The organism is Rugamonas sp. GW822-FHT03B10, from assembly GCF_058801745.1.
The window spans coordinates 172,131-229,801 of the sequence record NZ_JBXANP010000009.1 but is presented as its reverse complement, the minus strand read 5'-3'; the positions used below and the strand labels follow the sequence as shown (position 1 = coordinate 229,801).

Sequence of the window (57,671 nt, the reverse complement as noted above, 5' to 3'; positions counted from 1 at the left end):
GCAGCAGCGCGTGGCCATCGCCCGCGCGCTGGTGTACAACCCGCCCGTGATCCTGCTGGACGAGCCGCTGTCCAACCTCGACGCCAAGCTGCGCGAGGAGGCGCGCGCCTTCCTGCGCGAGCTGATCGTGCGCCTGGGCTTGTCCGCGCTGATGGTCACGCACGACCAGGCCGAGGCCATGGCCATTTCCGACCGCATCCTGCTGCTCAACAACGGCAGGATAGAACAGCAGGGCACCCCGCAGAGCATGTACGAGACGCCCGACACCTTGTTCACGGCCGAATTCATGGGCAGCAACAACCGCCTGCCGGGCCGCATCGTGCAGCGCAACGGCAGCCGGGTGCAGCTGGACGTGAACGGCACGGCGCTGCAGGCCACGGCGCGCGGCGCGTCCACCGGCGCCGAAGGCAGCACCATCATCCGCGTGGAGGAAGTGCGCGTGAGCGCCACGCCGGTGGAGAACGCGATCGAACTGCCGCTGCTGACCTGCATGTACCTGGGCGACCGCTTCGAGTGCCTGTTCAAGAGCGAGTCCGGCCCCGAGATCAGCCTGCGCGCCCATTCGCGCTACAAGCTGGAGCCGGGCCGCTACTGGCTGCAACTGCCGGCCGACAAGCTCTGGGTGTTCTGACGATGGCCGGGAGTCCCGCGGCATGAGGTGGTTCGACAGGTCCGACCTGTTCGACAGGTTCGACGGCGGCGGGACGGCGGTGCGGGCGTGGCTGGCGGCGCTGGTCGCGTCGCTGGCCGGCGCCGCGCTATGCCTGTGGCTCGATACGCCGCTGCCGTGGATGATAGGACCGCTGTTCTTCACGGCCGCGCTGCGCCTGGCCGGGCGCGACCTGCGCGCGCCGGTGCGCGCGCGCGAGGCGGGACAGTGGGCCATCGGCACGGCGCTGGGCCTGTATTTCACGGCGCCCGTGCTGCTGGCGCTATCGGACTACGCGCCGCTGATCGGGTTGGCCGTGGCCTTCGCGCTGGCGCTGGGCTGGGGCAGCGGCTATCTGCTGCATAAACTGGCGCGCACCGACCGCACCACGGCCTTCTTCGCGATGGCGACCGGTGGCGCGTCCGAGATGGCGGTGCAGGGCGAGCGCCACGGCGCCAGCGTGGAGCGGGTGGCGGCCGCGCACAGCCTGCGCGTGATGCTGGTGGTGGCCGTGATCCCGTTCACGGTGCGCTGGTGGGGCAGTCATGGCCTGACGCTGGGCGACGATGTGTATCTGCCCGGCGCGGCCGAGGTGCGGGTGGGCGGCTTGCTGGTGCTGATTACGCTGACCAGCATGGCGGCGCTGCTGTGCAAGCGGACCGGCATGCCCAATGCCTGGGTCATCGGCCCGCTGCTGGCGGCGCTGGCGCTGACGGCGGGCGGCATCCACCTGAGCCGTCTGCCCGAGTGGATGATACGGGGCGGCCAGTTGTTCATCGGCGCCTCGCTCGGCTGCCGGTTCTCGCCCGCGTTCCTGCGCGCGGCGCCGCGCTTCCTGGCCAGCGTGGCCGCCTGCAACGCGCTGGCGATGGCGCTGGCGGCCGGTTTCGGGCTGCTGCTGGCGCGGGGCGCCGGCATCCATCCCGGCACGGCCATCCTGGCCACGTCGCCGGGTGGCATCGCGGAGATGGCCCTGACGGCCAAGACCCTGCGGCTGGGCGTGCCCATCGTCACCGCCTTCCACGTGGCGCGCATGGTGGTGCTGGTGCTGACCATCGGCCCGCTGTTCCGGCTGATCCGGCGGGTGGCGCGGCGATGACGTAAAAAAGCCGGCGCGATGGCCGGCTGGTGCGACGCAGGCCGCAGCCTGCTTCATTCGTGTTCGCGTCGGCTTAGAACTTGAAGCGCACGCCGACGGACAGCATGTCGGCCTTGATGTTGTCGCCGCCTTCTTCGGCGATCTTGCCGAAGTATTCATATTCCGCCACGAAGCTGATCTTCTTGTCCAGCGCGTACGCGGCGCCGATGCCGATCATCGCGTTGGTCTTGTTATTGGTGGTGCTGTCGGAGAAGTTTGGCTCCCAAGCGGTGATTTTGGTGTGGTTGAACGCCACGCCCAGTTTGCCGAACAGCGAGAACTGGTCGTTCAATGGCAGCGTGCCGGTGGCCGCGACGTAGATGGATTCCGGCTTGGACGACACGCCATAGCCGATGGCCGATTTTTCCACTTTGCGGAAATCGGTGTAACCTACTTCAACGCCGTAGTTCTTGGTGTAGTCGTAGCCGCCATACAGCTTGAAGCTGGTGGCGCTTTCCTTGTCCGAGCCGATGCCCTGGACGCTCATTTTTTGCTCGGAGCGGCCGATGTTGGCGCCGACGTAGGCGTTGTCCGCCTGGGCTGCCAGTGGCGCGGCCAGCGCGGCGATAACGGCGATGATGATGCTGTGTTTCATTTCTTGGTCCTTATGGATAAACCGCACTATTGCTGTACGGAAATTGAAATTTTACTAGTTGATTGCTATTGGGGCAATAGTTATTTTTGCCTAACGGAACATTTCCTTTCAGGCCAGCAAATCGTCGCCGGTGGTCGCACGGGCCGCGCCGGCTTGATGCCCACCAATGGCCACCCGTCCCGCCATTGCGGCGCGCAGGCGACTGCTGTATGTTCTCTACCCATCGTCATCCACCCCGACCGGACATGAGCCAAGCCAACCAGTTTTCCCTGTTGTCGCAACGCCGTTTCGCCCCGTTTTTCTGGACCCAGTTCCTGGGCGCGTTCAACGACAACCTGTTCAAGACGGCGCTGATGGTGATCATCACCTACGACGCGCTGAGCTGGACCACGCTCGCGCCTTCGCTGCTGACCAACCTGATCCCCGGCCTGTTCATCCTGCCGTATGTGCTGTTGTCGGCCACGGCCGGGCAGCTGGCCGACAAGTTCGAGAAGTCGGGCCTGACCCGCTTCGTCAAATGGCTGGAGCTGGCCATCATGGGCGTGGCCGCCATCGGCTGGACCCAGCACATGCTATGGCTGCTGATCGCGGCCGTGGTGGGCATGGGCATCCACTCCACGCTGTTCGGCCCCGTCAAATACGCCTACCTGCCGCAGCACCTGAAAACGGAAGAACTCATCGGCGGCAACGGCGTGACGGAGATGGGCACCTTCGTCGGCATCCTGCTGGGCGAGGTGCTGGGCGCGATCCTGGTGATGCACAAGCCGACCGGCCTGCTGCTGACGGCCGGCGGCACGCTGCTCACGGCCGTGCTGGGCCTGATCGCCAGCTACCGCATCCCGCACACGCCGGCCGCCGATCCCACGCTGCGCATCAGCCGCAACCCGCTGGCAGAGTCGGTGCGCAACATCGGCTTCTCGCGCAAGAACAGGGTGGTGTTCCTGTCCTTGCTCGGCAACTCGTGGTTCTGGTTCTACGGCGCCCTGGTGCTGGCCCAGTTCCCCGTGTACGCCAAGGATTACCTGCACGGCGACCATGGCGTGTTCGTGCTGCTGCTGACCATCTTCTCGCTGGGCGTGGGCGCCGGCTCGCTGCTGTGCGAACGGCTGTCGGGGCGCAAGGTGGAACTGGGGCTGGTGCCGTTCGGCGCCATCGGCATGACCGTGTTCGGCATCGACCTGTACCTGGCCAGCGTGGGCTTCACCGCCAGCGGCGGCCAGGTGGCGGCCGCGCTGGTGCAGCAGGGCGGGGCGCGGCTGGGCGCGTTCGACTGGCTGGCGCTGCACGGCACGCTGCGCATCCTGGCCGACGTGATGATGATCGGCATGTTCGGCGGCTTCTTCGTCGTGCCGCTGTTCGCGCTGATCCAGGTGCGCTGCGAGCCGGGCCACCTGTCGCGCACCATCGCCGGCATGAATATCCTGAACGCGCTGTTCATGGTGGCGGCGGCCGGTGTGGCCATCGGGCTGCTGAAGCTGGGCTTGACGATACCGGAACTGTTCCTGGCCACGGCGCTGATGAACGCGCTGGTGGCGCTCTACATCTTCTCGCTGGTGCCGGAATTCCTGATGCGCTTCCTGGCCTGGATGCTGATCCACACCGTCCACCGCGTCAAATGCATCAACGCCGACCGGATTCCGGCCGAAGGAGCGGCGGTGCTCGTGTGCAACCACGTGAGCTATGTGGACGCGATCGTGATCGGCGCGGCCAGCCCGCGTCCGATCCGGTTCGTGATGGACCACCGCATCTTCAAGCTGCCGCTGCTGGGCTGGATCTTCCGCACGGCGCGCGCGATCCCCATCGCGCCGGCCAAGGAAGACCCGTGGCTGATGGAGAAGGCCTATGTCGACATCGCCCAGGCGCTGCACGAGGGCGACCTGGTGTGCATCTTCCCGGAAGGCAAGCTGACCACGACCGGCGACATGAACGAATTCAAGGGCGGCATCGCCAAGATCGTGGCCCGTTCCCAGGTGCCGGTGATCCCGATGGCGCTGCGCGGCCTGTGGGGGCATTTGCTGAGCCGGGGCGCCCAGCCGGTGCTGGAGCGCACCTTCCGCAAGGGCTTGCGTTCGCGCCTGGCGCTGGCCGTGGGACAGCCGGTCGCGCCGTTGGACGCCACGCCCGAATACCTGTACCAGCAAGTGCGCGAACTGCGCGGCGGCTGGAAATAGCCCCACCCGCAGCAAGTCCAAAACCGGGGTCAGGTCATGCCATCACGCATCTTGCGTGACGGCATGACCTGACCCCGGTTTTTTTGTCGTTACAATTTGTTTCTTGACGACATTAGAATGATCGTTCATTCTATCAACTGGATTAATTGCTGAATTGGAAAAAGAACAATGAAAGCCTTGCTTACCCAGCATATGCGCCGCAGCGCCGGCGTTGTCTTTCTGCTTAGCGCGAGTGGCCTGCTGGCCGCTTGCTCCCCATCCACGGCCGTAGCACCTCATGCGCAGGTGGCGGAAGTGGGCGTCTTCACCGTCACGCCGCAGGCGCTGCCGATCACCACCGAACTGCCGGGCCGCACGGCCGCGTTCCAGGTGGCCGAGGTGCGCCCCCAGGTGAGCGGTATCGTCCAGCAGCGCCGCTTCGTCGAGGGCGCCGACGTGGCGGCCGGCGCCGCGCTGTACCAGATCGACGCGGCCAGCTACCAGGCGGCCTACAATTCGGCCAAGGCGGCGCTGGCCAAGGCCCGCGCCAATCTGCTGACCAGCGGCCCGAAGGCGGCGCGCTACAAGGAGCTGGTGCAGATCGAAGGCGTGAGCCGCCAGGAACTCGATGACGCCATCGCCGCCAACGAGCAGGCCAAGGCGGAAGTGGAATCGGCCACCGCCGCCGTGGAGGCGGCCGCCATCAACCTCAAATACACGCGGGTGGAAGCGCCCATCAGCGGCCGCATCGGCCGCTCCACGGTCACGCCGGGCGCGCTGGTGACGGCCGGCCAGGCGGCCGCGCTCACCACCGTGCAGCAGCTCGATCCGATCTACGTGGACGTGACCCAGACCAGCACCGAGATGCTGCGCCTGAAGCGCGCGCTGGAATCGGGCAGCCTGAAACAGTCGGGCGGACAGGCCAAAGTGAGCCTGATCCTGGCCGACGGCAGCAAGTATGCGCAACCGGGCAAGCTGCAGTTCGCCGACGCCAGCGTCGATCCGGGCACCGGCAACGTGACGTTGCGCGCGCTGTTCCCCAATCCCAAGCACGATCTGCTGCCCGGCATGTTCGTGCGCGCCGTGCTGGAGAACGGCGTGGACGAGCAGGCCATCGCCGTGCCGCAGCAGGGCGTGTCGCGCAATCCCAAGGGCGAGGCGACGGCGCTGGTGCTGAACAAGGATGGCAAGGTGGAGCAACGCATCATCGCCACCGGCGCCACGCTGGGCGACAAGTGGCTGGTGACGGCCGGCCTCAATGCCGGCGACCGTGTGATCGTGGAAGGTGTGCAGAAGGTCAAGCCGGGCGCCAGCGCCACCGTGGCCGCCACGCCGGCAGCGCCTCCGGCCACCGTGGCCGCCACGCCGGCAGCGCCTCCGGCCGCCGTGGCCGCAGGCGGCGCCATGCCCGCCAACGCCAAGAGCGCCCATTGATCGCGGAGCACAACCATGGCTAAATTTTTCATCGACCGTCCCATCTTCGCTTGGGTGGTGGCGATCGTCATCATGCTGGCCGGCGCGCTGGCGATCCACGGGCTGCCCGTGTCGCAGTATCCGAGCATCGCGCCGCCGTCCATTTCCATCACCGGCGTCTATCCCGGCGCCTCGGCCCGCACGGTGGAGGATGCCGTCACCCAGGTGATCGAACAGAAGATGAAGGGCATCGACGGCTTGCGCTACATGTCCTCGTCCAGCGATTCGGCCGGCGGCATCAATATCACGCTGACGTTCCAGAACGGCACCAATCCCGACATCGCGCAGGTGCAGGTGCAGAACAAGCTGCAACTGGCCACGCCGCTATTGCCGGCCGCCGTCACGCAGCAGGGGCTGGTGGTGTCCAAGGCCACCAAGAATTTCCTGATGGTGCTGGGCTTCGTCTCCGAGGACGGCAGCATGAAGCAGGCCGACCTGGGCGACTACGTGGCCGCCAACGTGATCGACCCGCTCAGCCGCGTGCAGGGCGTGGGCGACGTGACGCTGTTCGGTTCCCAGTATGCGATGCGCATCTGGCTCGATCCGGCCAAGCTGCAAAGCTACCAGCTCACGCCGGCCGATGTGAGCGCGGCCATCACGGCGCAGAACACGGAAGTGTCGGCCGGTGAGCTGGGCGGCGCGCCCGCCATGCCGGGCCAGCAATTGAACGCCACCGTGACGGCGCAAAGCCGCCTGCAGACGGCCGAACAGTTCGGCGCCATCCTGCTCAAGACCTCCGCCAACGGCGCCACCGTGCGCCTGCGCGACGTGGCCCGCATGGAGCTGGGTAGCGAGAGTTACAACACCGTGGCCCGCTACAACGGCCACGCCGCCACCGGCGTGGCGATCAAGCTGGCCACCGGCGCCAACGCGCTCGACACGGCCGCCGCCGTCAAACACAAGGTCGATTTGCTGGGCAAGCAGTTCCCGGCCGGGATGAAGGCCGTGGTGGCGTATGACACCACGCCGTTCGTCACGCTGTCGATCGAGGAAGTGGTCAAGACGCTGGCCGAGGCCATCGTGCTGGTGTTCCTCGTCATGTACCTGTTCCTGCAAAACGTGCGCGCCACCCTGATCCCGACCATGGCCGTGCCGGTCGTGTTGCTGGGCACCTTCGGCGTGCTGGCCGCACTCGGTTATTCGATCAACACGTTGACCATGTTCGCCATGGTGCTGGCCATCGGCCTGCTGGTGGACGACGCCATCGTGGTGGTGGAGAACGTGGAGCGGGTGATGACGGAGGAGGGCTTGTCGCCGAAGGAGGCGACCCGCAAATCGATGGGCCAGATCACTGGCGCGCTGGTGGGCATTGCCCTGGTGCTGTCGGCCGTGTTCGTGCCCATGGCCTTCTTTGGCGGCTCCACCGGCGTGATCTACCGCCAGTTCGCCGTCACCATCGTGTCGGCCATGGTGTTGTCGGTGCTGGTGGCGATGGTGTTCACGCCGGCCCTGTGCGCCACCTTCCTCAAGCCGGTGGCCAAGGGCCATCATGCCGCAAGCACGGGCTTCTTCGGCTGGTTCAACCGCAGCTTCGAGCGCGGCAGCAGCCGTTATCAGGGCTGGGTGGGCGCCATTCTGCGCCGTGGCGGCCGTTCGATGGCGTTGTACGCGATCCTGCTGGTGGTGCTGGCGCTGGCCTTCATGCGCCTGCCCACCTCGTTCCTGCCGGCGGAAGACCAGGGCGTGCTGTTCGCCCAGGTGCAGCTGCCCACCGGCGCCACCCAGCAACGTACGCTGAAGGTGATCGAACAGGTCGAGCATCACTTCATGGTCGACGAAAAGGATGCCGTGCAGTCGATCTTCACGGTGGCCGGTTTCAGCTTCGGCGGCAATGGCCAGAACACGGGTCTCGCCTTCGTGCGCCTGAAGGACTGGGAAGAGCGCAAGGGCGCCGCGCTGCGCGCGCCGGCCGTGGTGGGCCGCGCGATGGGCGCGTTCTCGCGCATCAAGGACGCGATGGTGTTCGCGTTCGCGCCGCCGGCCGTGCTGGAACTGGGTAACGCCAGCGGCTTCGACTTGCAGTTGCAGGATCAGGGCGGCGTCGGTCACGATGCGCTGATGGCGGCCCGCAACCAGTTGCTGGGCATGGCGGCCAAGAATCCGCTGCTGGTGGGCGTGCGCCCCAACGGCCAGGAAGACACGCCGCAGTACAAGATCACGGTGGACCAGCAACAGGCCGCCGCGCTGGGCCTGGCCATCGGCGACGTCAACAAGGTGCTCAGCACCGCCTGGGGCGGCGCCTACGTGAACGACTTCGTCGACCGTGGCCGCGTGAAGAAGGTCTACATGCAGGGCCAGGCCGACGCGCGGATGGTGCCGGAGGACCTGGGCAAATGGTTCGTGCGCAATGCGGCCGGCGAGATGGTGCCGTTCTCCGCGTTCGCCAGCGGCCAGTGGATCTACGCCTCGCCGCGCCTGGAACGCTACAACGGCATGCCGTCCGTGGAAATCCTGGGCATGGCCGCGCCGGGCCAGAGTTCGGGCGTTGCCATGGCCGAGATGGAGAAGATGGCGGCCCAGCTGCCACCTGGCATCGGCTACGAGTGGACCGGCCTGTCGACCGAGGAACGCGATTCGGGCGCGCAGACGCCGGCTTTGTACTCGATCTCGATTCTGATCGTGTTCCTGTGCCTGGCCGCGCTGTATGAAAGCTGGTCGGTGCCGTTCTCGGTGCTGCTGGTGGTGCCGCTGGGCGTGATCGGCGCCGTGCTGGGCACCTGGGCTTTCCGCCTGTCGAACGACGTGTACTTCCAGGTCGGTCTGCTGACCGTTGTCGGTCTGGCGGCCAAGAACGCGATCCTGATCGTGGAATTCGCCAAGGAGCTGCAGGAGCAGGGCGTGCCGCTGCACCAGGCTACGTTGCAGGCCGTGCGCTTGCGGCTGCGGCCTATCCTGATGACGTCGATCGCGTTCGGCCTGGGCGTGCTGCCGCTGGCTGTGGCCAGCGGCGCCGGGTCGGGCAGCCAGAACGCCATTGGCGTGGGGGTGTTGGGCGGCATGCTGTCGGCCACCTTCCTCGGCATCTTCTTCGTGCCACTGTTCTTCGTGCTGGTGCGCGGCCTGTTCGCCGCCAAGCGCGGCGCGGTGGCCCCAACCGCTGTTGCGGAGTAAAGCACATGAACAAGACTTTGATTTCCATCGCCGCTGCGGTCCTGCTGTCCGGTTGCAGCCTGGCGCCTGTGTACAAGCAGCCGGCCGCGCCGGTGGCGCCAGCGTGGCCGTCCGGCGACGCCTACAAGCCCGCGCCCACCGCACCCGGCACGCAAGCGGCCGCCGACATCGCCTGGCGCGACTATTTCACCGATGCTCAGCTGCGCCAGGTGATCGCGCTGGCGCTGGCCAACAACCGCGACTTGCGGGTGGCCGCGCTCAATATCGAGAAGGCGCGCGCCCAGTACGGCGTGACCAGCGCGGCGCAGCTGCCGTCCGTGTCGGCATCAGTGAGCCAGAACGCGGCGCGTACGCCGGCCAATATGCGGCCCGACGGCGAAGCGGCCATCAGCCGCCAGTACAGCGGCGGGCTGGGTGTGGCCTCGTATGAACTGGACTTCTTCGGCAAGGTGCGCAACCTGTCCGAGGCGGGTTTGCAAACCTATCTGGGCACGGAGGAAGCGCGCCGCGCCGCGCAAATCAGCCTGGTGGCGGAAGTGGCCAACAGCTACCTGATACTGGCTGCGGACCAGCAGCGCCTGGCGCTGGCGGCCGATACGCTCAAGAGCCAGCAGATCACCTATGAGCTGAGCCAGCGTCGCTTCGCGGCCGGCGCCACCTCCGGCGTCGACATGTACGAAGCGCAGAGCAGCGTGGAGGCGGCCCGCAACGAGATGGCCGTCTACACGGCGCAGGTGGCGCAGGACCGCAACGCGCTCATGCTGCTGGTGGGCGGCGCCGTGCCGGACGCCTTGCTGCCGCAGGGCGAACTGGAGGCGGTGACGGAAACGGCTGGCCTGCCGGAGGGCATGCCGTCCGACGTGCTGCTGCGCCGCCCCGATGTGCTGCAGGCGGAACGGACGCTGCGCGCGGCCAACGCCAACATCGGCGCCGCGCGGGCCGCCTTCTTCCCCAGCATTTCGCTGACGGCGACGGCGGGCAGCGCCAGCGGCGATCTGGCTGGCCTGTTCAAGGGCGGCTCGTCGGCGTGGACCTTCTTGCCGCAGATCCGGCTGCCGATTTTCGACGGCGGCGCCAACCGCGCCAACCTCACTATCGCCAAGGTGGACCGTGACATCGCTGTCGCCAGGTACGACAAGGCGATCCAGAGCGCCTTCCGCGACGTGGCCGACGCGCTGGCCCAGCGCGGCACGCTGGACGAGCGGCTGGCGTCGCAGCAGGCGCTGGCCGAGGCGTCGGACAAGAGCTTCCGCATTCACGAGGCGCGCTACCAGAAGGGGGCTGAGTCCTACCTGAACGCCTTGGTGTCGCAGCGCGCACTGTACGCGGCCAGGCAAAGCCTGATCACGGCGCGTCTGGCCAAGGCCGGCAATGCCGTCACGCTGTACAAGGTGCTGGGCGGCGGCTGGCAGGAGGAGGGCAGCCGCCAGGTGGCTGCGGCGGGCGCAGGAGCCGGCGCTGGTGCCGGTGCAGAAGTCGGCGCAGGTGTCGGGGCAGATGCGGGCACGCGCGCAAATTGACAAACGCCGCCGGCTTGTCCACAGTATCGCCTGAACCAGATATCACGAAAGCAGCCATGAGCATCACGGAAAAACGCCATACGGACCCGGAACGGGCGCAGAGCCGCCGCAGGCAGGTGCTCGACGCTGCGGCCACCTGTTTCAGCCGCAGCGGTTTTCACGGCGCCAGCATGGCCGAGATATCGAAGGCGGCCGGTATGAGCGCCGGCCATATCTACAACTACTTCGACGGCAAGGACGCCATCATCGCGGCCTTCGTGGAAGAGGAAGTGGAGCGTGTGGCGCTGCTGCTGCGCGACCTGGAGCAGAAGGGCGATCCGCTGCAAGCGATCGTCGACGAGAGCGACAACTCCGTCGACGAGCACATGGCGCCGGACTTCTGGCGGCTCAAGCTGGAAATCTTCGCCGAAGCGTCGCGCAATCCCAAGGTGGCGGCCGTATTGGTGCATGCGGACAGCCGTATGCGCGGCCAGTTCCGCGCCATCGTCAAGGCTGGCCGCGTACGCCATGGCCTGGCGGCGGACGACGCCACCATCGATGGCCGGCTGGAAGCGACCATCGCGCTGTTCCAGGGACTGGCGCTGCGGGCGCTGCACAATCCGGAACTGGACAAGGCCGCTCTCAAGCGCGCCTACCGCGTCGGGCTCGGCGCCTTGCTGCTGTCGTAGTGCGCCACGCTTGCCGAACGTTTCACCCGTTGCCCAATCACCTGTAAGGAACCCGCATGACTTCCTACGTTTTCCCCGCCCATGACATCGTCGGCCTGCCGGTGGCCGGCACCGAACAGCGCTTCCCCGTGCGGCGCGTCTACTGCGTTGGCCGCAACTACGCCGCGCACGCGCGCGAGATGGGCTACGATCCCGAGCGCGAACCGCCGTTCTTCTTCTGCAAACCGAACGATGCGCAGGCTGTGGTGCCGGTTGCGCCGGGGCAGGTGCTGGCGCTGCCGTATCCACCGGCCACGGCCAACCTGCACTACGAGTGCGAGCTGGTGGTGGCGCTGGGCGTCGGCGGGCGCAATATCCCCGTGGAGGACGCGGCGCGCCACATCTACGGCTACGCCGTGGGCCTGGACATGACGCGGCGCGACCTGCAGTTCAAGATGCGCGACGCCGGCCGGCCGTGGGAGGTGGGCAAGGCCTTCGACTTCTCCGCACCCGTGGGCACGCTGGTGCGCGCGGCCGAAGCGGGCGACATCAACCACGCTGCCATCACGCTGGACGTGGACGGCGTGCGCAAGCAGGACAGCACGATCGCGCACCTGATCTGGTCGGTGAGCGAAACGATCGCCAATCTTTCCACCTTGTTCGCACTGGAGCCGGGCGATCTGATCTTCACCGGTACCCCCGAAGGCGTGGGCGCTGTGGTGCGCGACCAGTCGCTGGTCGGGCGCGTGGATGGCTTGCCGGAACTGGCCGTCAAGCTGGTGTGAGCGTTTAGGTTGGGAGAATATCCGAGCTAAATGTATGGTTTATTGCGGAAAGGTCTTGCGCAAGTATGGCAAAAGCATAAGCGGGCTGCTATAATGCTTGCCTAGTCGGGGCGTAGCGCAGCCTGGTAGCGTACTTGCATGGGGTGCAAGGGGTCGGAAGTTCGAATCTTCTCGCCCCGACCAATAGAATCAACGAGTTAGGCCAACCTTCGGGTTGGCCTTTTTCGTTTATGGGACTGGTATCCCTGCTGCGCGCCTGCCGCCCCGGGTGAGGGGCGGGCGCACAACGCGTCCACCGTTATGGCAGGGTCAGGATGACCTTGACGGTATCGTCCACTGCCGACTTGTCGATGTAGCCGATGGCCTTGGGATCGGCAGCAACGGCTTTCTTGACCTCGGCGTTGGAGCTGTACTCCTTGGGCGGCGTGCCCTTGCCGGTAAATACGATCTTGGACCAGATCGCCTTCACCTGGGCCGGGTCCTTGTCGGCCGCCTTGTGGTAGAAGTCGGCGCGGATGGCCGAGCCCTCGGCCTGGTCGACCGGCGTGAACATGGTCGATTTGCCCAGGAAGAACTGGGACGCCTGTTCCGAGAACATGCGCGTGGCGGGGTTGGCCTTGTTGACGATGACCACCGTTTCGGCGCTGGCCGGGAAGGCGGTGGCGGACAGGGCGCACAGCAGGGAGGCCTGGATCAGCAGTTTCATGGCATCCTCCTTATCAGAATACGAAATCAAGCGAAGCGGCCACCACGTTGACCGTGTCCTTCAATCCCGTCGCCGGGCCGTTGATCAGGGTGCCGGTCTTGGTCTTCGGTTTGACGCGGTCGATCTGGAGTTTCACGGCCACGTTCCTGGCGAAGTCCCAGCGCACGCCGACCAGGTCGGTGGTCTGCTTGGACGCCGTCAGCAGGCCGTTGACGATATTGGACAGGGCGCCGGTGGTCGGGAAGCCGGCCGGCAGCGTCACCGAGCGGCCATGCTGGGTGATGGCCGAGTGCGCGTAGTAGGGCAGCACCTTGCCCATGCGGTAGCCCACCATCGCGTACCAAGCGTTGTTGTCGGGGACGTAGATCGGGTCCTTGGCGCGGCGCATGCCGTATTCGGCCTGGCCCACCACGTTGTTCCAGTCCAGCGTCATGCCGACTTCCGTAAAGGTCACCTTCTTGCTGTTGTTGACGCCGATGTCACGGGCCAGCGAGGGGAAGCCCAGCGCGCTCAACGTCGATTGCAGTTGCATGAGCGGGGTCACGTCGTTGCTGTTCATCTTCGCTTCCAGGTGGGCCACGCGCACCGTGACGGGACCGTGCTCGAGGGCCAGGCTCAGGCCCACGACCGGGGCGCGGTAGGTGCCCACGGTGCTGGTGCCGGCCGCCACCAGCTTGCCGCGGCTGACGCCGGCGACGCCCTGGGCCGTGAAGTTGGTGTCGCCGAACGCGTGCTGGTAGTTGAAGTCGGCGCCGTCGGCGCTCTCGATCGGGTCCTGGTCGTACAGCTCGACCGGCGGGCGCATCATCGTGTTGGCGTAGCCCACGTTCTGGTAGTCCGAGATCAGGAAGGTCGGGAGCACGACCCGGCCCACGCGCACATTCAGCTCATCGTTGATCTTGTACTTGAGGAAGGCCCAGGTCAGGTCCGTGGTGAAGGTGGGGCTGGTGTTCTTGCGGGTCAGCACCTGCACCGTGCCCGACAGTTCATCGTTGAGCTTGTAGCTCGCTTGCAGGCCCAGGTTGGTGTCGAGGCCGATGCGGGCCTTGTCGGCCACGCCTTCGTACTGGTTGTAGCGGGAAAATTCGGCCTTGTCGGTATTGGTCTTGGCCACGCCCAGCGTGCCGAAGCCGCCGATGGTGAGATTGCCGTCGTCCATGGCGCCCGCGTGGGCGCTGCCGAACGCGGCGCAGACTGCGCTTGCTAGTATGATCTTTTTCATAATGCTTCTTGTTGCTCCTCACGTTGAAAGATGGGTGATCCATGCGGGCAGGCAGCGGCGAGGATCGCTGCCACGGCCATGCCTGCCTACTTCATCAGCGGGTATGCCGATGTCAGAACGCTCGCCACGCGCTTGCGCCGGCCGCGGCCAGTTTGAGCGTGGGCTTGGCGTCGGTCGTGGTCCGCGCAATTGGCGCAGCCCTGGCCGTGCGGACGCTGTGATTGGCGACGCGCTCGAACTTGAAGACCGCGACGGCCTGGACCAGTTCCCTGGCCTGGCCGTTCAGCGCGGCGGCGGCGGCGGCCATTTCCTCGACCAACGCCGCATTCTGTTGTGTGTCCTCGTCCATCTGCGTCACCGCTTCGCCGACCTGGTTCACGCCGGCACTCTGTTCGATGCTGGCCGAGCTGATTTCCGCCATGATGTCCGTCACGTGCGCGATGGCTTGCACCACCTGCTCCATCGTGTCGCCCGCGTGATTCACCAGCACCGTGCCTTGCTCGACCCGTTCCACGCTGTCGCTGATTAGTTGCTTGATTTCCTTGGCCGCTTCCGCGCTGCGGCTGGCAAGGCTGCGCACCTCGGTCGCGACCACCGCGAACCCGCGGCCCTGTTCGCCGGCGCGCGCCGCTTCCACGGCCGCGTTCAGGGCCAGGATGTTGGTCTGGAAGGCGATGCTGTCGATCACACCGATGATGTCCGCGATCTTGCGGCTGGAATCGCTGATCCCCTTCATCGTATCGACCACCTGCGACACGACCTGGCCGCCCTCGACCGCCACTTGGGATGCGCTTTGCGCCAGCTGGTTGGCCTGGCGCGCATTGTCTGCGTTCTGTTTCACGGTGGAGCTCAGTTCCTCCATGCTGGCGGCGGTCTGCTCCAGTGCGCTGGCCTGGGACTCGGTGCGGCCGCTCAAGTCCATGTTCCCCTGCGCGATCTGGGTGCTGGCCGAGGCGACCGATTCGCTGCCCTCGCGCACACTGCCGACCACGTCGATCAGGCTGGCCTGCATCGCCGACAGCGAGCGCAGCAGCTGGCTCACCTCGTCCTTTCCGCCCGTGTCGATGCGGCTGGTCAGGTCGCCGCCCGCGATGGCGACGGTCGTGTCCACGGCGGCCTTCAGACCCTTGGCGATGCCGCGCACCATGATCCGTCCGAACAGCAGCGCGAAGACCAGGCCCAGCAGGGCGATCGCGGCGACAACCGTGCCGGTGGTCGTGAAGCGCGACTGGGCCGCCTCGTATTCCGTCTTCGCCACCCGCAGTTGCAGGTCGGTCAAGCCGACGATGGCCTGGCGCACCTTAACGTACAGCTTGGTTTCATCGGCGGAGAGCATGGCGCGCACCGCGTCGAGATTGTCTGCGCGCATGGCCGCCATCGCCGGCCGGATCACCTGTTGCACATAGTTGCCGTGTGCCGTCTTGAAGTCAGCGGCGATGGCCGCTTCCTCCGGCGTCAGGTAGGTCGCCATGTACTCGGCCCAGGTAGTGTCGACTTCCGCCAGGTTTTGTTCCAGGTCCTTCAGGTTGCCCTTGGTTGCTTCCGGATCGGCCAGCGCCACTGAATTGTTCATGTCGAGGCGGTTGCGCAGGACCAGCCGCTGCACCGCCAGCAGTTGCCCCATCGGGACGGTCCGGTCCTCGTACACCGTGCGCAGGCCGGCGTTGGTCTCGCGCATGCCGTTCAGGCCCATGGCGCCGACGACGGCGAGCAGTAGCATCATGGTGCCGAGCAGGATGGTGATGCGGGTAGAGATCTTGAGGTTATTCATAGGTCCGTTAGTCCAACTGTTGAAGTAAAAATCCGATAGCGGCGACGCCTGTTGGCGGGCCGGCATCAATGCGCAAGTAAAGCCCGTGACTGCAGCCAGGGCCGCAGCTGATCGACGGGAAGGGGGCGGGCGAACAGATAGCCCTGGAAGCTGCGGCAGCCCAGGCTCGACAGCAGTTCGTGTTGCTCCGCCGTCTCGACGCCTTCGGCGACCACGTCCAGCTTCATCGCGGCGGCCAGCGACACGATGGTGCGCACGATCGCCGCGTTGTTGGCGTTCTCCGTCATGTGCCGCACGAAGGCCTGGTCGATCTTCAGCTGCGCCAGCGGCAGGCGCTGCAGATAGCTGAGCGAGGAGTAGCCGGTGCCGAAATCGTCCAGCGAGAACCGCAAGCCCAGCTGGCGCAGGGTCTGCATGCGGTCGATGGTCTCGTGCACGTTATGCAGAAGCATGCTTTCCGTGATCTCCAGCTTGAGCAGGCTGGCGTTGGCGCCGCTGGCGCGCAGGGTGCGCCGCACCTGGTCGACGAAGCCGGCGTGGCTGAACTGGCTGGGGCTGACGTTGACGGCGATCGTCAGGGCCGCCGTCTCGTCGCTGGCGCGCCAGGCGACCAGCTGCCGGCACGCGGTCTCCAGCACCCAGAGCCCGATCTCGATGATCTGGCCACTCTTCTCGGCCAGCGGAATGAATTCGCCGGGGCTGATCATGCCGAACTCGGGATGGGACCAGCGTAGCAGGGCCTCGACGCCCACGGCGTTGCCTTGGCAATTCACCACCGGCTGGTAGTACAGCTGCAGCTGGACGTCGTCGGCCGCATGGCGCAAGCATGCCGTGAGCCGGGCTTCCCGCATCAGCGCCACCTGCAGCTGGGGATCGAAGAAGTGGCAGCGGCCCCGGTCGCTGTCCTTGGCCTTGTACAGGGCGATATCGGCCTGCCGCAGCAGCTCCTCGCCGGCGGTGGCCGTGCCACGGTACATCACCACGCCGGCGCTGACCGAACTGCGGACGGTCACGCCGTCGATGATGCGTTCCTGTCCCACGTCCTCCATGATGCGCGCGAGCATGGTCTGCAGCGCCTTGCCGGCGGCGTCCATGTCCAGACCGAGCCCTGTCAGCAGCATCACGAACTCGTCGCCGCCAAAGCGCGCGACGGTATCGCCGGCCCGTAGCGCGGCCTGCAGCCGTTGCGTGACGGACTTGAGCAACTGGTCGCCCATGCCGTGTCCGTGCAGGTCGTTGACCCACTTGAAATCGTTCAGGTCCAGGAACACGAGGCCGCAATACTGGCCGCTGCCCTGGCTCTCGATCTGGCTGCGTTCGAGCTGGTTGGCCAGCAGGCGCCGGTTCGGCAGGCCGGTCAGCGGGTCATAGAAGGCCAGCTTCTCGGTCTCCTGTTCGATCAGCTTGCGCGCCGTGATGTCGGCGCGGATCGCGATGTATTGCACCGGCACGCCGTCGCTGCCAACGAAGGGGACGATGGTGGTGTAGACCCAGTACAGCGCGCCGTTCCTGGCGCGGTTGCAGATCTCGCCGCTCCACACCTGGCCGCCGCCGATGGTGCGCCACAGGTCATGGAAGAAGCGCGGCGGGTGGAAGCCGGAATTGATGATCGCGTGGGTGCGGCCTATCAGGTCTTCGCGCCCGTACTGGGAGATGGCGCAGAACTTGTCGTTGACGCGCTGGATGACGCCGCGCGCGTCCGTCACCGCCACGATCGCGTGGGCGTCGAGCGCGGCCGACAGTTCGGACAGGTCGCGCAGCGACTTTTCGAGCTGGGACCGGGTCAAGCGGCTGGCCGTCACGTCCACGGCCAGCAGCACGCAGCCGATGACGGCGCCGTCGTCGGCCCGTTGCGGGGCCAGCGAAATGGCCAGGTGGCGCGGCGCGCCGCCGGCGTCCACGGCCATCTCCAGTTCCATCTCCTCGCCGGCCAGTGCGCGGTGAACGCAGGGGATGATTTCCGTGCAGTGCCGCGGCGACAGCGCTTGCGCCAGCGGCAGCGCCGGAGCGCGGGCGGCGACCTCCATGTAGCGGCGCAGCGTCTCATTGATGAACACGATGCACAGGTCGGGGCTGATGCGCATGATGCCGCCCTTGACGTGGCCCAGGATCGACTCGACTTCCTCCTGCTGCTGTTTGAGCGCGTTGCGCGACGTGCGCAGCATGTCGAACGGCACGATCACGCTGACGCGGAAGGTGGCGCGGAACACCAGCACGTACGCCAGCACCTTGACGCCATGTGCAAAGACGTTGCTGAAATCGGTTGGCCGCAGGTAGAAGGAGGTCATCAGCTCGGTCAGGGCCATCAGCATGCACGACAGGGCAATCAGGCTGGAGCGCGGCTGCGTCTCCGCGCGTGCCTGGCGGTGGAACCAGAACCCCAGCAGCAGGTACAGCGCGCACAGCGCGTATTCGACATGGGTCTTGAAGGCGGTGACGCCGGATGCTTCGTCATACACTTGTGGCAGCGCGCCGGTCCAGTCGCCGGCGCTGGCGGCCAGCAGCACAGTCAGCGCCAGCGCGGCCGCCTGCCAGTGCCACGGCCTGCCCGGCAGGCGCAGGCGCAGCGCCAGCAGGAAGAGGGTCAGCACTTCGAAGCCGCGGCCGGCGAGCCAGAAGAAGATGGCGGTCGTGGTGTTGCCCGGTTCCAGCAAGGCCGGCATGCCCTTGTAGGTCAAGGCATGCAGCAGGTCGCAGCCGGCCACCAGGGTGAATCCCGCGATCAGCAGGTTGGATACCCGGGCGTACAGCGGGTCCATGGTGTGCCATGCCATGATCACCACGAGCGCCGCCACCACCACGGCGAACAGCTCCATCAGGAAATGCACGTGCAGGAAGGCGCCGCTATCGGCTTCAAACAGCTGGAATGGCGGCAGGACCCTGGCGAAGGCGAATACCAGCAGGGCGGTCAGCAAGACCCCGCCGCGCCATGGCGCAGCGGTGGGGGGCTCTTGGGGAGGGGACATAGGCATGGCGCACCGATCTTGACGGCGGCCTGGGCTCGGGGCGCCAGGACGCTCTAGTATTCCAGCAGGTCGCGGCCGGCGATGACGGGGCCGGCGAAATGCTTGCGCACACCTTCGGTGTATTGGCCGAGGTCCTGTTCGCCGTCCAGTCCAGGCGAGTAATGGGTCAGCACCACCGATTTCACGTTGGCCTTTTGCGCCATCTGGCCGATCTGCTCGGGCGTGATGTGCTGCGCCTCCATGTGGTGACGCACGGCCATCATCGCCGGCGGCGGCAGGTGCATGCTCGACGCGAACTCCTTCATGGAGGCGTCCAGGTCGTTCACCTCGCACACCAGCACGTCGGCATCCTTGGCCAGCGCCGTCAATGCCTCGCTGGGGCCGGTGTCGCCGCAGAAGACAATCGAGCGGCCGGGTGTGTCGAAGCGGTAGGAGTAGGACTTGTCGACATCGGCCGCCGTTCCCGCGTAGTGCGTGTTCTCTATGGCCGACACCACGATGCGGTCGTCGCGGAACACCACGCCGGGCGCCTGCACGTCATTGCCCTCGAAGCGCCCGGCCACAGGGGCCATCGGCACGCCGGCGCGGAAGATGCGCTCGGAGACGGACAGGAACTGCTGCGCCGCCTGCACCAGGGCCGCCGTCGGCGCCGGGCCGTAGAAGCGCATCGGCGGCACGCCGGCGTCGCGGCGCTTGTTGTCCTCGATCCAGGCGAACGACATCAGCGCGCCCATGTCGGCGTTGTGGTCGATATGGTGGTGCGTGATGAAAACGGTGCGCACGTCCGACGGCACATAGCCGGCGCGCACCAGCTGGCGCGACACGCCGTTGCCGGCGTCGATCAGGTAGGGGCGGCCGCCCACCACCAGCAGATTAGCCGGCTGCGAACGGTCCTTGCGCGGTATGGGGCCGGCGCCCGTGCCCAGCAGGACCAGGCGGGTGTTGGCCGCGGCCGCATCGACCGGCGCGGCCGGCGTCTGCGCCGACGCGCTTGCCGGCCCGGCCAGCATGGCCAGCAGCGGCCAGAGTAGCGGCGACCTGGCGCCTTGCTTTACGACTCGCATATCCACCTCTCTTATCGAAAATGAAGGCGATTCTGGCGGCGGCCGGAACATCTGGCTATCGGAATTCCGCAATGCCCGGCCATGTGTTGTTTGCGTCGGCATGGCGTCGGAAATTTTTTTTGTTCGGACGATCTTTTGCGGAATTCTGATATCGCGGCACTCGCGCTGATCCGACACTACGCTTCCCATAAGAAGCAATAACGGACAGGAGATTTCCACATGACGCGCTTGATCGACTTGACTCAGACCCTGGACCCCGCCAACCGCGCCAGGCTGCCGCCGCCACTGGCCGCCGCCGCCGTGGTGGTGGCGCCGCGTATCGAATACCAGCATCCCAAGGAGCAGGGCGCGGACGAGTTCTGCAGATACCTGGGTTGCACCCATGACGACCTGCCGGACGGCGAAGGCTGGGGCTCGGAAATCCTGACGGACATGTCGTCGCACTGCGGCACCCACGTCGACGCGCCGCTGCACAGCGGATCGCGCATCGCCGGCGCGCCGGCCCGCACCATCACCGACATCGCGCTGAGCGAACTGTATCGGCCCGGCCTGGTGCTCGACGTCCGGCCGTGGGCCAAGCTAGGCGAGGAGATCACCGTCGAGATGCTGGACGCGGCGATGGCGGCGACCGGCACCGTCATCAAACCCGGCGACGCGGTGCTGATCCGCACCGGCCAGGAACGTTACTGCATGGACGACGTCGAGTACTACCAGCAGCCGGGCATGGGCCGGGCCGGCACGCTGCACCTGACGCAGCAGGGCGCCACCATCCTCGGCACCGACGCGGTGGGATGGGACCTGCCGTTCGGCCTGATGGCGCGCAAGTTCCAGCAGACCAGGGACAAGGCCGTGCTGTGGGATGGCCACAAGGCGATCGTCGAGCGCGAAGCGTTCATCGTGCAGCAGATGACCAACCTGGGCGCGCTGCCGCTGAGCGGTTTCATGGTCGGCTTCTTCCCCATCAAGCTGGCCCATTGCAGCGCCGCGCCGGCCCGCGTGGTGGCGTTCGTCGACTGAGCGCTGCAACAGCCCCTTAGTTATCACCCACCCCTAGAAAGTGAAGCCGGCCCGCGCCGGACTTCAACGAGAGAAACAGGAGACAGACCATGACTGACAAACACCGCTTCCAGCTGACCCCTCTGGCCTGGGCCGTGCTGGTGCTGGCCGGCGCCGGCGCCGCGCCGGCGCAGGCGATCGAGATCGAGACCGGCAATCCGAACGCCGTGCTGCGCTGGGATAACACGGTGCGCTACAACTACGGCGTGCGCATGAAGGAGCGCGATCCGGCCATCATCGGCAACCCCCAGGCCGACGACGGCGACCGCAACTTCGCCAAGAACCAGGCCGTGACCAACCGCCTCGATCTGCTGAGCGAACTCGATTTCGTGGTCGACAAGAAGTACGGCGTGCGCGTGAGCGGCGCGGCCTGGGCCGACGCGGCCTACCGCAGCCTGGCGACGGACGCCAACAGCCCCGCCACCTACAACGGCCTGGGCGGCCCCAACTCGCTGTCCCCGTACAGCAGCCGCTACGCCAAGGGCCCGTCGGGCGAACTGCTCGACGCGTTCGGCTTCGCCAGTTTCGACGCCGGCGACGTGCCGGTGTCGGTGCGCCTCGGCCGCCATACCGCGTTCTGGGGCGAGGGCTTGCTGCTGTACGGCGCCATCCATGGCGTGTCGTATGGCCAGTACGCGCTCGACATCTGGAAGTCGACGGCGACGCCGGGCACGGAAGCGAAGGAGCTGTATCGTCCGCGCAATGGCGTGACCGTGCAGGTCCAGCCCACCAGCGAGCTGTCGATCGCGGCCCAGACCTTCTTCGAATGGGAGGCGGCGCGGGTGGCCGAGTCGGGCACCTACCTGTCCTCGCAGGACGCGTCCCTGCTGGGCGGCCAGCGCTTCGGCCCGTTCGCGCAGGGCCGCATGATCACGCCAGGGAAGACGGGCGACTGGGGCCTGTCGGCGCACTGGAGTCCCGAGTGGCTCGACGGCACGCTGGGCCTGTACGCGCGCCGCACATCCGAGATCGCCAACCAGGCATGGCTGGCCCTCGAACCGGGCACGGCGACCGGCAAATACCACTTCAGCTTCGCCAGCGATATCTCGATCTTCGGCGCGTCGCTGGCCAAGACCGTGGAAGGCGTCAGCATCGGCGCCGAATTGAGCACGCGCCGCAACATGCCACTGGTGAGCCAGAACGCGCTCGCCACGGCGCTGCCGGGTGGTCCGCTGGCGGCCAGCAAGGCCCTGTGGGCGCTGGCCGACAGCGGCGAAGTGCCGGGCGCGCGCGGCAACACGGCGCACGCGGTGCTGAACCTGGTGGGCGTGCTGCCGCGCACCCCGCTGTTCGACATCGCCACGCTGACGGGCGAAGCCACGTGGATGCGCGTGTTGAAGGTGACGTCCGATCCGTTCAACCTGTACAAGGGCACGGCCGCCTACGCGGCGGGCAAGACCTCGGGCGCCGCCAACATCGACGCCGTGACCCGTTCCTCCAGCACGCTGGCCCTGTCGTTCACGCCGTCCTGGCTGGGCGCGCTGCCGGAGCTCGACCTCTCGCTGCCGCTCAGTTACCAGGTGGGCCTGAGCGGCCAGGCCGCCGTCGTCAGCGGCGGGGCGGCCCATTCGGGCACGCGCGCAATCGGTATCGTGGCCGACTACAAGAACAAATACAACCTGGCGCTGCGCTACATCGCCGCCTTCGGCCCCTATGCCACGACCCCGACCGGCATCGCGGCCGTGGCGCCCGGCTACGCGGCGCTGTCGGACCGCAACATGCTGGTGCTGACCTTTAAGACAACCTTCTAACACGACACGACGGAGACTGCATCATGTTGAAACACTCGAATCTGTGGACCTTGCCCACGTTGGCCATGGCCATGGCCACCGCCTCGGCCTTCGCGGCCATCTCGCCCGACGAGGCGAAGAAGCTGGGCACCACCCTGAGCCCCGTGGGCGCGGAACTGGCCGGCAACGCCGACAAGACCATTCCACCGTACACGGGCGGGCTGACGACGGCGCCGGCCGACTTCCAGAAGGGCTCGGGCGTGCGCCCCGACCCGTACGCGGGCGAGAAGCCGCTGTACGCCATCACCGGCGCCAACGCGGCGCAGTACGAGTCGCGCCTGACGGTCGGCACCCGCGAGCTGCTCAAGCGCTATCCGAGCATGCGGGTCGACGTGTACCCGTCGCACCGCAGCGCCGCCTACCCCAAGTATGTGCTCGATAACTCGGTCAAGAACGCCACGTCCGTGAAGGCCATCGATGGCGGCCTGGGCGTGCAGGGCACCTACGCCGGCATTCCGTTCCCGATCCCCAAGACCGGCAACGAGGCCATGTGGAACCACCTGCTGCGCTACGCCGGCCACGCCTACGTGGCCAAGTACGACTCCATCAACGTCAGCGCGACGGGCAGCGCCGTGCTGGCCACCACCGGCGAGATCACGGTGGAATACCCATACTACGATCCCAAGCGCGGCAGCGCCTCGGGCGGCAAGGACATCTATTTCCGCACCAAGGTCGCGTACTCGGCGCCGGCGCGCCGGGTCGGCGAAGCGCTGCTGATCCAGGACTACATCAACCCGCTGGAAAACGCCCGCAAGGGCTGGCAATACCTGCCGGGGCAGCGGCGCGTGAAGCTGTCGCCGGACCTGTCCTACGACACGCCCAATCCCGCCACGGCCGGCACCTCCACCTTCGACGACAGCTTCGTGTTCAGCGGCGCGCTGGACCGCTACGACTGGAAGCTGCTGGGCAAGCGCGAGATGATCGTGCCCTACAACGCCTACAAGCTGTCCTACGCCAAGGACCCTTACGCCGTCACCACCCCCAAGCACGTCAATCCCGACTACCTGCGCTGGGAACTGCATCGCGTGTGGGTGGTGGAGGGCACGCTCAAGGATGGCAAGCGCCACATCTATTCCAAGCGCACCTTCTACCTGGACGAGGACAGCTGGTATGCGCTGGCGTCGGACGAGTTCGACGGGCGCGGCCTGCTGTACCGCGCCGGCTTCACCGCCTTCACGCCGGCCTACGAGCAGCCGGCGCCGGGCGCCACTTCGCAGTTCTTCTATGACTTCGCGAGCGGCAGCTACAACATCATCGGCCTGCTGGGCGCCTATCCGTTCGGCCTGAAGTACATGGAAGGGCTGCCGGAGAAGCAGTGGACCCCGGACGCGCTGGGAGCGGCCGGTGTTCGCTAAGCCACGCCCCAACGGCCTTGCCGCCTTCGCCCTTGCCGCCAGCGTGCTGGGCGCGCTGGGCGTGGCCGGCGCCGGTCACGCCGATCCGCTGCAACGCCCGGCGCGCCCCAGCGCGTTGGTGACGCAGCGCCAGATCACGGCGCTGGCCGCGCTCGGCCCCACGGGGCTGATCGCGGTGGGCCAGCGCGGCCACGCCGTCGTCTCCAATGACAGCGGGGCCACCTGGACGCAGGTGGCGATGCCGGTCAGCGTGGACCTGACGGCGGTGCAGTTCGTCACGTCCCGGCAAGGCTACGCCGTCGGCCACGACGGCGTGGTGCTGGCCAGCGCCGACGGCGGCGCCACCTGGCGCAAGCTGCTCGACGGCGTGGCCGTCAACGCGCTGGTGCTGGCGCAGCTGGCGGCGCAGCCGGCCGGCGCCGAGCGCGACCGCTTGATGGCAGAGGCGCAGCGCAACGTGGCCGCCGGCCCCGACAAGCCTTTCCTGGACCTGTACTTCACCAGCGCCCGGGAAGGCTTCGTGGTGGGCGCCTACAACCTGATCCTGCAAACGCGCGATGGCGGCGCCAGCTGGACCAGCTGGTACGCGCGCAGCGACAACAGCGACAAGCTGCTCAATCTGTACGCCATCCGCGCGCACCGGGGCCAGCTGTTCGCGGCCGGCGAGGCGGGGCTGCTGATGCGGCTCGACACGGCACGCCAGCGCTGGGTGCGGGTCGACACGGGCTACCAGGGCAGCTTCTTCGGCCTGCTCGACTGCGGCGACGCCCTGATCGCCCATGGCATGCGCGGCCACGCCGTCATCAGCCGCGACGGCGGCGCCAGCTGGACCGCGCTGGCCACGGGCCTGCAGGGCAGCATCACGGCGTCGGCCCGCGGCGCGGACGGCAGCCTGTGGCTGGCCGACCAGATCGGCAAAGTCGTGGTGAGCCGCGACGGCGGCCAGACCTTCAACGGCATGGCGCTGCCGGCCAGCCAGTCGCTGGCGGCCCTGCAAGTAAGCTCCAACAAGCTGGTGATGGCCGGAATGCGCGGACTGCGCAGCGTGCCACTGCCGAGGAATTGATCTCATGGTACTGACTTCTGTTTCCACCGAAATACCGGTGGTCCGCGATCTGGCGGAATTCCCCTCCCAGTCGGGCAACTGGCTGGAACGGCTGATCTTCAACCACCGCCGCGCGTTCATGGCCGTCTGTCTGCTGCTGACGCTGGTGCTGGGCTGGATGACCACGCGGGTCCAGGTCAACGCCAGCTTCGAGAAGATGATCCCGACCGGCCACCCCTACATCCAGAACTTCCTGAAAAACAGCGGCGAGTTGCGCGGCATGGGCAACAGCCTGCGCGTCGTCGTGGAGAACACGCACGGCGACGTGCTCGATGGCCGCTTCCTGGAGGCGTTCAAGCACGTCAACGACGAGCTGTTCCTGATGCCGGGCGTGGACCGGGCTTGGATGAAATCGATCTGGACCCCGGCCGTGCGCTGGACCGAGGTGACGGAGGAGGGCTTCCAGGGCGGCCCCGTGATGCCGGACGGCTTCAACGGCGACCGCGCCAGCCTGGACCGGCTGCGCCTGAACCTGAACCGCGCCAACCTGGTGGGCAACCTGGTGGCCACCGACATGCGCTCGGCCGCCGTGCAGTTGCCGCTGCTCGAGCGCGGCGCCACGGGCGAGCGCATCGACTACTGGCGGTTCAGCCGCGACCTCGATGGCCTGCGCGAGCGCTACGAGCACGGCCTGGCGCCGGACGGCAAACCGTGGGGCGTGAAGATCCACGTGATCGGCTTCGCCAAGATCGTGGGCGACTTGCTGAGCGGCCTGGTGCAGGTGGCGCAATACTTCCTGATCGCGCTCGCGATCGCCGCCGTGCTGCTGTTCGGCTACACGCGCTGCATGCGCTCGACCTTCCTGGTGCTGGCCTGCTCCGTGGTGGCCGTGCTGTGGCAGATCGGCCTGCTGGCCGTGTTCCACCTGGAGCTCGATCCGTATTCGATGCTGGTGCCGTTCCTCGTGTTCGCCATCGGCGTCAGCCACGGCGCCCAGAAGATGAACGGCATCATGCAGGACATCGCCCGCGGCACGCACCGCCTGGTGGCGGCGCGCTACACCTTCCGCCGCCTGTTCCTGGCCGGGGTGAGCGCGCTGCTGGCCGACGCCGTGGGCTTCGCCGTGCTGGTGCTGATCCCCATCCCCGTGATCCGCGAGCTGGCCGTCACGGCCAGCATCGGGGTGGCGGTGCTGGTGCTGACCAACTTGCTGCTGCTGCCGGTGCTGCTCAGCTACGTGGGCGTGAGCCCGCACGCCGCGCGCCGCACGCTGGAGCAGGAGGAGCGCCAGCTGGCCGGCCATCGCGGGCTGTGGGTGGTGCTCGACCACTTCGCCGAACGGCGCAGCTGGGCCCTGGCCACGCTGGTGATCGCCACGCTGGGCGGCGCCGCCGCCTACGCCGTGTCGACCCGGCTGCAGGTCGGCGACCTGGACCCGGGCGCGCCCGAGCTGCGCGCCCAGTCGCGCTACAACCGCGACAACGCGTTCATCACCAGCCATTACGCGCTGTCGAGCGACGTGTTCGCCGTGATCGTGAAGACGCCGCCCGAGGGCTGCCTGCGCTACGCGACGCTGGACACGGTGGACCGCCTGGCGTGGGAGCTGCAGCAGCTGCCGCAGGTGCGCATGACGCAATCGCTGCCGGACGTGGTGCGCCAGATCACGGCCGGCACGTTCGAGGGCAATCCCAAGTGGCTCACCATCAGCCGCAACCAGGACGTGCTGAACTACGGCGCCCAGCAGGCCAGCGTCAACACGCCCGAGCTGTTCAACACCGAGTGCTCGGTGATGCCGCTGGTGGCGTTCCTGACCGACCACAAGGCGGCCACCCTGAGCGCCGTGCTGGCGGTGGTGGAGCGCTTCATCGCCGACAATCCGACCGACGCCAAGGTGCTGCAACTGCTGCCGGCGGCCGGCAACGCCGGCGTGGAGGCGGCCACCAACATCGTCGTCCACCAGGCCAATTCGACCATGCTGCTGTACGTGTACGGCGCCGTCATCGCCTTGTGCATGGTGACGTTCCGCTCGTGGCGCGCCACGCTGGTGGCGGTGCTGCCGCTGGTGCTCACCTCGATCCTGTGCGAGGCGCTGATGGTGGCGCTGGGCATAGGCGTGAAGGTGGCCACGCTGCCCGTGATCGCGCTGGGCGTGGGCATCGGCGTCGACTACGCGCTGTACCTGTTGTCGGTGCAGCTGGCCGGTCAGCGGCGCGGCCTGCCGTTGGCGGCGGCGTTCGGCGAGGCGGTGCTGTTCACCGGCAAGGTGGTGGCGCTGGTCGGGGTCACGCTGGCCGCCGGCGTGATCACGTGGGCCTTCTCGCCCATCAAGTTCCAGGCCGACATGGGCATCCTGCTGACCTTCATGTTCCTGCTGAACATGGTGGGGGCGCTGGTGCTGATCCCGGCGTTGTCGCATTTCCTGTTGAACGACCGGCACTTCGCCGCCAAGCGCTGACACGGCGCGGCGTGCCGACATTTTTACTCATCGAACCATTGGAAGGAGGCCGCAGATGGCCATGATCGATTTCTTTGACCGGGGCTGGAGCATCAACCCGCACGGTCCCGCCTACATCCAGGACGAGCGCAGCTACAGCTTCAATGAAGTGGGCGAGCTGTCGTGCCGCATCGCCAACGCACTGCTGGCCACCGGCCTGCCCAAGGAGACCAAGGGCGCCGTCTGGGCCATGAACGACACCACGGCCTGGGCCTGCGCGCTGGGCCTGTGGCGCGCCAATATGTGCTGGCTGCCGGTGGGGGCGCGCAACGCGGCCGAGGAGAACCGCTACGTGCTCGACCAGTTCGACTGCGAGGTGCTGTTCTACCAGGCCTATTTCGCCGACACCATCGCCGGCCTGCAGGCGCAGCTGCCCAAGGTCAGGCACTGGATCTGCATCGACGGCCCCACGCCGCAGGTGCGCCAGTCCGTCGCGCTGGACGAGTGGATCGCCGGCCAGTCGGCCAGCAAGCCGCACGTGCGGGTCGACATGGACGACGTGGTGGCAGTGATGCCGACGGGCGGCACCACCGGCGCGCCCAAGGGCGTGATGAACACGCACCGCGGCTACCAGGCCGCGTTCGCCCACTTCCTGATGGCCTGCCCCTACGGACCCGAGGAGAAGCCGGTGACGCTGGCGGCCGCGCCCATGACCCACACGGCCGGCCTGCTGTCGCTGCCCGTGACGTGCCGTGGCGGCGCCGTGATTATCCTGTCCAAGCCCGACCCGGCGCTGATGCTGGCCGCCATAGCGCGCCACCGCGTGACCGAGATCTTCCTGCCGCCCACCGTCATCTATCGCCTGCTCGACATCCCCGACATCAACATGAAGGTGGATTTCTCGTCGCTGCGCTACTTCATGTACGGCGCGGCGCCGATGTCGGTCGAAAAGCTCAAGCAGGCGATCGAGGTGTTCGGGCCCGTGATGACGGGCGGCTACGGCCAGACCGAGGCGCCCGGCTCGATTTCGACCCTGCTGCCGGGCGAGCATGTCCACGCCGGCCAGCCGGCCAGCGACGCGCGCCTGTCCTCGGTGGGCCGGCCCAACCCGCTGGTGCAGGTCGAGATCATGGACGACGACGGACGCATCCTGGAGCGCGGCCAGTCCGGCGAGATCTGCGTGCGCGGCGACCTGGTGATGAAGGGCTATTACAAGGAGCCGGCCAAGACGGCCGAGACCATCATCGACGGCTGGCTGCACACGGGCGACATCGGCTGCATCGACGAGGACGGCTACCTGCACATCACCGACCGCAAGAAGGACATGATCATCACGGGCGGCTTCAACGTCTACCCGAGCCAGGTGGAACAGGTGATCTGGTCCCATCCGGCGGTGCAGGACTGCGCCGTGATCGGCGTGCCGGACGCGCAGTGGGGCGAGGCCGTCAAGGCGGTGGTCGAGCTGAACGCGGGCCAGCAGGTGGCGGCCGACGAGCTGATCGCGCTGTGCAAGCAGCAACTGGGCAGCGTGATGGCGCCCAAGTCCGTGGACTTCGTGGCGCAGCTGCCGCGCAGCCCGTCGGGCAAGGTACTGAAGAAGGATTTGCGGGCCGGCTACTGGCAGGGGCAGGGCCGCAAGATTTAAGCGCAGCGTCAACATCAACTTCACATTGGAACAATCATGAGCACAATTTACATCGCTGGTATCTCCATGACCGTCTTCGGACGCCATCCCGACCGCAGCCTGGAAGACCTGGCCGGTGAGGCCCTGCGCGGCGCGCTGAAGGACGCCGGCTGCCTGCCGGAACAGGTGGGCGCCGCCTACTACGCGGGCATCACCAACGGCCCGCTGCAAGGCCAGTTCGCCATTCCGGGACAGGTGGTGCTGGGTAAGATCGGCATCGACAGCATCCCCATCTTCAACGTCGACAACGGCTGCGCCGCCGGCAGTTCGGCCGTGCACCTGGCGATCCAGGGCCTGCGCGCCGGCGCCACCGACATCGCGCTGGCCATCGGTTGCGAGAAGATGAACATCGCCGACAAGCTCAAGGCGCTCACCGTCATGGAGGCGGGCTGGGACGTCTCGCGCGCCGAGGAGAACTATGCGACGCTGATCAAGATGGGCGAGGGCGTGCCCGTGCCGGCCGGCAGCGAGTCGGAGCGCCCGTACAGCAAGTTCATGGCGATCTACGCGGCCATGTGCCGCTACCACATGAAGACCTTCGGCACCACGCAGCGCCAGATCGCCGCCGTGGCGGCCAAGAACCACGGCCATTCCGTGCTCAATCCGTATTCGCAGTTCCGCAAGCCGTTCAGCGTGGACGAGATCCTGGCCGCGCCGCCCATCACCTATCCGCTGACGCTGCCGATGTGCGCGCCGCTGTCGGACGGCGCCGCCGCCGTCATCCTGTGCACGGAGGAGGGCCTCAAGCGGCTGGGCGCGGACAAGTCGCGCTGCATCAAGGTCGCGGCCAGCGTGATCCGCAGCTTCAGTCACCGCCGCTACGACCAGCCGGAACTGAACCTGGCCCGCCTGGCCGCCAACCAGGCCTATGAAATCGCCGGCCTGGGCCCGCAGGACATGCACGTGGCCGAAGTCCACGACGCGGCCGCCATGGGCGAGATCATCCAGTCGGAGAACCTCGGCTTCGTGCCGCTGGGCGAAGGCGGACCGGCGGCCGAGCGCAACGAGTTCGCGCTGGGCGGACGCCTGCCCATCAACCCGTCCGGCGGCCTGGAATCGAAAGGCCATCCGCTGGGCGCCACCGGCATCGGCCAGTTGTTCGAACTGGTCACCCAGTTGCGCGGCGAGGCCGGCGCTCGCCAGGTGCAGGGCGCCCGCCATGCGATCCAGGAAAACGGCGGCGGCTTGATCGGCGTGGAGGAAGGTTCGGTGGCGATCCACATCCTCACCAGGTAACACGGTGGGCGGGACCGGAGAGGCGGGCCGGTCCCGGTCCCCGGGCGCGGCCCTGCCGGCGCGCCGCGGTTCAGGCGCCGGCCACTTCCACCGGCATCGTCTCGATGCGGGCGGACGGGGCGCGGGCGATCTGCGCCGGGTCGTGCGAGGCGGACGTGCAGATGAACAGCTGGCGGCCGTCCGCGCCGCCCAGCATCACGGCGAAGGCGTCGGTGCCCACTTTGATCCGGTGCGTGACGCGGCCCCCTTCGAGCACGCGCAGCACCTGGTCGCGGCCCTCGGGGTTGGCGACCCAGACGGCGCCCTCGGCGTCGAGGCAGATGCCGTCCGGGTGCACGCCGGCGTCGAACGCGGCCCACACGCGGCGGTTGTGCAGGGCGCCGGCGGCGTCGATGTCAAAGGCCGTCAGGCGGTGCGCCATGCATTCGGCCACGATCAGCGTCTTGCCGTCCGGCGTGATGACCATACCGTTGGGGAACGAGAGCCCGTCCGCGACCACCGCCGCGCTGCCGTCCGGCTCCACCTTGACGATGACGCAGGTGTCGACCGGCTGGTTGGCGGGGTCGAAAAAGTTGTAGCCGATGTCGCCCGCGTAGAAGCGGCCGTGGGCGTCCGTGATGCCATCGCTCAGGCAGAACGTGGTCAACTGCGACAGGTCGGCCAGTTGCGCCAGTTGCGCGCCATCCCAGCGGTATAGCTGGCGGCCCAGCGCGTCGCCGAACAGCCAGGCGCCGTCGGGCGTGCGGCCCAGGCCATTGGGCAGGAACGGCAACGCCAGCGCCGTCTCCAGCGTGCCGTCCGGCGCGACCGTCTTGATGCCCTTGTCGTGGATGTCGATGAACCACAGCTTGCCGTCGTGCCAGCGGGGGCTTTCCGTGAATTTCAGGCCGTGGTGATTGTCGATCAGTACATTGCTTGTCGGTGTCATGGGGATTCCCGGTCGGAGTGAGGTGTTCAAGAGTCTTCTTGAATTCACCCGACGGCGCTATCGGAAATCCGAATCCCCCGCTACGACTGGCCGGCGCTGCGCCGCAGCGTGTTGGAGGGCAGTTCGTCGAAGCAGTCCTTGTAGGCCCGCGAAAACTCGCCGAAGTGCCAAAATCCCCAGTTCAGCGCCTGTTCCGTCACGGTGGTCGAGCCCGGGCGCGCCTGCAACAGCGCGTGGTGCACCCGGTGCAGGCGGATGCGGGTCAGGTAGGCGGTGGGGCTGAGCGCCATGACGGCCCGGAACGCGTATTCCAGCGTGCGCTCGCTGACGCCGGCGGCGCGGCACAGGTCCGTCACGTACAGGCGCTCGTCGGCGTGCGCCAGCGCGTAGCGCTCGGCCGCCCGGACGATGTCGCTTTGCAGTTGGCGCGTGCGTTCGCGCCGCTCCGGTTCCAGCTTGCTGGTGGCGGACAGCGTGGTCAGCAGCGTGTCCACCAGGTCGGCCTGTGCGGCCGCCCGCTGTTCCTTGTTGTTGAACAGTTCGGGGTCTGCCGTCGCCAGCTCGACCAGCCGTTTGCCCAAGGCGAACAGGCTGCCGGCCGAATCGGCGCCCACGTGCAGCACTTGCACCTCCTGCGGCAGATGAAAGCTGTCCTCCAGATCGCGCACCTTCAGGTGGGCGCTCACGTCCTCCGGGCGCAGCAGGAAGGTGATGCTTTCGTAGCCGGGGTCGCTGACCAGGCTGAGGCCGGTGGAGGGCGGAACCGCCAGCATGATGTCGTGGCGCACCTGCAGGCCGTTGACGCTGCCGCTGGCGTCGGGGCCGAACGCCACGAAGGCGATGAACTGGTCGGGCAGGCTGGGGCGCGAGCGCAGCCGCAGGTTGGTGAACTGGTGGACCAGGATGCAACCATCGAGACGGATGATCACTTGCCGCGCCTTGAGCGGTTTCGATTGCAGGCGCACCAGGTCCTGGTCGATCACTTGAAAGCCGGCGTCGACCATCGACTGGTTGTCGATGTCCCGGATTTCCACCGCGGGCAGGGGCGGGCGTGTGTCGGTATTGTGCATGGCCTAACTATGCGCAAGTCTGGGGCGCATGTCCAGTCGAATGATGATTATCTGGCAGGGGTACCAGAACACCCGGTTCAGTTTTTGGTCGGTGCGGATAGTCGAACAAATTCACACATTGCGGAAAACTGATAGTTCTCCGTGGTGATTTATCTGAAACTACTACCCTTGTTTTCTAAAAGCATTCAACAAGGAAAGCCATGACACATCCAGCGACCACAGGATTGCAACTGCGTTCTTTAATCAAAGACAGTGGAGAGTTGGAATTATCCCTGCGGCAAATTCGCGTCGTCGAGCCCGCTGTGGATGAAGTGATCATCCGGGTTGAGGCGGCGCCACTCAACCCGTCTGATTTCAACCTGCTTTTTGGCGCAGCAGACTTGACGACTGCGAAAGCGTCCGGAACAGCGGAATTTCCGGTCGTCTCTGCCACCGTTCCGGCGACGGCAATGCCCGCCATGCAAGGCCGACTAAATCAATCGATGCCAGTAGGCAATGAAGGTGCCGGCGTGGTTGTACGAGCCGGAAAATCACCTCAAGCACAGGCCTTGCTCGGCAAAATGGTCGCCACATTCGGTGGCGAGATGTATGCGCAATATCGCTGTGCCAAGGCCGCGCAATGTGTCGAGCTGCCGGACGATTGCACGGCGGCGGATGGGGCGGCCATGTTTATTAACCCGCTCACCGCACTGTGCATGGTGGATGTCATGCGCAAGGAGGGACACAAGGCGATCGTCCATACTGTCGCGGCGAGCAATCTGGGGCAGATGCTGATCAAGCTGTGTCGGAAAGATAATATCAGCTTGGTAAATATTGTTCGTAGCCAGTCCCAGTACGATCTGCTCAAGGAAATGGGGGCCAGGTGGGTCTGCAATTCCGCGTCACCACACTTTCTTCAAGATCTGACGAGCGCGATTGAGGCCACAGGAGCGACGCTGGTATTCGACCCGATCGGCGGGGGGGAATTACTGACGCAGATCATGGCCGTGATGGAAAAATCGCTGGTTCAATCCGAGCCCTATAGCCGATATGGGTCGGCAACGCGTAAGCAGGCATACATCTACGGGGTGCTTGATCGTTCCCCGACCACCATCAGGCTTAACTTTGGTTTGGCCTTTGGCATCAGCGGTTGGTTGCTAACGCACTACATGCAAACACTTGGTACGAGCGAGCGGATGAAGATGCAGGCGTGCGTACTTGCTGACCTGAAAACGGTTTTCGCCTGCCACTATACGCGGGTGGTGTCACTGGCCGAAGCGCTCCATCTCGATGAAATTGCCATCTACAGCCAGCGTGCCACCGGGGGTAAATACCTGATCAATCCTTCAATTGGACTGTCAGCTTAATACCCAAAAAATACCAGGAAAAAATGATGCTTAAGCTTTACGGTTTCCCATCTAGCAATTACGTCAATATGGTGCAATTGGCGCTGCTCGAAAAAGGCGTACCCTTCGAATTTGTGTTGACCTATCCGGGCCAAAGTCCCGAATTCCTCGCCAAAAGCCCACGCGGAAAAGTGCCGTACTTGGAAACACCCAACGGCTATCTGAATGAAACCAGCGTCCTGCTCGACTACATCGAAGAGACGTCCGGCGGTGTTCCGCTGCTTCCTAAGGACCCAGGTGAGAAAGCCCGTGTACGCGCTTTGATGAAAGAGCTTGAGCTGTACATTGAGTTGCCGGCACGCAGTTGCTATCCAGAGGCCCTGTTCGGCGCGAAGTGTTCAGATGCAATCAAAGCCAAGGCGCGCGACGAGTTGACCTCCGGCTTTGCAGCGCTGAAGCGACACGCGAAGTTCTCACCCTACCTGGCGGGCGACTCGCTCACCTTGGCCGATATCGTGTTTCTTTACTCCGTTGAATTGGGAGTGTCAGTCGCCAAGAAACTCTTCGACATCGACCTTCTGGACGACTTCCCCGCAGCAAGTGAGTTGCTTCAGTGCTTGGGAGACAGGCCGCATGTGCAGTCGATAGCAGCGCAACGAGCCGTCGAGTGGCCAAAATTCATTGCTGCCGTCCAAGCAAAATATCGGGTCCGCTGAATTTTGATACGTTTGCCGTAGCCGCTACTTTTAGGAAAGGCAACCGAGCCATCGGCTGGTGGCATGGTGGAACCTGCGGACGAAGACGCCAAGCTGGGAGCCGTAGCTTGAGCGAGCCGGCCGCGGCGCCGCTCAACCTCCTTGTCGGGAACGCGAAGTGTCAGGCTGTCCATTCGATCGAGGGCTACGACTACCCGGTCTGGCGCGCCGCCAGGGCTTGGGTGGAAAGATAGTCAACACGCCTCCCCAGTTAAATTCGCTGAAAGCCGATAATGCCGATGGGTAACTGGACGGTTATGTTACTTTGCTGAGTTCGTCGCGATATTGTATATTGGATATCTAATTTTTTAGACCTTTGATTATAAAAGGTTTTTTACATGCAGAGTTCGCGCATGGGGTGCAAGGGGGCGGAAGTTCGAATCTTCTCGCCCCGACCAATAGATTCAACGAGATAGGCCAACCTTCGGGTTGGCCTTTTTCGTTTTCATACCAGCAATCATTGCGCAGCGGATTGAGCGGTTAAAGATCGGGCTAGGCGATATCGCGCCGGTAGGCGATCCAGTGGTAGCTGCGTGTTTCGCGCCAGACTGGGCACATTGGGTAAGTTAAATGGTTGTGGTAGCCGATTTCTTGGTATGTTTTGCTTTGGGCGCAGCTTCGCGCTGTGCGGCGAGGCGCTTGAGGAGTTCGCTGGCGGGTTCGTCGTTCGGGTCTTGCGGGACGAGTTCGCCACGGAAGGCTTTGGCCATGGCCTCTGTATGCCTGGTATGGAACTCATGCGTGGCGCGATTGCCTTCGATGCGCTGGGTATGAAACAGCGTGCGGATTTCCGGCTCGAGCTCGCGATTGAGCTTGTAGAGCAGGTCGCTTTGCGTGGTTTTGTCATTGAACCCGACGCCGTAGCGAACGGCCAGATCCTGCGCCATTGCTTCCCCAAATTGGCGCAGCTTAATCAGCGTGGTATTGGGGGCGCTGGCAAAGACCTGTTCCGCCGGTGTTGTCAGCTGAACGAGTAATGCAGAATGCTCCGCCAGAAAGCCGAAATTGCCGGATGTACTCAAGATGGCACAGGATCAAGTGATTGAAAATGTAACTTTGCGTCAAGATTCCCTCTACTGCCTATTTATCAACACAGCCTCTTCGCCGCGATTCAGCGGCTCCGGCTAACGGGCCCGTTGTCGGGACTTGGCCAGCGAGTGGCCATGCGGATGGAGACTGGCTGGGCGGGCATCCGGAATCGCCCCGGCCACGTCCGCCTCCAGCGATTCGATGATCGGGCAGTCGGGCCGTTCGTCGCCATGGCAGCACACCACCAGGCGTTCCAGCGCGGTGCGCATCTCCTGCAGTTCCTTCAGCTTGGCGTCCAGCTCGGCCAGGTGGGCCTGCGCCAGCGCCTTGACCTGGCGGCTCGAGCGCTCGCGGTTTTGCCACAGGTCGAGCAATTCGCCCACCTGGTCCAGCGAGAAACCTAGCCCCCGGCAATGGCGGATAAAGCGCAAGCGGGCCACATCCTTGTCGTCATAGCGCCGGTAGCCGGCTTCCGTGCGGCTGGCCTGCGGCAGCAAGCCTATGCTTTCGTAGTGTCGTATCTGTTTCGCCGAGACCCCGGAGGTCGCAGCGGCATCACCAATATTCATCTTCACACTCCTTTAATGGGCGGGCAGCGCCGCCATGGCCGCCTCGCGCACCACCTGGATCGCCCGTTCGCGGAACCATTGATGGATGCGGTCGGCGTCGCGCAGTTCATGCCAGTAGGCGTAAATCTGGTACGGCTTGACCCGCAGCGGCAGCGGCTTGACCACGATGGGCAGCAACTGGGCCAGGCGCAGCGCGTAAAAGCGCGGCAGGGTCAGCAGCAGGTCGCCGCTGGCCGCGATCTGGCAGGCCGCGAAATGGTGCTGGCAGTACAGGTGGATCTGCCGGTGGCGCCCATCGTTGCCGAGCAAAACGTCCAGGGTGTTGGGTTCTCCCAACGTCGAGACGCACACGTGCTGCGCCGCGAAGTAATCGTCGCGGGTCGGGGTGCCATGCGCCAGCGGATGGTCGCGGCGCATGACGACGACGTGCGTTTCGTCGAACATATAGGCGCTGGCCACGCGTGGCCCCACCCGCAGGCGGCGTTCGAACACCAGGTCGAGCTGGCCGCTTGCCAGCGCCCGTTCGATCTCGTCGAGCGGCACGCGCCGGCTGGCCAGCCGTAGCCGGGGCGCTTCGCGCGCGAAGGCGGCGGCCAGCGCAGGCAGCGTCATTGATTCCAGCATGTCGCGCGTGCCCAGCGTCATCTGCACATCCAGCGTCTCGGGCTGCACCTCGGCTTCGCTGCGCAAGGTGCTCTGCAGGCCGTGCAGGTGGTTTTGCACGGTGTCGATCATGGCCAGCGTGCGCTCGGTCGGCACGATACGGTTGCCCTGCCGGACAAACAGGGGGTCGTCGAAGTGCTCGCGCAGCCGGTTCAACGCGTGGGTCACGGCCGGTTGCGTCAGGTGCAACGCGCGTGCGGCGGCCGTGATGCCGCCCTGTTGATAGATGGCGTCGAGGACGCGGAACAAATTCAAATCGATGCGGCTGTCGTTGGACATGAGATGGTGCGGCGGCGTGGATGACGATTCCCGACATATTAACCCCATTCATACTGCCGCATTATTAATATTCATTTTATGGATAGGTTCAATTCGCGTAGGCTGACCGTATCGTAACAACCTGGCTCTCACATCATGGACTTCTCTGCATCTGAACGTAGCCGCGCGCGGACCTTGCGCGGCGTGGTGGTCAATCGCGCATCGCGGCAGCGGGCGGCTGCGGGAAAGGAGCGCGCATGAGCACCGCGATCGCCGACGCCCGCCCCGTGCGCGATGAAGACCGGCTCGACATGGTCCGCCTGGACGCCTATCTGAAAGGCGCCATCGCGGGGCTGGAGGGCGAGCAGGAGATTCGCCAGTTCCAGGGCGGCGCCTCCAACCTGACCTACCTGATCAACTATGGCGAGCGCGCGCTGGTGCTGCGCCGCGCCCCGGCCGGCGCCGCCGGCGCGGGCGCGCACGACATGCTGCGCGAGGCGGCCGTGATGGCGGCCCTCAAGCCCAGCTATCCCTACGTGCCGGCCATCCTGGCCCGCTGCGACGACCCCGCCGTGATCGGCGCGCCGTGCTTTGCCATGGAATGCCTGCCCGGCATCATCCTGCGGCGCGACCTGCCGCCCGAGCTGGGCCTCGATGCGGCCGGCGTGCGCCGCTTGTGCACCAATGTGCTCGACCGGCTGATCGAGCTGCACAACGTCGATACGGCGCGTCCGGAGATCGCTGCGCTGGGCAAGGGCGACGGTTATGTGGAGCGCCAGTACGCGGGCTGGACGTCGCGCTGGCAGCGCGCGCTGACCGAGGGCACCGACGCCTGCGAGGACGTGGTCGCGTGGCTGGGCGCCGTGCGGCCGCAGCGCGATACGCGCCAGTGCGTGATCCATAACGACTATCGCTTCGACAATGTGGTGCTCGATCCGGCCGATCCCACCCGCGTGGTCGGTGTGCTCGACTGGGAAATGGCGACCATCGGCGATCCGCTGATGGACCTCGGCGGTTCGCTGGCTTACTGGGTGGAGGCCGGTGATGAACCGGCGTTCCGCGCCTCGCGCCGCCAGCCCACGCACGCGCCGGGCATGCTGACGCGGCGCGAAGTGCTGGCCTACTACGCCGAGCGCACCGGCACGGATATCGGCGACTTCGCGTTCTATGAAGTGTTCGGCCTGTTCCGCCTGATGGTGATCGCGCAGCAGATCTACCGCCGTTACGCGCTGGGCCAGACCACCAATCCGCAGTTCGCCGGCTTCGGCGACATGGTGCGCTACCTGGGCCAGCGTTGCCGGGCCGTGATCACGGCCGGCGGGAGCGTGCGATGAACGAGCCTATCAACCGTGAGGGGAACACCACGATGAACGCAACCCAGTTGTTCGACCTGACCGGCAAGGTCGCCCTGGTGACGGGCGCCAGCCGTGGCATCGGCGAGGAGATCGCCCGCCTGCTGGCCGCCAGCGGCGCGCACGTGATCGTGACCAGCCGCCGCATCGACGACTGCCAGCGTGTGGCCGACGACATCGTCGCCGCCGGCGGATCGGCCGAAGCGGCCGCCTGCCACATCGGCGAGATGGCGCAGATCGAAGGCTTGTACGAACAACTGGCGGCGCGCCATGGCCGGCTCGACATCCTGGTCAACAACGCGGCCACCAGTCCTTACTTCGGCCCCATCGCCGATACCGGCGTGGACGCGTTCCAGAAGACCGTGGACGTGAACATCCGTGGCTACTTCTTCATGTCCACCCACGGCGCCAAGCTGATGGCGGCCAACGGCGGCGGCTCCATCATCAACGTGGCGTCCGTCAACGGCGTCATTCCGGGCATGCACCAGGGGATTTATTCGATCACCAAGGCGGCCGTCATTTCCATGACCAAGGCCTTCGCGGTCGAAATGGCGCAGGCGGGCGTGCGCTGCAACGCGCTGCTGCCGGGCTTCACGGACACCAAATTCACCACCGCGCTGAAGGAGTCGCCCGCCGTGCTCAAGCAGTTGCTGGCGCACGTGCCGATGCGCCGGGCCGCCCAGCCTTCCGAGATGGCGGGCACGGTGCTGTACCTGGCGTCCGCCGCGTCGAGTTACACCACCGGGGCGGTCCTCAACGTCGATGGTGGCTACCTGTGCGTCTGAGCGGTCGTCGATGCCATGTCTGCTTTTGGTCTTGGCCTGATTTTTTTGATCTGAAGCAAGGCCCATCGTCATACGAGCTGAGTATAATCAAGCCATTCCCTCGTTGATGTGCGATCGAGCAACATGCGCCTTACCCGCCGGAGCCGGACCCTGACTGCGCTGCTAGCGCTGATCAGCCTGCTGTTCATGCAGCTGGCTGTGGCGGCGCACGCGTGTCAGGTCGCCCAGCCGGCGGCCATGCAGGTCGCGATGCAAGTCGCGGCGGTCGACATGCCCGGCTGCGCCATGATGGACAGCGGAAAGTCCGTCGGACAGCCCGCCGGCCTGTGCCAGGAGCATTGCGCCCCGGCGGGCCAGTCGCTGGACCGCACGCCGGCGCCCGATGTGACGCCGTTTTGCCCCATCCTCTTGCCGCAATGCGTGGTGAGCATGGCCGACGGCGTCTTGCCATCGCTGCCGCACCACCCGGACGCCTCGCCCGCCGAGCGCGGCGCACCCTCGCTGGCCGTGCGCCACTGTTGTTTCCGTATTTGATCTCCTGACAGCGCAATCCATCGCCGCGCCGCCGTATGGCGCGCGGCATTCATTTCGTGCTGTCTGGAGTCACCATGTCCATCCCCGTTTTTCTGGCCGGCCTGACCGTGCCATCCGCGCTATGCGCACCACTCGCGCCATTCGCGCCGCCCGCATTGCGCGTGCCGCGCTGGCCGGCGGCCTGCCTGTTGGTATTGTCGCTATGCCCGCCTGTCGCATTGGCCGGCGACGTACTGCCCGGCGCCACCGTGGCCAGCGTTCTGGAACTGGCCCGTGCCGCCAATTTCGACGTGGCCGCCATGCGGCAAGAGGCGGCGGCGGCCGATCAGCGCATCGCGCCGGCGTCGGCGCTGCCCGATCCGCGCATTCGCATCGAATTACAAGACATCACCAAGGAAGGCGCGCAGAATCCCACGCTGCTGCCCAACCGTGCCGGCAGCACGCGCTATCAGCTGACGCAGGACGTGCCCTGGTTCGGCAAGCGCGCGCTGCGCGGCGACATCGCGGCGCTGGAGGCGCGCGGCGCCGTGGGTCGCGCCAGCGCCACCTGGACCGAAGTGGCGGCCCGCGTCAAGAGCGATTACGCGCAGCTGCGCTACTTGCATGAGAACGCGGCGCTGATCGGAGAAATCAGTGCCCTGTCGCGGCAGGTCGAGCAGATCGCGCAGGCACGCTATGCGGGCGGCTTGGCCGCGCAGGCGGACGTGATCCGCGCGCAGGTGGAGCAGAGCAATCTGGCCGGCGAATTGATCGCACTGGAGGGCGAGCAGGCGCAGGTGCGCGCGCGCCTGAACGCCATGATGGCGCGGCCGGCGGACGCGCCGCTGGCCGCACCCGAATCATCGCGCACGATACCGCCCATTCCAGCGCTGAACCTGTCCGCGCTGTCGGCTCGTTTGTACGCGTCCAATCCCCAGTTGGCGGCGGAAGGTGCGCGCGCCGGTGCGGCTGAGAAATCGCGCGACCTCACTTACCGCAACCGCTACCCGGACCTGACGCTGGGCGTGGCCCCCGTGCAGCGCGGTGGCGGGATACGGGAGTGGGAGTTGATGGTCGAGTTGAACATTCCGCTCCAGCAGGGCACGCGCCGCGCGCAGGAGCGCGAGGCCGAGGCCATGCTGGCGGCGGCCCGTGCACGCCAGCAGGGACTGGCCCAGCAACTGCAGGGTGAGCTGGCCGAGCAGGTGGCTGGCCTCGATACCGCGCGCCGCACCGCGACGCTGATCGAAGGCACCTTGCTGCCGCAGGCGGAACTCGGCTTCAAGGCGGCGCTGGCCGGCTATGAGAACGGCAAGGTCGATTTCGCCACCTTGCTCGACGCCCAACGACAAATCCGGCTAGTGCGCCAGAACCGGATCAGGACACAAGCCGAAGCGCAATTGCGCCTGGCGCAAATCGAACGCATTGTGGGAGAAGACTTATGAACGCAGGCGCACGCGTGGCGGTGGTGGCGGCAGTGGTGGCGGCGGCGCTGGCTGGCGCTGCGGGATACGGCTTGGGCAAGCGGGGCGCGCCAACGCCGGCGATGGCGGCCACGGAGGCGGGCGCGCCGGCCCCGGGGCCGCATCCGCGCAAGCTGCTGTACTACCGCAATCCGATGGGGCTGGCCGACACGTCGCCCACGCCAAAGCAGGATGCGATGGGCATGGATTATGTGCCTGTCTACGAAGGCGAGGATGACAGCGCGGGCGACAGCAAGGCTGTCGCGAACCGGGTCGTCATCAGCACGGACAAGGTGCAAAAGCTCGGCGTGAAGACGGAGGCGGCGCAGCGGCGTGCGCTCGACATGGTGGTGCGCGCCGCCGGACGCATCGAAGCGGACGAGCGCCGTGTGGCGGTGGTCGCGCCCAAGTTCGACGGCTACGTGGAACGCCTGCATGTGAACGTGACCGGTCAATTGGTCGCCAAGGGACAGGCCCTGTTCGACGTCTACAGTCCGGAGCTGGTGTCGGCGCAACGTGAATACGCGATCGCGGCGCAGGGCAGGGAAGACTTGAAAGGCGCTGGCGCGCAGACGCAGGCCGGCATGCGCCAGTTGGCCGACGCCAGTTTGGCGCGGTTGAAGAACTGGGACATCCCGGCCGAACAACTGCGCGCGCTGGAGAAGACCGGCGAGGCGCGGCGCACGCTGACGTTGCGCTCGCCCGTGAGCGGCATCGTCACCGAGAAGAAGGCTGTGCAGGGTATGCGTTTCGCGCCCGGCGACACGCTGTTCCAGATCACCGACCTCAGTTCGGTGTGGGTGGTGGCCGACGTGTTCGAGCAGGATATCGGCCTGCTCGGCAACGGCGCCAGGGCCACCATCGCCATCGACGCCTACCCGGGCCGCAAATTCGAGGGCCGCGTGAGTTATGTGTACGCGACGCTGAATCCGGCCACCCGCACCGTCCCCGTGCGCATTGAGCTGGACAACCGTGGCCAGTTGCTCAAGCCGGGCATGTTCGCCCATCTCGAACTGGCGGCCACGCCGCGCGCGCCGGCCGTGACGGTGCCCGTTTCCGCCCTGATCGACAGCGGCACGCAACGCATCGTCCTGGTGCGCACCTCGGACAGCGGCTTTGAACCGCGCGTGGTGCGCACCGGCGCGCGCGGCGAGGATTATGTCGAAGTACTGGAAGGCGTGGACGAGGGCGAGCAGGTGGTCGTCGCCGCCAACTTCCTGATCGATGCGGAGAGCAATCTGAAAGCGGCGCTCGCCGGATTCGGTCACGCCGGGCACGGTGCCGGTGCACCCGCTGCCGCACCATCCGCCGCCTCCGCTCCCGTCGGCGAGCACGCGGCGGCGCCAGCGCCCATGCCCGTGCCAGCGCCCGCGTCCGCGTCCGCGCCAGCCAGCGCAAGCCACGACCACGATCACATGGGCCATTGATAGGAACGACGATGCTCAACAAGATAATCAACTGGTCGGGAAGCAACCGCTTCCTGGTGCTGCTGGCCACCGTGTTCGTGGTGCTGGCCGGGGTGGCCGCCATCGTCGCCACGCCCATCGACGCCTTGCCCGACCTGTCGGACGTGCAGGTGATCGTCTATTCCGAGTTCCCCGGCCAGGCGCCGCAGGTGGTGGAGGACCAGGTGACGTATCCGCTCACCACGGCCATGCTGTCGGTGCCGAAGTCCAAGGTGGTGCGCGGCTTCTCCTTCTTCGGCGCGTCGTTCGTGTACGTCATCTTCGAGGACGGCACCGACATCTACTGGGCGCGTTCGCGTGTGCTTGAATATCTGAATTCCGCCGCCGGCCGCATGCCGAAAGGCGTGATCCCGCAGATCGGGCCGGACGCCACCGGCGTGGGCTGGGTCTACCAGTATGTGCTGCAGGCCAGGGACAAGACGCTGGTCGAGCTGCGCACGCTGCAGGACTGGTATCTGCGCTACCAGTTGAGCAAGGCGCATGGCGTGGCGGAGGTGGCGTCGGTGGGTGGTTTCGTGCAGACCTACCAGGTGACGGCCGATCCCGTGAAGCTGCGCGCCTACGGCATCTCACTCAATAAACTGACCCAGGTGATCCGCGATTCGAACCGCGACGTCGGCGGGCGCGTGGTCGAGATGGCCGAGACGGAATACATGGTGCGCGGCCGCGGCTACCTGCGCGGCCGGGCGGACCTGGAGAACCTGGTGCTCAAGAGCGAGCAGGGCACGCCGGTGCTGGTGCGCGACGTGGCCAGGGTGGAGCTGGCGCCGGACGAGCGGCGCGGGGTGGCGGAAATGAACGGCGAAGGGGAGGTCGTGTCCGGCATCGCGATGGCGCGCTACGGCGAAAACGCGCTGCAGGTGATCGACAACATCAAGGCCAAGATCCGCGAGATCAGCAGCGGCCTGCCGCAGGGCGTGAGCATCGCCACCGTGTACGACCGCTCGGAGCTGATCCACCGCGCCATCGACACGCTCAAGCACACGCTGTTCGAGGAGAGCGTCATCGTCGCGCTGGTGTGCGTGGTGTTCCTGCTGCACGTGCGGAGCGCGCTGGTGGCGATCCTGATGCTGCCGGTCGGCGTGCTGATCGCCTTCATCGCCATGCGGCTGCTGGGCATGAACTCCAACCTGATGAGTTTGGGCGGGATCGCGATCGCCATCGGCGCCATGGTGGACGCGGCCATCGTCATGATCGAGAACGCGCACAAGCACCTGGAGCGGCTGGGCGAGGGCGAATCGCGCGCCGAGGCCATGCTGGCCGCGTGCCGCGAAGTGGGGCCGGCGCTGTTCTTCTCGCTGCTCATCATCACCGTCTCGTTCCTGCCCGTGTTCACGCTGGAGGCGCAGGAAGGGCGCATGTTCTCCCCGCTGGCGTTCACCAAGACCTTCTCGATGGCCGGCGCGGCGCTGCTGTCGGTCACGCTGGTGCCGGTGCTGATGCTGCTGTTCATACGCGGCAAGGTGATGCCGGAGGCGCGCAATCCCGTCAACCGCCTGCTGATCTGGTGCTACCGGCCCGTCATCGCGGCCGTCATGCGGTGGAAGAAAACCACGGTGGCGGTGGCGCTGCTGGCCATGCTCGCGTCGCTGTATCCGGCCTCGCGCCTGGGCAGCGAATTCATGCCGACCCTGAACGAGGGCACCTTGTTGTACATGCCGGCCAGCCTGCCCGGTATGTCGATCACCAAGGCGGCCGAACTGCTGCAGACGCAGAACAAGATCATCAAGGGCTTCCCCGAGGTCAGTTCGGTCTGGGGCAAGGCGGGGCGCGCCAACACGGCCACCGACCCTGCGCCGACCGAGATGTTCGAGACCGTCATCAACCTGAAACCGGAGGCGCAGTGGCGGCCCGGTATGACGACCGACAAGCTGGTGGCGGAGATGGACCGGGCCCTGCAGTTCCCCGGCGTGGCCAACGCCTGGACCATGCCCATCAAGGCGCGGCTCGACATGCTGGCCACCGGCATCCGCACGCCGGTCGGCATCAAGGTGTTCGGCAAGGATCTGGCCACGATGGAGCAGCTGGCGCGGCAGATCGAGACGGTGGTGCGGCAGGTGCCCGGCACCAGCTCCGCGTTCGCCGAGCGCATCACGGGCGGCTACTACCTGAACATCGAACCGCAGCGTGACCAGCTGGCGCGCTACGGCCTCACGCCGGGCGACCTGCAGGACGTGGTCAGCGGCGCGCTCGGTGGCGAGATGGTCACCACCACGGTCGAGGGCCGCGAGCGATTCGGGGTCGCCGTGCGTTATCCGCGTGCGCTGCGCGACTCGCCCGAGCAGATCGCGCGGCAGGTGCTGGTGACGGCCGGCGACGGCAGCATGATCCCGCTGGGCCAATTGGCCACGGTGGCCGTGACCAAGGGCACGCCCGGTATCCGCACCGAGAATGCGCTGCTGTCGGCCTACATCTACGTCGACATCCGCGAGCGCGACATCGGCGGCTACGTGGCCGAGGCGCGCAGGGCGGTCGAACAGCAGGTCAGGTTCCCGCCCGGCTACTACGCCACATGGAGCGGCCAGTTCGAATTCATGGAGCGCGCCAGCGCCAAGATGAAGGTCGTGGTGCCGATCACGCTGCTGATCATCTTCCTGCTGCTGTACCTGAACTTCCGGCGGCTGACGGAAACGCTGATCGTCATGCTGTCGGTGCCGTTCGCGCTGGTGGGCGGCGTGTGGCTGATGTGGGGGCTTGGCTACAACCTGTCCGTCGCCGTGGCGGTCGGCTTCATCGCGCTGGCCGGGGTGGCGGCGGAAACGGGTGTGGTGATGCTGATCTATCTGGACCACGCATGGAGCGCGCTGCAGGCGCGGCGCCGCGAGGAGGGCGTGGCGCCCACGGCCGCCGACCTGTATCAGGCCGTGATGGAGGGGGCGGTGGAGCGCGTGCGGCCGAAGATGATGACGGTGGTCGCCATCATGGCCGGCCTGCTGCCCATTTTGTGGGGCACGGGCACGGGTGCGGAAGTGATGCGCCGCATCGCCGCGCCCATGGTCGGCGGCATGATCTCGTCGACCATCCTCACGCTGTGCGTGATTCCGGCGCTGTATGCCCTGGTCAAGCAGCGCCGGTTGCCGCTTACGCCGTCAGGAAGCGCGCCAGACGTTCGCGGATGATGCCGTCGGCCTCGGCCATGATGCGGTCGATCAGCTCTTTGACCGTGGGGATGTCGTGGATCAGGCCGGCCACCATGCCGCACGACCACGCGCCCGCTTCCATGTCGCCCTCTTTCATGATGCGGGGGTAGACGCCGGCCACTTCCTCGATGATGTCCTCGAACTTGAGCGCGGCGCCCAGCGCGCGCTCTTTTTCCATCAGCCGGTCGACGGCCGCGTTGCGCAGCACCCGTTCCGTGTTGCGCAGGCCGCGCATGACGAGGCGGGTATCGAGTTCGCTGGCGGCCACGATGGCTTGCTTGACGTTCTCGTGCACCGGCGCCTCCTTGGTGGCGATGAAGCGGGTGCCCATGTTGATGCCGTCCGCGCCCAGCGCCAGCGCGGCCACCAGGCTGCGGCCGTCGGCCATGCCGCCCGAGGCGACGAAGGGGATCTCCAGCTCGTCGGCCGCGCGCGGCAGCAGGATGAAGTTGGGCACGTCGTCCTCGCCCGGGTGGCCAGCGCATTCGAAGCCGTCCACGCTGACGGCGTCGCAGCCGATGCTTTGCGCCTTGAGCGCGTGGCGCACCGAGGTGCACTTGTGGATCACCTTGACGCCGGCTTCATGCAGCTGCGGCAGGTATTTCTGCGGATTGTTGCCGGCCGTCTCGACGGCCCGAACGCCGCCATCGACGATGGCGCGGATATAGGCCGGATAGTCGGGGGTGTTGATGATGGGCAGGAAGGTGAGGTTGACGCCGAACGGCTTGTCCGTCATCTCGCGGCAGCGCGCGATTTCGCGGGCCAGGTCGTCGGCCGAGCGCTGGGTCAGGCCGGTGATCATGCCCAGGCCACCGGCGTTGGAGACGGCGGCCGCCATTTCCGCATAGCCGACGTGGTGCATACCGCCCTGGATGATCGGGTGTTCGATGCCGAATAATGCCGTGATTTTCGTTTTCATGAGGTTTTGCGCGTAAAGTGGTGTGAGCGTATCCGCAACCATGCCGCTCCGGCGTGGCCGCGCCCTGACTGATTCCAGCTATTGTCGCCGCACCGACGGGCGGTGCCACAGGGCCGGGATGGACATTCGATAGTCATTTCAGGCCAACTTCGGTTATGCTGGACGCCATGAACGCTACCGCCACCGCTTTGCGCGCCCGCCAGGCGCCCGCTATTCATCCCGTCTATGTGCGCCTGTTGTGCAATACCCTGCGTAAGCGCGGGCTGGACGTCGACGCCTTGCTGGCGGACGCCGGCCTGGCGCCTTCGGCGCTCAGCGAGGCGGCCGGTCCGATCGCGTTTGCGCGCCTGCTGACGCTGCTGCGGCTGACCGTGCAGCAATGCCCGGACCCGTTGCTGGCCATCGCGTGGGGGCGGCGCATCCGCGCCAACGTGCATGGCAACGTCGGCAACGCCATCTTCTCCAGCAACACGGTGCGCCAGGCTTTGCGCACGGCGGAGATGCTGGGCAGCCTGCGCTGCTCGGGCCTGCGCGTGACGCTGCGCGAGGCGGGCGGCTGGGCGCGGCTGGAATGCGTGCCCGTCGTGCCGCTGTTTGGCCTGGAGGAATTCATCTGCACGGTGTTCGCGTTCACCATCATCGAGGTGCTGCGCGGGCTGGTCAGCGGCGGCATCGGCCGGGTCTGCATCGAATATCCGTTCGCGCCGCCGGCCTGGGCGCCCGAGCGCGCCGCCCACTGTCCGTGCGACGCGCAGTTCGGCGCCGCCATGCTGGCCGCCCGCATCCCGGCAGATCTGCTGGACCGCGAACTGCCCACGGCCGACGCCCACGCGCACGCCGTGGCCCTGCGCCAGTGCCAGCTCGATCTGCGCACCGGCTCGGCCCGGTTGTCGGAACGGGTGGCGGCCTGGCTGGCCGGCCACAGCGGCAGCTACCCGACGCTGGACCAGGTCGCCGACCACTTTTGCCTGTCGCCGCGCACGCTGCGGCGCTTGCTGCAACAGGAAGGGCAGCAGTACCAGAAGCTGCTCGACCGCGTGCGCATGGAGGCGACGCGGCTGCTGCTCGCGCAATCGGTCCTGAGCATCGACGAGATCGCCGCCCAGGCCGGCTACAGCGACACCTCCAACTTCATCCGCGCCTTCCGCCGCCATCACGGCCAGACGCCGCGCCAGTTCCGCGATGCCGGCGTGTCCGGTACGCCCAATGCTGTGCTTGCCCACTAGCCACCGCGCTCCTGCCAACAAATGCCGCAGTGGCGTGCGGTGGCGCCGTCAGGGCTGCGGCGTGGTGGCCAGGTTTTTCTGCCAGTAACCGACGTCGATCCAGCGATCGAATTTGAAGCCCACTTCGCGGAAGTTGGCGGCCTGCTCGAACCCCATTTTCTCGTGCAGGGCCACGCTGGCGGCGTTGGGCAGCGCGATGCCACCGATGACCAGGTGGCAGCCCTGCGCCTGCAAGCGCTCCAGCAGCGCCGTGTATAGCCTGGTCCCCAGGCCCTGGCCGGCCGCCTGCGGCGCCAGATAAACGGAACTCTCGACGGAAAAACGGTAGGCATGGCGCACGCGCCATTTGGTCGCGTAGGCGTAGCCCAGCACCGCCCGGTCTTGTTCGATCACCAGCCAGGGCAGGCCGGCCTCCTGCACGTCGGCGATGCGGCGCGCCATGTCGGCGTCTGTGACCGCATGCTCCTCGAACGAGATGGTGGTGTCGGCAATGTAGGGGTTGTAGATGGCGGCGATGGCTTGGGCATCGTCGGCGATGGCGTCGCGTATGTGCATGTGGGCTCCGGAGTCAGTCACCCGATGATACCGGAGCCCGGTACAGCCAGCCAAACAGCGCCGTTGCCGCCGCCGCGCCGGCCAGTTGCGCGGCGATGAAGCCGGGCGTGTCGGCCGGGCGGATGCCGGCGAAGGTGTTGGTGGCCGCGCGCGCCAGCGTCACGGCCGGGTTGGCGAACGAGGTCGAGGCCGTGAACCAGTAGGCCGACGTGATGTAGGCCGCGACCGCGAACGGCGTGACCGCCGGCCGGCTGCGCCCGCAGCCCATGATGACGGCGATCAGGCCGAACGTCGCCACGGCTTCGCTCCACCACTGGCTGGCGCCGGTGCGCACGTGCTCCGAGGCCACGAACATCGGCGCGTCGAACATGGCGTGGGCGGCCGCCACCCCGGCGAACGCGCCGGCGATCTGCACCACGATGTAGGGCGCCACGTCGCGCCTCGCCAGGTTGCCTTGCCACGCTTCGGACAGGGTGACGGCCGGATTGAAGTGGGCGCCCGAGACGGGGCCGAGCATGAGGATCAGCGCCACCAGTCCGGCGCCGGTGGCGAGGGCGTTGGCCAGCAGCGCGATGGCGACGTTGCCGCCGGCCAGCCGCTCGGCCATGATGCCCGAACCGACCACGATCGCCAGCAGCATGGCGCTGCCCAGGGCCTCGGCGGCCAGCCTGCGCGCCAGCGTCACGGGACGCGTCTGGCCGATGGGGGCCGGTTCCATGCCTGTGGCGGGGAGCGGTTGCTGGGCCAGCGCGTCCGGCGCGGCGATGACTTGTTCAGGTTTCATTGGGATTGGCAGGGTTGGGAGCGCCGATAATTGTACGATATTTCAAATAGTATTGAAATAACGGGGCGCGGCGAACCCGGTCAGGGGAAGGGCATGATCAGCGAACAGGTGTGCTGGCGCGGCGCGGCGGCTTGCCCAGGCCGGGATCGGCGATGCCGTACTTGGCCGCCAGCCGTTTCGCATCGCCGCTGCGGCCGAGGGCATCGATGCCATCGTTGAGCACCTCCAGCAATTCGGCCGCGTAGGGCACGTTGCGGCTCACCATCATGTGGAACGGCGACGGCGGCAAGTCGGGCAGCACGCCATAGCCGATGCCGAACACTTTGAAATCGACCTTGCCCAGCGCCTGGTAGCCGAGCGCGATCTCCAGCCGTTCCGGGACGGCGTCGCAGCGATTGTTCTTGAGCTTGAGCAGCGATTGCATCAGGTCTTGCGAGCCGGTGTCCATCTGCGCCGGACTCAGGCCGAAGGCCGCATAGGTGTAGCCATTGATGCCGCACAGGCGCAATTTCTTCAGATCGGCCGCCGACTCGATGGCCGGCCGGGGCCGCGCCGTGTCGTAGAAATAGACGAGGTGCTGGCTGTAGTACGGTTTGCTGACCAGATAGGTCTTGCTCCGCTCCGGGTTGCTGGCCAGGTCGGTCATCATGTCATGCATGCCGAGCCGGACGGATTCCGTGCAACGTTTCCAAGGCAGCATGTCGAACGTGTGGCGCAAGCCCTTGCGTTCCAGGCTCAGTTGCAGCATCTCGGCGGAATAGCCGGTCACCTCATCGGTCGGCCCGCCCTGGTCGCGTTTGAAATACAGGTAGGGCGGCCATTCGGCGATCTGCCCGCAGACCCGGATCACCTGTTCCGGCGCCAGCGGCGCGGCGTGCGCACCGGCGCCCGCCCGGCCAAGCAGCAGGACGATCGTGGACAGTGCGATGGTTGTCTTTCTCATGCGGATTCCTGAACGACCGGAATCCCAATCTTACTGGACGGCTTTTGAATTTTCCAGTCAACAATCGCTGATCAAGCCGGGAAAGAGGGGGCGACGCCACACAACGTCAGCGCTCGTCATGTTGCTCCTTGTCGCGCCGGCCTTCGTTCTGCCGGCCGGGCGGCGCGCGGCGCTCGTCGCCACGCTCGGGGCGCGCGGCGGGCTCGTGCGGCGGCGCCGCGTGGCCTTGCGGCAGCGCTTGCTGGCGCGGGGGCGGCGCCGGTTCGCGCGGCGCGGGTGGGCGTCTTGTTTCCATGCGTTCCGGTGGCGGCGCCGGCAACGGCGTGGGCGCATGGGCCGGCGGCCCGTAGTGCGGCGCCGCTGGCTGCTGCTGCGGTTGACGCTCGGGGTGTGGTTGCGGTTGCTGCGGCTGACGTTCCTGCCGTCCTGGCGGCGCGTGCTGGCGTTCCGGCGCCGGCGCCATGGGCGGGGCGGGCCGCGCTTCGCGCGTCATCGCGGGCGCCTGCGTCTGGATGTGCTGCTGCACCACGGCGTCGTGGGGACGGTAGCGGTAGTGCTGGCTTTGCAGCGATTGCTGCTGGGCCGGCTGCGGATAGCGGTTGCCCGCGTACTGGCGCTGGTAGGTGGGCAAGGGCGCGCGGGGCGGCATGGCGCGCTGGTTCCAATGTTCCCAGCCTTCATGGCGGCGTTCCCAGTCCGGTCCCCAGTGGCGTCCCCACATCGGCGGCGCATCGCGGCGCCAGTCGACGAAGTAGACGGGCGGGGCCAGGTAATAGCGCACCGGCACACGCAGGATGTACAGCGGCACGGCGTCCGGCCCCACGTAGGACCAGGGACCGTTGTACCAGGAGCTGACGTACCAGTCGTCGCCGGAGAGCAGCCAGTACAGGCCGTCGTAGAAGAAGAAATTGGCGCGCAGCCGGGGCGCGTAATACACGGGGTAGCCCGGCACCGGCACCAGATCGGGGTAGGTGGAGAGGTTGAAGTTCAGGCTGACGTAGGTGGCCGCGCCCCCGGCAAGGGGCGCGCCGGCCAATAGCCAGCACAAAAGCAGCCGGTTTCTCATGATGAACCCTCCGGGCCGCGATGGCCGCCCGTTATCGCGTTTGCATGACTTCATGCTAGCAGAATGGGAGCGCGATTGCCGTGCCGGGCCCATCTACCGTGCGCGGCCTTGACATCGGGGCCCATTTTCACCGCCGCTGTCGTATTATGGACAGCAACGGCCCGTAGTCCGGCCACAGCAAAGGATGAGCATGATCGTTATCGTCGAGGCGCACCGCGCCGGCTTGTTTGCGCGCAGCCAGTTGTTGCGCAATGTGGTGGCCGGCGTGATCGTCGGCGTGGTGGCGTTGCCGCTGGCCATGGCCTTCGCCATCGCCTCCGGCGCGCGGCCCGAGCAGGGCTTGTACACGGCCATCGTGGCCGGCGCGCTGGTGGCGGCCTGCGGCGGCACCCGCGCCCAGATCGCCGGACCGACCGGCGCCTTCATCGCCATCCTGGCCGGGGTCACGGCCCGCTACGGCATCGATGGCCTGCAAATCGCCACGCTGATGGCCGGCCTGATGCTGGTGACCATGGGCTTCGCCGGCATGGGCGCCGTGATCCGCTTCATCCCCGCGCCCGTCATCGTCGGCTTCACGGCCGGCATCGGCGTCATCATCTGGGTGGGGCAGTGGAAGTACTTCTTCGGCCTGCATCCGGTCGAGGCCGCCCACTTCCACGAAAAGCTGTGGAACCTGATCCAGGTTTTGCCCCAGCTGCATCTGGCCACCACGGGGCTGGCCGTGCTGAGCCTGCTGCTGGTGCTGCTGTCGCCGCGCATCCCCGGCGTGCGCCACGTGCCGGGGCCGCTGGTGGCGATGGTGGTGACCACCGTGGTCTACGTGGTCTTCCGCTTCGACGGCGTGGCCACCATCGGCAGCGCGTTCGGCGGCATCCCGCAACAGCTGCCCGGGTTCAAGCTGCCGTCCGTGTCGCTGGCGCGCATCGTTGAACTGATCAGTCCCGCGTTCACCATCGCCATGCTTGGCGCGATCGAGTCGCTGCTGTCGGCCGTGGTGGCCGACGGCATGGCCGGCACGCGGCACGATTCCAACCAGGAGCTGATCGGCCAGGGCCTGGCCAACATCGTCGCGCCGCTGTTCGGCGGGTTCGCGGCCACCGGCGCCATCGCGCGCACGGCCACCAGCATCCGCAACGGCGGCAACAGCCCGCTGGCCGGCATCGTGCACTCCATCACGCTGGTGCTGATCGTGCTGGCGCTGGCGCCGCTGGCGGCCAACGTGCCGCTGGCCGCGCTGGCCGCCATCCTGTTCGTGGTGGCCTACAACATGAGCGAGATCAAACACTTCGCGCGCATGGTGCGGCGCGCGCCGCGGGCCGACGTGGTGATCCTCGTCATCACCTTCCTGCTGACCGTGTTCGCCGACCTGGTGGTGGCCGTCAACATCGGCGTGATCCTGGCCACCATGCACTTCCTGCGCCGCATGTCGAGCTCGGTGGAGGTCCAGCCGCAGACCGACAAGCAGCTGGCCCAGGAACTGGCCGAGCAGGGCTTGCCGGCGTTGCCGCCCGGCGTGCTCGTGTATGGCATCGAAGGGCCGGTGTTCTTCGGCGCGGTCGAGAATTTCGAGCGGGCGCTGATCCAGACCCACACCGAGCCGCACATCCTCATCATCCGGCTGCGCCACGTGCCGTTCATGGACTTCACGGGCATCCAGACGCTGGAGGAGGTGGTGCGCAAGATGCAGGCGCGCGGCGTGCGCGTGCTGCTGTGCGAGGCCAACGAGCGCGTCAAGGCCAAGCTCGACAAGGCCGACCTGTTCAACGTGCTGGGGCCGTCCGACTACCAGCAGGAACTGGGCGCGGCGTTGGCCCGTTGCAAGGACGAGATCGCCCATGGTAGCCGCAAGCGCTCTGCGGTCACTCTGCAGGCGGAAAAACTGGTCAACGTCAGCAAGCACTTCTTCGCCAACAAACACGATTGACGGCGGGGGGAATGGTGCCTTCCTGAACACTACTGACAGAAACTGTCAGCACTTGCCCTTAGCATAATGTTTCGCGACGTCACAAGCGCGCAATCATCTGAACTTATGCGGAGAGCATCATGATCGACCCCAATTTCATCCTGCTGTATGTGGACAACCCGCAAACCAGCGCCACGTTCTACACCGAGCTGCTGGGCGTGGCGCCGGTGGAGGCCTCGCCCACCTTCGCGCTGTTCGCGCTCAAGTCCGGCCTCAAGCTCGGTCTGTGGGCGCGTCATACGGTGCAGCCGGTGGTGATGGCGTCCGGCGGCGGCGCCGAGATCGCGATCGCCCAGGCCGACCGCAACGCCGTCAACGACCTCTACGCCGACTGGGCGGAGCGCGGCGTGACCATCGCCCAGCGCCCGGTGCAGATGGATTTCGGCTACACCTTCGTGGCGCTGGACCGCGACGGCCACCGGCTGCGCGTGTTCGCGCCGGAGTGAGGTGGCGCCAGCGCGCCCGCCGCGGCGCGCTGGCGGTGGTGCGCCGGTGCGAGCTCGGCGCTGACTTTATCGCACAGCGGTGATTACGGCAGGCCGTTGGCGCCGTGGGCGATGTAAGCGGGTCGTTGCAGCAGGCGCTCGTGGTAGGCCGCGACGGCCGGCAGCTCAGGGCGCGCGATGGGCGACAGCAGCCAGCGGTTCACGGACAGGCCGATCACGATGTCTGCCAGCGAGAATTCCGCGCCCGCCACAAAGGCGCCGGTGCGCGCCAGTTGTCCGTCGAGGATAGCCATGCGGCGGTTCCATTCCTGCACGCTGGCGTCTGCCGCCGCCGCGTCGCCGAACGCCGGATTGCGCCGCACCAGGTGCATGAAGGCGTAGCGCCATGCGCTGTTGAGGTCCGTGGCCTGCCAGTCCATCCATTGTTCCACTTGCGCGCGCTGCGCGGCTTCGGCCGGCAGCAAGGTGCCGTCGCCGTAGCGCGCGGCCAGGTAGCGGCAGATCGTGTTCGATTCCCACAGCACCAGGTCGCCATCGCGCAGCACGGGCACGGTGGCGTTCGGGTTGAGCGCCAGGAAACCCGGGTCGGCGGTGGACCGGCTGCCGCCGCCCCACGCGTCGAGGGTGTATTCCAGATCCAGTTCGGCGCAGGTCCACAGCACCTTGCGCACGTTGATCGACACGGCATGTCCCAGTACGGTCAGCATTTTGATTGCTCCTTGGTCTACGGTGGTGCGTAAGTATGGCAGTGCTTAATTACAGGAACCGGTCCAGTATCTTCTTGCTGTGCTTATCCAGTTCGTGCGCGTCGCGGATCAGGAAGTGGATGCCGTGGATGTCCGACACCAGCAGGGTGTCGGGACCGATGCGGCGGATGTCCTCCTCGCCGCGCAGCACGAACTCCGTGTCGCCACGGTCGGTGTGGACCTTCCACGTGCACGGCGTGGCGTAGCTGGTCACGCTGAGGATGCGCGAAATCTCGGGCATGAACTCGCGCCCCCCCAGTTCCTCGCGCACCAGCGCGGCGATGGCCGGCGGCAGGTCGTCGAGCTGGTCGATCCAAGCCACCTCCTTGCCGTCGACGCACACCAGGGCGATGCCCTCGTGGGGCGCCTGCACGGGGAAGGCGCGTGCCGGCGCCACGTTCTCGAACACCTGGCCGTCCTCGGTGGTGAGCACCAGGCGGCCAAACGGGTTGCGGACTAATTCAAAGCGGGTAGTGGTCATGGTGTGTTCTTAATCGGAGCTGCTGTCGTCGGGATCGACGTCCACGTTGCGGGCCTGGGCCGTGTACAGACGGTGGTAGGCGCCTTCGCGCGCCATCAGGTCGTCGTGCGCGCCTTCCTCCACCACCACGCCACGGTCGAGCACCACCAGGCGGTCGGCCTTCTGCAGCGTGGACAGGCGGTGCGCGATGGCGATGGTGGTGCGGCCGTGCACCAGGTTGTCGAGCGCCTTCTGGATTTCCTTTTCCGTCTCCGAGTCGACCGAGGAGGTGGCCTCGTCCAGGATCAGGATCTTCGGATCGATCAGCAGCGCGCGCGCGATCGAGATGCGCTGGCGTTCGCCGCCCGACAGGCCCTGGCCCCGTTCGCCCACCATCGAATCATAGCCCTGCGGCAGGCGCAGGATGAACTCGTGCGCGTGCGCGGCGCGCGCGGCGGCGATGATCTGCTCGCGCGTGGCGTCCGGCTTGCCGTAGGCGATGTTCTCGGCGATGGTGCCGAAGAACAGGAACGGCTCCTGCAGCACCAGGCCGATGTTGCGCCGGTAGTCGGACACGGGGAAGGCGCGGATGTCCACACCGTCGAGCATGATGGCGCCCTCGGACACGTCGTAGAAGCGGCAGATCAGGTTGACCAGCGTGCTCTTGCCGGAACCGGAGTGGCCGACCAGGCCGATCATCTCGCCGGCCTTGATGTCGAGGTTGATGCCGCGGTTGACGGCGCGGTTGCCGTAGCGGAAGCCCACTTCGCGCAGCGTGATGTTGCCTTCCACCTTGGCCAGCTTGACCGGGTTGGTGGGTTCGGGCACGGACGAGACGTGGTCGAGGATGTCGAAGATGCGCTTGGCGGCCGAGGCCGACTTCTGCGTCACCGACACGATGCGGCTCATCGAGTCGAGCCGGCCGTAGAAGCGGCTGCTGTAGGCGATGAAGGCCGACAGCACGCCGACCGTGATGTGGCCGTGCGCCACCTGCCAGATGCCGAACACCCAGATCACCAGCAGCCCCAGCTCGGTCAGGAACGACACGGTGGGCGAGAACAGCGACCAGATCTTGTTCAGTTTATCGTTGACGGCCAGGTTGTGCTTGTTGGCCGTGCGGAAGCGGGCCGCCTCGCGCGCCTCCTGCGCGAAGGCTTTGACCACGCGGATGCCGGGGATGGTGTCGGCCAGCACGTTGGTGACCTCGCCCCACACGCGGTCGATCTTCTCGAAGCCGGTGCGCAGCTTGTCGCGCACCACGTGGATCAGCCAGGCGATGAAGGGCAGCGGCAGCAGCGTGACGGCGGCCAGCCACGGGTCGATCGAGCACAGGATCACGCCGGTCATGATGATCATCAGCACGTCCGAGGCGAAGTCCAGCAGGTGCAGCGACAGGAACACGCAGATGCGGTCGCTCTCGCTGCCGATGCGCGACATCAGGTCGCCGGTGCGCTTGCCGCCGAAGTATTCGAGCGACAGCTTGAGCAGGTGTTCATAGGTGGCCGTGCGCAGGTCGGCGCCGATGCGCTCGGACACCAGGGCCAGCACATAGGTCTTGCCCCAGCCCAGCGCCCACGCCACCACGGCCGCGCCCACCAGGCCGCTCATGTACATGGTCACCAGCATGGGGTCGACCGGCTTGCCGTTCTGATACGGGATCAGCACGTTGTCCATCAGCGGCATGGTCAGGTAGGGCGGGATCATGTGCGCGCCCGTGCTCAGCAGCATGAGCAGGAAACCGAGGCCCAGCTGGCCCTGGTAGGGCTTGGTGAAGCGCCACAGGCGGAACAGGGTCCAGGTCGACGGCGGCGTGTAGACCACCTTGGTGCAGATCGGGCATTCCTCCTGGTCCGGCTCCAGCGGCGCCTTGCAGCTCGGGCACACGTGCTGCTCGTCGCGCACCACGGGCAGGCCCGTCACCTTGCTTTGCAGCAGCGCGTCGAATTGTTCGACCAGCCGGATCGCGTGCAGGTTCTGGCCCAGCGTGAAGCGCCAGGCGGCCAGCCGGCCCGATTCGTCCACCAGTTCCAGGTGGCCCACGCCCGCGTGGTCGTGGTGGCGCAGGGCCATGCCGGCCCGCAACGGCCACTGCCGCCAAGACGCCGCGCCCGGCGCGCGCGTCGCGATACGCTCGGGCGTGACCAGCACCAATCCCCTGGAGAAATGAAGTTGATGATCCAAGTCAACCTCCAGGGCACTTGCAACGTTCTCACCTGAAGGTAGTTGCGCCTGTACCTCGGAGCGCCACCGTTCTGGCACGTCGGGCTGGCTGGTCGGTGAGGAAAGTTGTGTGCTTGTCATTATGTGACGTACTCCGGGTCGGTCCTTGCTGCAAGGCAAAAACTGTAAACTAAAGGGAAAATGGCGGATCGCGCGGCCTGCCCCGGAAATAAACGCGCTCGGCGGGCCGGAATGCGGCTGTTGGATGCAGTTATTTACGGTATTCTGTCAGTGGGTAACCATTTGACGGAAATCAAGGCGAATGGGCGGCGTGCGTGTGCGGCAAGTATACCGCAAGAGCGCGCGCAGCAGACGAGCGGAAGTGCCTTCAAGAAAATTCGATGCCTCGCGGGCACGGTTTTTTTCTGGCAGCAAGCTTGACCCGGCGGTGGCGGTCCTGGACTGGAAATGTGCAGTGCGTAACGACGTAGGGATTACAATACGGCGCTGGCTGGCCACGGCTGATAACAAAGATACAAGAATCGAAACATGACCAAGAAGAAAGACATTGAAGTTCTCCGTGTAACGCATTTGCGCGGACCAAATATCTGGACTTACCGCCCAGTGATCGAGGCGTGGCTGGATATCGGCGCGCTCGAGCAGTTTCCCTCGAATGCACTTCCTGGTTTG

At 66.5% G+C, this 57,671-nt stretch carries 46 protein-coding genes and 1 tRNA gene (2 of these 47 cut by a window edge); 28 read left to right on the top strand and 19 right to left on the bottom strand.

The genetic code is table 11. The annotated features are described in order from the left end of the window. Together AC1RQG_RS16765 and AC1RQG_RS16760 are read left to right on the top strand one after the other, a co-directional pair. A protein-coding gene (locus tag AC1RQG_RS16765; RefSeq protein WP_493133175.1) for an ABC transporter ATP-binding protein crosses the window boundary here: on the top strand, positions 1 to 631 show its 3' portion. 443 nt of this gene lie to the left of the window's left edge; only the last 631 of its 1,074 coding nucleotides appear in the window; the start codon falls outside the window, past its left edge; its stop codon occupies positions 629 to 631. 22 nt (positions 632 to 653) lie between these two features. Further along, complete coding sequence (locus AC1RQG_RS16760) at positions 654 to 1,748, top strand: AbrB family transcriptional regulator (RefSeq protein ID WP_493133141.1); 1,095 nt, start codon at positions 654 to 656, stop codon at positions 1,746 to 1,748. 73 nt (positions 1,749 to 1,821) lie between these two features. Here AC1RQG_RS16760 and AC1RQG_RS16755 read toward each other — a convergent pair whose 3' ends face one another. Then, positions 1,822 to 2,382 carry an outer membrane protein gene (locus AC1RQG_RS16755; RefSeq protein WP_493133140.1) on the bottom strand — a complete coding sequence of 187 codons (561 nt, stop codon included), beginning with the start codon at positions 2,380 to 2,382 and terminating at the stop codon, positions 1,822 to 1,824. Positions 2,383 to 2,627: 245 nt separating this feature from the next. Between AC1RQG_RS16755 and AC1RQG_RS16750 the strand changes: the two genes are divergently transcribed. The 7 genes from AC1RQG_RS16750 (at position 2,628) to AC1RQG_RS16720 (ending at position 12,251) form a co-directional block, all read left to right on the top strand. Further along, positions 2,628 to 4,553 (top strand): MFS transporter, encoded by a 1,926-nt coding sequence (locus AC1RQG_RS16750; protein ID WP_493133139.1) that lies wholly within the window; start codon positions 2,628 to 2,630, stop codon positions 4,551 to 4,553. A 192-nt stretch (positions 4,554 to 4,745) separates the two neighbouring features. Then, positions 4,746 to 5,966 carry an efflux RND transporter periplasmic adaptor subunit gene (locus AC1RQG_RS16745; RefSeq protein ID WP_493133174.1) on the top strand — a complete coding sequence of 407 codons (1,221 nt, stop codon included), beginning with the start codon at positions 4,746 to 4,748 and terminating at the stop codon, positions 5,964 to 5,966. Positions 5,967 to 5,981: 15 nt separating this feature from the next. Next, positions 5,982 to 9,116, top strand: a complete 3,135-nt coding sequence (locus tag AC1RQG_RS16740) for an efflux RND transporter permease subunit (protein WP_493133138.1) — start codon at positions 5,982 to 5,984, stop codon at positions 9,114 to 9,116. A gap of 5 nt (positions 9,117 to 9,121) precedes the next feature. Beyond that, complete coding sequence (locus AC1RQG_RS16735; RefSeq protein WP_493133137.1) at positions 9,122 to 10,636, top strand: efflux transporter outer membrane subunit; 1,515 nt, start codon at positions 9,122 to 9,124, stop codon at positions 10,634 to 10,636. A 56-nt stretch (positions 10,637 to 10,692) separates the two neighbouring features. Further along, positions 10,693 to 11,304, top strand: a complete 612-nt coding sequence (locus tag AC1RQG_RS16730; protein WP_493133136.1) for a TetR/AcrR family transcriptional regulator — start codon at positions 10,693 to 10,695, stop codon at positions 11,302 to 11,304. Positions 11,305 to 11,360: 56 nt separating this feature from the next. Beyond that, positions 11,361 to 12,068 carry a fumarylacetoacetate hydrolase family protein gene (locus AC1RQG_RS16725; protein WP_493133135.1) on the top strand — a complete coding sequence of 236 codons (708 nt, stop codon included), beginning with the start codon at positions 11,361 to 11,363 and terminating at the stop codon, positions 12,066 to 12,068. 106 nt (positions 12,069 to 12,174) lie between these two features. Next, a tRNA-Pro gene (locus AC1RQG_RS16720) sits at positions 12,175 to 12,251 on the top strand. A gap of 115 nt (positions 12,252 to 12,366) precedes the next feature. Here AC1RQG_RS16720 and AC1RQG_RS16715 read toward each other — a convergent pair. From AC1RQG_RS16715 to AC1RQG_RS16695, 5 genes are all read right to left on the bottom strand, one after another. Beyond that, positions 12,367 to 12,774: a type 2 periplasmic-binding domain-containing protein gene (locus AC1RQG_RS16715; protein ID WP_493133134.1), complete on the bottom strand. Its 408-nt coding sequence runs from the start codon at positions 12,772 to 12,774 to the stop codon at positions 12,367 to 12,369. Between the two features lie 13 nt (positions 12,775 to 12,787). After that, positions 12,788 to 13,996: a porin gene (locus tag AC1RQG_RS16710; RefSeq protein WP_493133133.1), complete on the bottom strand. Its 1,209-nt coding sequence runs from the start codon at positions 13,994 to 13,996 to the stop codon at positions 12,788 to 12,790. Between the two features lie 112 nt (positions 13,997 to 14,108). Next, the gene (locus AC1RQG_RS16705; RefSeq protein ID WP_493133132.1) at positions 14,109 to 15,767 is read right to left on the bottom strand and encodes a methyl-accepting chemotaxis protein; all 1,659 of its coding nucleotides are present in this window, start codon (positions 15,765 to 15,767) and stop codon (positions 14,109 to 14,111) included. A gap of 65 nt (positions 15,768 to 15,832) precedes the next feature. Then, positions 15,833 to 18,682: a bifunctional diguanylate cyclase/phosphodiesterase gene (locus tag AC1RQG_RS16700; protein ID WP_493133131.1), complete on the bottom strand. Its 2,850-nt coding sequence runs from the start codon at positions 18,680 to 18,682 to the stop codon at positions 15,833 to 15,835. Between the two features lie 104 nt (positions 18,683 to 18,786). Further along, positions 18,787 to 19,797 carry an MBL fold metallo-hydrolase gene (locus tag AC1RQG_RS16695; RefSeq protein WP_493133130.1) on the bottom strand — a complete coding sequence of 337 codons (1,011 nt, stop codon included), beginning with the start codon at positions 19,795 to 19,797 and terminating at the stop codon, positions 18,787 to 18,789. 219 nt (positions 19,798 to 20,016) lie between these two features. Between AC1RQG_RS16695 and AC1RQG_RS16690 the strand changes: the two genes are divergently transcribed. The 7 genes from AC1RQG_RS16690 (at position 20,017) to AC1RQG_RS16660 (ending at position 30,397) form a co-directional block, all read left to right on the top strand. Then, positions 20,017 to 20,814, top strand: coding sequence for a cyclase family protein (locus AC1RQG_RS16690; RefSeq protein WP_493133129.1), 798 nt, complete (start codon positions 20,017 to 20,019; stop codon positions 20,812 to 20,814). An 89-nt stretch (positions 20,815 to 20,903) separates the two neighbouring features. Next, positions 20,904 to 22,604: a DUF1302 domain-containing protein gene (locus AC1RQG_RS16685; protein WP_493133128.1), complete on the top strand. Its 1,701-nt coding sequence runs from the start codon at positions 20,904 to 20,906 to the stop codon at positions 22,602 to 22,604. A 23-nt stretch (positions 22,605 to 22,627) separates the two neighbouring features. Then, positions 22,628 to 23,998, top strand: coding sequence for a DUF1329 domain-containing protein (locus tag AC1RQG_RS16680; protein WP_493133127.1), 1,371 nt, complete (start codon positions 22,628 to 22,630; stop codon positions 23,996 to 23,998). Continuing rightward, positions 23,988 to 25,064, top strand: a complete 1,077-nt coding sequence (locus tag AC1RQG_RS16675; RefSeq protein WP_493133126.1) for a WD40/YVTN/BNR-like repeat-containing protein — start codon at positions 23,988 to 23,990, stop codon at positions 25,062 to 25,064. Before AC1RQG_RS16680 ends, AC1RQG_RS16675 begins: the two co-directional genes overlap by 11 nt. 4 nt (positions 25,065 to 25,068) lie before the next feature. After that, positions 25,069 to 27,498, top strand: a complete 2,430-nt coding sequence (locus tag AC1RQG_RS16670; protein WP_493133125.1) for an efflux RND transporter permease subunit — start codon at positions 25,069 to 25,071, stop codon at positions 27,496 to 27,498. 55 nt (positions 27,499 to 27,553) lie between these two features. After that, on the top strand, positions 27,554 to 29,122 hold the full coding sequence (locus tag AC1RQG_RS16665) for an AMP-binding protein (protein ID WP_493133124.1): 1,569 nt from the start codon (positions 27,554 to 27,556) through the stop codon (positions 29,120 to 29,122). Positions 29,123 to 29,158: 36 nt separating this feature from the next. Continuing rightward, positions 29,159 to 30,397, top strand: a complete 1,239-nt coding sequence (locus AC1RQG_RS16660) for a thiolase family protein (RefSeq protein ID WP_493133123.1) — start codon at positions 29,159 to 29,161, stop codon at positions 30,395 to 30,397. Positions 30,398 to 30,467: 70 nt separating this feature from the next. Here the strand turns inward: AC1RQG_RS16660 and AC1RQG_RS16655 are convergent, their stop codons facing one another. Next, a complete protein-coding gene (locus AC1RQG_RS16655) occupies positions 30,468 to 31,325 on the bottom strand; it encodes an SMP-30/gluconolactonase/LRE family protein (RefSeq protein ID WP_493133122.1) in 858 nt (285 codons plus the stop codon). Positions 31,326 to 31,405: 80 nt separating this feature from the next. After that, positions 31,406 to 32,395, bottom strand: a complete 990-nt coding sequence (locus tag AC1RQG_RS16650) for a helix-turn-helix domain-containing protein (protein WP_493133121.1) — start codon at positions 32,393 to 32,395, stop codon at positions 31,406 to 31,408. Positions 32,396 to 32,595: 200 nt separating this feature from the next. On the opposite strand from AC1RQG_RS16650, the gene AC1RQG_RS16645 reads away from it, so the two are divergent. Together AC1RQG_RS16645 and AC1RQG_RS16640 are read left to right on the top strand one after the other, a co-directional pair. Then, positions 32,596 to 33,741 carry a zinc-binding dehydrogenase gene (locus AC1RQG_RS16645; RefSeq protein WP_493133120.1) on the top strand — a complete coding sequence of 382 codons (1,146 nt, stop codon included), beginning with the start codon at positions 32,596 to 32,598 and terminating at the stop codon, positions 33,739 to 33,741. Positions 33,742 to 33,767: 26 nt separating this feature from the next. Beyond that, on the top strand, positions 33,768 to 34,436 hold the full coding sequence (locus AC1RQG_RS16640; RefSeq protein ID WP_493133119.1) for a glutathione S-transferase family protein: 669 nt from the start codon (positions 33,768 to 33,770) through the stop codon (positions 34,434 to 34,436). A 605-nt stretch (positions 34,437 to 35,041) separates the two neighbouring features. Here the strand turns inward: AC1RQG_RS16640 and AC1RQG_RS16635 are convergent. The 3 genes from AC1RQG_RS16635 to AC1RQG_RS16625 form a co-directional block, all read right to left on the bottom strand. Then, positions 35,042 to 35,497, bottom strand: a complete 456-nt coding sequence (locus tag AC1RQG_RS16635; RefSeq protein ID WP_493133118.1) for a hypothetical protein — start codon at positions 35,495 to 35,497, stop codon at positions 35,042 to 35,044. Between the two features lie 102 nt (positions 35,498 to 35,599). Further along, positions 35,600 to 36,073: a Cu(I)-responsive transcriptional regulator gene (cueR, locus tag AC1RQG_RS16630; protein WP_493133117.1), complete on the bottom strand. Its 474-nt coding sequence runs from the start codon at positions 36,071 to 36,073 to the stop codon at positions 35,600 to 35,602. A 12-nt stretch (positions 36,074 to 36,085) separates the two neighbouring features. Beyond that, positions 36,086 to 37,015 (bottom strand): LysR family transcriptional regulator, encoded by a 930-nt coding sequence (locus AC1RQG_RS16625; RefSeq protein ID WP_493133116.1) that lies wholly within the window; start codon positions 37,013 to 37,015, stop codon positions 36,086 to 36,088. Positions 37,016 to 37,251: 236 nt separating this feature from the next. Here AC1RQG_RS16625 and AC1RQG_RS16620 point away from each other — a divergent pair, with 236 nt between their 5' ends. From AC1RQG_RS16620 to AC1RQG_RS16595, 6 genes are all read left to right on the top strand, one after another. Further along, complete coding sequence (locus tag AC1RQG_RS16620; RefSeq protein WP_493133115.1) at positions 37,252 to 38,328, top strand: phosphotransferase family protein; 1,077 nt, start codon at positions 37,252 to 37,254, stop codon at positions 38,326 to 38,328. A gap of 32 nt (positions 38,329 to 38,360) precedes the next feature. Continuing rightward, a complete protein-coding gene (locus AC1RQG_RS16615; protein WP_493133173.1) occupies positions 38,361 to 39,131 on the top strand; it encodes an SDR family oxidoreductase in 771 nt (256 codons plus the stop codon). A 123-nt stretch (positions 39,132 to 39,254) separates the two neighbouring features. Beyond that, complete coding sequence (locus tag AC1RQG_RS16610; RefSeq protein WP_493133114.1) at positions 39,255 to 39,665, top strand: hypothetical protein; 411 nt, start codon at positions 39,255 to 39,257, stop codon at positions 39,663 to 39,665. Positions 39,666 to 39,739: 74 nt separating this feature from the next. Then, entirely contained in the window at positions 39,740 to 41,089 is a 1,350-nt protein-coding gene (locus AC1RQG_RS16605) for a TolC family protein (protein ID WP_493133113.1), read from the top strand. Next, entirely contained in the window at positions 41,086 to 42,534 is a 1,449-nt protein-coding gene (locus AC1RQG_RS16600) for an efflux RND transporter periplasmic adaptor subunit (RefSeq protein WP_493133112.1), read from the top strand. The genes AC1RQG_RS16605 and AC1RQG_RS16600 overlap by 4 nt, the downstream gene beginning before the upstream one ends. An 11-nt stretch (positions 42,535 to 42,545) precedes the next feature. Next, on the top strand, positions 42,546 to 45,692 hold the full coding sequence (locus AC1RQG_RS16595; RefSeq protein ID WP_493133111.1) for an efflux RND transporter permease subunit: 3,147 nt from the start codon (positions 42,546 to 42,548) through the stop codon (positions 45,690 to 45,692). On the opposite strand, the gene AC1RQG_RS16590 is transcribed toward AC1RQG_RS16595, so the two are convergent. Beyond that, positions 45,655 to 46,632, bottom strand: a complete 978-nt coding sequence (locus AC1RQG_RS16590; RefSeq protein ID WP_493133110.1) for an NAD(P)H-dependent flavin oxidoreductase — start codon at positions 46,630 to 46,632, stop codon at positions 45,655 to 45,657. The two genes, AC1RQG_RS16595 and AC1RQG_RS16590, sit on opposite strands and share 38 nt — an antisense overlap. A 167-nt stretch (positions 46,633 to 46,799) precedes the next feature. Here AC1RQG_RS16590 and AC1RQG_RS16585 point away from each other — a divergent pair, with 167 nt between their 5' ends. Next, positions 46,800 to 47,858, top strand: coding sequence for an AraC family transcriptional regulator ligand-binding domain-containing protein (locus AC1RQG_RS16585; protein ID WP_493133109.1), 1,059 nt, complete (start codon positions 46,800 to 46,802; stop codon positions 47,856 to 47,858). A gap of 48 nt (positions 47,859 to 47,906) precedes the next feature. On the opposite strand, the gene AC1RQG_RS16580 is transcribed toward AC1RQG_RS16585, so the two are convergent. From AC1RQG_RS16580 to AC1RQG_RS16565, 4 genes are all read right to left on the bottom strand, one after another. Further along, complete coding sequence (locus AC1RQG_RS16580; protein ID WP_493133108.1) at positions 47,907 to 48,413, bottom strand: arsinothricin resistance N-acetyltransferase ArsN1 family B; 507 nt, start codon at positions 48,411 to 48,413, stop codon at positions 47,907 to 47,909. Positions 48,414 to 48,426: 13 nt separating this feature from the next. Then, on the bottom strand, positions 48,427 to 49,131 hold the full coding sequence (locus tag AC1RQG_RS16575) for an aquaporin (RefSeq protein WP_493133172.1): 705 nt from the start codon (positions 49,129 to 49,131) through the stop codon (positions 48,427 to 48,429). Positions 49,132 to 49,294: 163 nt separating this feature from the next. Then, entirely contained in the window at positions 49,295 to 50,140 is an 846-nt protein-coding gene (locus tag AC1RQG_RS16570; protein WP_493133107.1) for a substrate-binding periplasmic protein, read from the bottom strand. A 106-nt stretch (positions 50,141 to 50,246) separates the two neighbouring features. Further along, complete coding sequence (locus AC1RQG_RS16565) at positions 50,247 to 51,206, bottom strand: hypothetical protein (protein ID WP_493133106.1); 960 nt, start codon at positions 51,204 to 51,206, stop codon at positions 50,247 to 50,249. A 190-nt stretch (positions 51,207 to 51,396) separates the two neighbouring features. Here AC1RQG_RS16565 and AC1RQG_RS16560 point away from each other — a divergent pair, with 190 nt between their 5' ends. Together AC1RQG_RS16560 and AC1RQG_RS16555 are read left to right on the top strand one after the other, a co-directional pair. Next, positions 51,397 to 53,130, top strand: a complete 1,734-nt coding sequence (locus AC1RQG_RS16560) for a SulP family inorganic anion transporter (protein ID WP_493133171.1) — start codon at positions 51,397 to 51,399, stop codon at positions 53,128 to 53,130. A gap of 119 nt (positions 53,131 to 53,249) precedes the next feature. After that, positions 53,250 to 53,615: a VOC family protein gene (locus AC1RQG_RS16555; RefSeq protein WP_493133105.1), complete on the top strand. Its 366-nt coding sequence runs from the start codon at positions 53,250 to 53,252 to the stop codon at positions 53,613 to 53,615. Between the two features lie 83 nt (positions 53,616 to 53,698). On the opposite strand, the gene AC1RQG_RS16550 is transcribed toward AC1RQG_RS16555, so the two are convergent. The 3 genes from AC1RQG_RS16550 to AC1RQG_RS16540 are packed head-to-tail and all read right to left on the bottom strand — an operon-like array spanning position 53,699 to position 57,122. Next, entirely contained in the window at positions 53,699 to 54,322 is a 624-nt protein-coding gene (locus AC1RQG_RS16550) for a glutathione S-transferase family protein (RefSeq protein WP_493133104.1), read from the bottom strand. A 49-nt stretch (positions 54,323 to 54,371) separates the two neighbouring features. Then, positions 54,372 to 54,842 carry a cyanophycin metabolism-associated DUF1854 family protein gene (locus tag AC1RQG_RS16545; RefSeq protein ID WP_493133103.1) on the bottom strand — a complete coding sequence of 157 codons (471 nt, stop codon included), beginning with the start codon at positions 54,840 to 54,842 and terminating at the stop codon, positions 54,372 to 54,374. 9 nt (positions 54,843 to 54,851) lie between these two features. Next, positions 54,852 to 57,122: a cyanophycin metabolism-associated ABC transporter gene (locus AC1RQG_RS16540; RefSeq protein WP_493133102.1), complete on the bottom strand. Its 2,271-nt coding sequence runs from the start codon at positions 57,120 to 57,122 to the stop codon at positions 54,852 to 54,854. A 408-nt stretch (positions 57,123 to 57,530) separates the two neighbouring features. On the opposite strand from AC1RQG_RS16540, the gene AC1RQG_RS16535 reads away from it, so the two are divergent. Further along, on the top strand, positions 57,531 to 57,671 hold the beginning of the coding sequence (locus tag AC1RQG_RS16535; RefSeq protein ID WP_493133101.1) for a cyanophycin synthetase. Its footprint extends 2,016 nt past the window's final position; only the first 141 of its 2,157 coding nucleotides appear in the window; the start codon lies at positions 57,531 to 57,533; its stop codon lies beyond the right edge, outside the window.

Coding starts and splice junctions, on each gene's coding strand:
- AC1RQG_RS16650 (WP_493133121.1), bottom strand. CDS start 32,395: ATGCACAATACCGACACACGCCCGCCCCTGCCCGCGGTGGAAATCCGG.
- AC1RQG_RS16625 (WP_493133116.1), bottom strand. CDS start 37,015: ATGTCCAACGACAGCCGCATCGATTTGAATTTGTTCCGCGTCCTCGAC.
- AC1RQG_RS16665 (WP_493133124.1), top strand. CDS start 27,554: ATGGCCATGATCGATTTCTTTGACCGGGGCTGGAGCATCAACCCGCAC.
- AC1RQG_RS16690 (WP_493133129.1), top strand. CDS start 20,017: ATGACGCGCTTGATCGACTTGACTCAGACCCTGGACCCCGCCAACCGC.
- AC1RQG_RS16685 (WP_493133128.1), top strand. CDS start 20,904: ATGACTGACAAACACCGCTTCCAGCTGACCCCTCTGGCCTGGGCCGTG.
- AC1RQG_RS16750 (WP_493133139.1), top strand. CDS start 2,628: ATGAGCCAAGCCAACCAGTTTTCCCTGTTGTCGCAACGCCGTTTCGCC.
- AC1RQG_RS16620 (WP_493133115.1), top strand. CDS start 37,252: ATGAGCACCGCGATCGCCGACGCCCGCCCCGTGCGCGATGAAGACCGG.
- AC1RQG_RS16655 (WP_493133122.1), bottom strand. CDS start 31,325: ATGACACCGACAAGCAATGTACTGATCGACAATCACCACGGCCTGAAA.
- AC1RQG_RS16695 (WP_493133130.1), bottom strand. CDS start 19,797: ATGCGAGTCGTAAAGCAAGGCGCCAGGTCGCCGCTACTCTGGCCGCTG.
- AC1RQG_RS16585 (WP_493133109.1), top strand. CDS start 46,800: ATGAACGCTACCGCCACCGCTTTGCGCGCCCGCCAGGCGCCCGCTATT.
- AC1RQG_RS16735 (WP_493133137.1), top strand. CDS start 9,122: ATGAACAAGACTTTGATTTCCATCGCCGCTGCGGTCCTGCTGTCCGGT.
- AC1RQG_RS16740 (WP_493133138.1), top strand. CDS start 5,982: ATGGCTAAATTTTTCATCGACCGTCCCATCTTCGCTTGGGTGGTGGCG.
- AC1RQG_RS16580 (WP_493133108.1), bottom strand. CDS start 48,413: ATGCACATACGCGACGCCATCGCCGACGATGCCCAAGCCATCGCCGCC.
- AC1RQG_RS16670 (WP_493133125.1), top strand. CDS start 25,069: ATGGTACTGACTTCTGTTTCCACCGAAATACCGGTGGTCCGCGATCTG.
- AC1RQG_RS16660 (WP_493133123.1), top strand. CDS start 29,159: ATGAGCACAATTTACATCGCTGGTATCTCCATGACCGTCTTCGGACGC.
- AC1RQG_RS16555 (WP_493133105.1), top strand. CDS start 53,250: ATGATCGACCCCAATTTCATCCTGCTGTATGTGGACAACCCGCAAACC.
- AC1RQG_RS16645 (WP_493133120.1), top strand. CDS start 32,596: ATGACACATCCAGCGACCACAGGATTGCAACTGCGTTCTTTAATCAAA.
- AC1RQG_RS16705 (WP_493133132.1), bottom strand. CDS start 15,767: ATGAATAACCTCAAGATCTCTACCCGCATCACCATCCTGCTCGGCACC.
- AC1RQG_RS16610 (WP_493133114.1), top strand. CDS start 39,255: ATGCGCCTTACCCGCCGGAGCCGGACCCTGACTGCGCTGCTAGCGCTG.
- AC1RQG_RS16600 (WP_493133112.1), top strand. CDS start 41,086: ATGAACGCAGGCGCACGCGTGGCGGTGGTGGCGGCAGTGGTGGCGGCG.
- AC1RQG_RS16710 (WP_493133133.1), bottom strand. CDS start 13,996: ATGAAAAAGATCATACTAGCAAGCGCAGTCTGCGCCGCGTTCGGCAGC.
- AC1RQG_RS16575 (WP_493133172.1), bottom strand. CDS start 49,131: ATGGAACCGGCCCCCATCGGCCAGACGCGTCCCGTGACGCTGGCGCGC.
- AC1RQG_RS16565 (WP_493133106.1), bottom strand. CDS start 51,206: ATGAGAAACCGGCTGCTTTTGTGCTGGCTATTGGCCGGCGCGCCCCTT.
- AC1RQG_RS16560 (WP_493133171.1), top strand. CDS start 51,397: ATGATCGTTATCGTCGAGGCGCACCGCGCCGGCTTGTTTGCGCGCAGC.
- AC1RQG_RS16730 (WP_493133136.1), top strand. CDS start 10,693: ATGAGCATCACGGAAAAACGCCATACGGACCCGGAACGGGCGCAGAGC.
- AC1RQG_RS16755 (WP_493133140.1), bottom strand. CDS start 2,382: ATGAAACACAGCATCATCATCGCCGTTATCGCCGCGCTGGCCGCGCCA.
- AC1RQG_RS16545 (WP_493133103.1), bottom strand. CDS start 54,842: ATGACCACTACCCGCTTTGAATTAGTCCGCAACCCGTTTGGCCGCCTG.
- AC1RQG_RS16590 (WP_493133110.1), bottom strand. CDS start 46,632: ATGAAAACGAAAATCACGGCATTATTCGGCATCGAACACCCGATCATC.
- AC1RQG_RS16640 (WP_493133119.1), top strand. CDS start 33,768: ATGCTTAAGCTTTACGGTTTCCCATCTAGCAATTACGTCAATATGGTG.
- cueR (WP_493133117.1), bottom strand. CDS start 36,073: ATGAATATTGGTGATGCCGCTGCGACCTCCGGGGTCTCGGCGAAACAG.
- AC1RQG_RS16680 (WP_493133127.1), top strand. CDS start 22,628: ATGTTGAAACACTCGAATCTGTGGACCTTGCCCACGTTGGCCATGGCC.
- AC1RQG_RS16615 (WP_493133173.1), top strand. CDS start 38,361: ATGAACGCAACCCAGTTGTTCGACCTGACCGGCAAGGTCGCCCTGGTG.
- AC1RQG_RS16725 (WP_493133135.1), top strand. CDS start 11,361: ATGACTTCCTACGTTTTCCCCGCCCATGACATCGTCGGCCTGCCGGTG.
- AC1RQG_RS16745 (WP_493133174.1), top strand. CDS start 4,746: ATGCGCCGCAGCGCCGGCGTTGTCTTTCTGCTTAGCGCGAGTGGCCTG.
- AC1RQG_RS16570 (WP_493133107.1), bottom strand. CDS start 50,140: ATGAGAAAGACAACCATCGCACTGTCCACGATCGTCCTGCTGCTTGGC.
- AC1RQG_RS16540 (WP_493133102.1), bottom strand. CDS start 57,122: ATGACAAGCACACAACTTTCCTCACCGACCAGCCAGCCCGACGTGCCA.
- AC1RQG_RS16550 (WP_493133104.1), bottom strand. CDS start 54,322: ATGCTGACCGTACTGGGACATGCCGTGTCGATCAACGTGCGCAAGGTG.
- AC1RQG_RS16760 (WP_493133141.1), top strand. CDS start 654: ATGAGGTGGTTCGACAGGTCCGACCTGTTCGACAGGTTCGACGGCGGC.
- AC1RQG_RS16715 (WP_493133134.1), bottom strand. CDS start 12,774: ATGAAACTGCTGATCCAGGCCTCCCTGCTGTGCGCCCTGTCCGCCACC.
- AC1RQG_RS16605 (WP_493133113.1), top strand. CDS start 39,740: ATGTCCATCCCCGTTTTTCTGGCCGGCCTGACCGTGCCATCCGCGCTA.
- AC1RQG_RS16595 (WP_493133111.1), top strand. CDS start 42,546: ATGCTCAACAAGATAATCAACTGGTCGGGAAGCAACCGCTTCCTGGTG.